The following is a 55,156-nucleotide window of genomic DNA, read 5'->3' on the forward strand; positions in this document are numbered from 1 at the left end:
CGCGACCCGCAGCCCCTCGTCCAGTACGAGATCCACCGCCGCCCGCGCCATCGCCGGCCGGTCCGAGGAGACCGTCGTCAGCGGCGGGTCCGTGAGACCGGCCTCCTTGACGTCGTCGAAGCCGGCCACCGCCAGCTCGCCCGGCACATCGATCCGCAGCTCGCGGGCCGCCCGGAGCAGACCGATCGCCTGGTCGTCGGTCGAGCAGAAGATCGCCGGGGGCCGGTCCGGGCCCGCCAGCAGCTCCAGCGCGATCAGATAGGCGTCGTACCGGTTGTACGGGGCCTGGAAGAGCCGCCCCTCCACCGACCGGCCCGACTCCAGCATCGCCCGCCGCCAGCCCTCGACATGGTCGGCCACCGGGTCGCCGACCACCGGGGTCGCCTCGATGCCGCCGAGGCACGCCACGTACGCGTGACCGTGCTCCAGCAGATGGCGGGTGGCGAGCTGGGCGCCGCCGATGTCGTCGGTGATGACGGCGACGTCGTCGATGTTCTCCGGCCGCTCGTGCAGCAGCACCACCCGGGCGTCCCACGCGTCGATCTCGGCCGCCGCGCGCTCGCTGGGGCCCTGGCTGACCAGGATCAGCCCGGAGACCCGCATGCCCAGGAAGGCCCGCAGGTAGTGGACTTCGCGCTCGTCGCGGTAGTCCGAGTTGCCGACGAGGACCATTTTGCCGCGCTCGGCGGCGGCCTGTTCGACGGCGTGGGCCATCTCCGCGAAGAAGGGCTGCCGGGCGTCCGGCACGACCATCCCTATGAGGTCGGTCCGCCGTGAGGCCATCGCCTGGGCGACCCGGTCGGGCCGGTAGCCCAGCTCCTTGATCGCGGCGACCACCCGCTCGCGCGTGGCCGGGGCGACCGGCCGGGGTCCGTTGTTGATGACGTAGCTGACGACCGCGGTCGACGTACCCGCCAGTCGTGCCACATCGTCCCGCGTCACCTTGGCCACGCGCGAAGTCTACGCGTGGTGACCTACCGCTGGGCAGGTCGTACGGCTGCTTCTTCGACGGCTTCCGGCCCGATGGCGTCCCGCACCGTGTCCGGTACGGCGTCGAGTCCGGCGGCCGGTCCGTCCGCTCCGGAATGCGAACCGCTGTCGCCGGAAGCGGCCCCGGCCGCAGCGGCGGCGGTCTTCGCCTTGGCGGCCCGGGCGTCCTCGGCGGCGCGCTCCGGCTTCTCCGGCGTGACGAAGCGGTAGCCCACGTTCCGTACGGTGCCGATCAGCGACTCGTGCTCGACGCCGAGCTTGGCGCGCAGCCGCCGTACGTGGACGTCGACCGTTCGCGTACCGCCGAAGTAGTCGTAGCCCCAGACCTCCTGGAGCAGCTGGGCGCGGGTGAAGACCCGGCCGGGGTGCTGCGCGAGGTACTTGAGCAGCTCGAACTCCTTGAAGGTCAGGTCCAGGACCCGGCCCTTCAGCTTCGCGCTGTACGTCGCCTCGTCGACCGAGAGGTCGCCGTTGCGGATCTCCATCGGGGAGTCGTCGGTCGAGATCTGCTGGCGGCCCATCGCGAGCCGCAGCCGCGCCTCGACCTCGGCCGGCCCTGCCGTGTCGAGGAGTACGTCGTCGATGCCCCAGTCGGCGGTGACGGCCGCGAGGCCGCCCTCGGTGACGACGAGGATCAGCGGGCAGCCCGGTCCGGTGGAGCGGAGCAGCTGGCAGAGCGAGCGCACCTGGGGGAGGTCGCGCCGGCCGTCGATCAGGATGACATCGGCACCAGGGGTGTCGACGAGGGCGGGCCCCTCGGCGGGGGCCACCCGCACGTTGTGGAGCAGAAGTCCGAGCGCGGGCAGCACCTCCGTGGAGGGCTGGAGTGCGTTGGTCAGAAGCAGCAGAGAACTCATCGCCGCCCACCTGCCTCGATTGCCTGGGTCGGACTGTTGTCGTACACGGTTCGCTTGCCCATTACGTCGGTTCCTCCTCGGTCCCTGCGAGGACGTATGCGGCACTGCTGGGTAACGCGGTAACGCGGTAACGCCGGTAACGCGGGTATTGCCGGTAACGCGGGTGCTGCTGGGTCCTTCGGTCCTTCTGTCCGTGAGTTCCGTCTGTGTCATCTGTCTGTAACAACAGCCGGGAAACACAAAAGGACCCGGGGGCGACATTGCCCGGATCCTCTTCCGAGGAGAATAACCCACTTGTGTCCCCGCGCAGAGGGGCAATGTCGCAGATCACGAGATTGCCGGCGCGCGCGGAGCGCCCGGCGCACGCTTCCGGAGGCGTGTTCGGGCCCTCATCCGGGCGGTGTACAGGCTATGTACGGCAGGTTTCGCGGGGTTTCGCCGGCACGGTGCACAGGGGGCGCACAGATGCGCGGATCTTCTCCGCCATCATGGAGGGAGAGCCACCGGGGGCACGGGGCGCGGGGACGGACGAACGCGGTGTACGCGGCGAACGCAGTGAGGAGGGGCCGGACATGGCGTCGGGCACGATGCGCTACTGGGCCGCGGCCAAGGCCGCGGCGGGGCTCGCGGAGGAGCCGTACGCGGCGGAGTCGCTCGCCGAGGCCCTGGAGGCCGCTCGGGTGAAGCACCCCGGTGAACTGGCCCGGCTGCTGCGGGGATGTTCCTTCCTTGTCGACGGTGACCCCGTCGGTGCCCGCGAGCATGAGACCGTACGCCTTGCCGAGGGCGGCACGGTCGAGGTGCTCCCGCCGTTCGCAGGAGGGTGAACCGCAGCACATGAGCAACGATCAGCAGTATCCGTACGGAGGCCAGGGGGCCGGGTCGCAGGGGCCTCAGGGCTCCCAGGGCTGGACCGAGCCTCAGCAGTCGGCGCCGGGGCCGGGGCAGGGCCAGCGGGAGGCTGTCGCCGCGCAGACATGGGAGGGGCAGACCTGGGACACGCAGTACCAGCCGCAGATCCAGCGGATACAGCCCCAGGCGGCCCAGGCGCAGGCGCAGGCGACCCCTCAGGCGGCGTCCCAGGCCCCTCAGGCGCCTCAGGGGCTCCACCGGACCGGCCAGGCGCCCCAGGCCGCCCAGACGGCCTATCTGCCGCCACAGGGCGCGTTCGGCCCGCCGGAGCCCGCGCCCGGCACCCCGCCGCCGGGCCTCGCGCCCACGACCGCACCCGCGCCCGCGTCCGCACCCGTCGGCGCCGCCGCGTCGCCCGCCGACACCAGCGGCTACGGAGCCCCCACCACCCTGGGCAACGCCCGGATGACCGACGCCCAGCGCGCCCGCGCCGAGGGCCGCTCGCCGATCATCCCGCCCGGTATCCAGCCGGCCGGGCTGACCGCGCTGCTCGGCCTGCTGCTCGCCGGGGGCGCGGCCATCGGTCCGTACGCCCTGCTCGTTCCTCTCGTGCTGCTCCAGGCGGTCACGGCGGCCGGCTGGTTCCGGCTGAACGGCATGTGGCCGGCGCGGCAGGGCATCGCGCTCGCCTTCCTCGGCGGGCTCGTCTCCGATGTGGTGCTGCTGGCGGCGGGCCGGGAGAACGCCGCCGCCGCGATCCTCGGCACGCTCGGGGTGTGGGTGCTGCTCGTCGTCGTGCTCCAGCTGCGCAGCCACGCGAGCGCCGACGAGCGGATGGCGGGCCTGATGGCCGCCGTCGCCTCCGCCGCGCTGGCGATCCTGGCGACCGGCCATCTGGCGGCCGTACCGGACGCGGTGGTCCTCGGCACGCTCGCGGTCGGCGCAGCCACCGTGGTCCGCGCGCTGCCGCTGCCGTCCTTCGTCACCCTCGTCGTGGCGCCGCTGGCCGGCGCGGTCGCGGGGTACGTGGTGACCGCCGCCGGGGTGACGGAGCTGAGCGGCACCAACGGCGGGCTGCTCGGGCTGGGCGCCGGGGTCTGCGCGCTGATCGGGCTGCGGGTGGCGAGCTACGACTACCCGTCGAAGTTCGTGCACATGACCGCCGGGGTGGCCCTGCCGCTGACGGCCGCCGCGCCCGCCGTCTATCTGCTGGGCCGGGCGCTGGCCTGAACCGTGCTGACCTGATCATGATGGCCGACGGGAACCGTTTGCCCCTGCCGGGCGTCGATGACTCCGGCATGGGGCATCCTCGGTGACCGGAGCTGCCACTCACCACTCACTACGACCAGTACGGGGGAAGTCCGGGAAATGCGCGCACTGCGAACTCTGCTGATACTCGTCGTGATCTTCGGCGGGCTCTTCGTCGCGGCCGACCGGGCCGCCGTCTACTTCGCCGAGGGGCAGGTCGCGCAGAAGATCCGGTCGAGCCAGGGGCTCGCCACCGACCCCGAGGTCTCCATCAAGGGCTTCCCCTTCCTCACCCAGGTCCTCGACTCGAACCTCACCGAGGTCCAGGTCGGCCTCGGCGGCGTGAACGCCACCGTGGACGGCCAGACGGTAGAGGTGACCGAGGTCAACGCGATCCTCAAGCGGGTCAAGATCGACAGCAGCTTCACCTCGGCGACGGCCGGGGAGGCCGACGGCTCCGCGCAGATGTCGTACGCGGCCCTCCAGAAGTCGGCGCCGAAGGGCGTGACCATCGGGTACGCGGGCGCCGAGCGCGCCGCCAAGGGGCAGGTCAAGCTCTCCGGCTCGCTGGCCGATGTCGCGGAGGGCGCCGGCTTCCCCTTGCCCGCCGCGCTGAAGCCGCTGGTGAACGGCGAGAAGCTGACCGTCTACAGCACGGTCGAGCTGGTGAACGGCGACACGGTCCGCTGGAAGGCGGAGAATCTGCCGACGCTGCCGATCCCGGGCCTGGAGGCCCAGATGCGGGACGTGCTGGACCGCGACATGAAGATCGACGGAATGCCGTCGACCGTCAAGCTCGACAAGGTCAGCGCGGCCGAGGACGGGCTCCGCTTCACGGGTACGGGGACGGACGTCTCGCTCACCAGCTGAGACGGTGGTGTCCGTGGCGCAGCGGTGGGCAGGATGACGGGCAGTGCGGGAGGGGCGGCTGGGAGCCGGCCGGCCGTCCCGCACGCCCCACGCCTGCCCGTTTCCCCTTCGGCGCCTCTTCGCGGAGCTTTGGTGTCTCGACAGATGGACGATCGCGTCTCATGATGCGACACGGCGGTGACATGACCGCCGAGACCTACCTACGATCGGACATATGAAGCGTCAGGCGGACCTCACGAAGCGGCGGGCAGTGGACCTGTGCCGCGTCGCCGCCATGCTCTGTCGCACTCACTGAGCGGACCGTCCCGCGCGTACGAACGCGTACGCGTCGCCGTTCCGCTTCTCCCGGGCTTTCCCGGGCCCTTCGAGCTTCCTCAGGGCCCTCAGGAGCGCACTTTTCCCGCGCCCCGGACCCGGCCCCCGCTCAGCTCAGCCCGCTCAGCTCAGCACCCGCCCGCACCATCTCGCCGCAACTGCCCCGGAGGAGAAAAGCATGAGCCGTAGTGACGTCCTGGTAGACGCCGACTGGGTCGAGGCCCACCTCGACGACCCGAAGGTAGTCATCGTCGAGGTCGACGAGGACACCTCGGCCTACGACAAGAACCACATCAGGAACGCCGTACGGATCGACTGGAAGAAGGACCTCCAGGACCCCGTCCGCCGCGACTTCGTCGACCAGGAGGGCTTCGAGCAGCTCCTGTCGGCCAAGGGCATCGCCAACGACGACACGGTCGTGCTCTACGGCGGCAACAACAACTGGTTCGCGTCCTACGCGTACTGGTACTTCAAGCTGTACGGCCACGACTCCGTCAAGCTCCTCGACGGCGGTCGCAAGAAGTGGGAGCTGGACTCCCGTGACCTGGTCGAGGCCGTCCCGTCCCGCGAGGCCACCTCGTACACCGCGCAGCCCCAGGACACCTCGATCCGCGCCTTCCGCGACGACGCCGTCGCCGCGATCGGCACGCAGAACCTGGTCGACGTGCGCTCGCCCGACGAGTTCAGCGGCAAGCTGCTCGCCCCGGCGCACCTCCCACAGGAGCAGTCGCAGCGGCCGGGCCACATCCCGACCGCGCGCAACATCCCGTGGTCCAAGAACGCCAACGACGACGGCACCTTCAAGTCGGACGACGAGCTGAAGGAGCTGTACGAGACCGAGCAGATCGACCTGGCGAAGGACACCGTCGCGTACTGCCGCATCGGTGAGCGCTCGGCGCTCACCTGGTTCGTGCTGCACGAGCTGCTCGGTGTCGGCAACGTCAAGAACTACGACGGCTCGTGGACCGAGTACGGCTCCCTCGTCGGCGTGCCGATCGAGCTGGGTGCCAACAAGTAAACCCGCCCCGACCTGCGACAGAAGGACTGAACAGTATGTGTGGAGCACAGGCCGGCGGCCCGGACGCTTCGACGATCAAGCCCGGCGAGACCACCATCCAGGGTTCCGTGACGCGTGACGGCGAGCCCGTCACCGGTTACGTACGCCTGCTGGACTCGACCGGCGAGTTCACGGCGGAGGTGCCGACCTCGGCGACCGGCCAGTTCCGCTTCTACGCGGCCGAGGGCACGTGGACGGTGCGCGCCCTCGTCCCCGGCGGCACGGCGGACCGTACGGTCGTCGCGCAGACCGGTGGTCTCTCCGAGGTCGCGATCGCGGTCTGAGTTCCGCGCGCGGTTCGTACGTATTAACAACCGGCCGGAGGGCCGTGCCCCAGGGAGTTGGACGCTTCCACCGGGGGGCACGGCCCTCCGCGCCGTTCTCCCCGCCGTTTCGGCGCGGCCGGTCGTACCCTGAGGGTATGTACGCGCGACGCCGTCGCGGCTACTTCGTGATCATGGGCGGATGCCTGATCCTCTTCGTCTCCGCCTGGACCTTCGTGCGCATCTGGTCCCTGCCGGCCGCCGTCGCGCTGTGCGTGGTGGCCCTGCTCCTCCCGCCGATCGCCGCCATCGTCGGCAATACGCGCGGCAAGGACGACCGCTGGTGGGACGAGCCGCCGGAGGACCCCGAGACCCGCGAGGCGCGGAAGTCGGCGGCCTGGCTGGACGAGCTGGAGCGCAAGAAGCGCCGTTAGGGCGCGCGGGGGGTGGTAGCGGGCGGGCTCCTCCAGCCTTTGAGTGTCGCGCCGGAAGGGGGGCGACTGTGCGTCCAGGAGTGCTCCTTATGCACCTCAGGACACATGAGCCGTCGTGAGGGCCCCCGAACAGGCCGCCAAACTGCCATATACGGGACAAACAGGCGGCCGCCGAGACGAGCCGGGCCGCCCCCTTGGGGGGTGCGTGCCCCGCAGGGGCCTGCCGACCACCGGGCCGCCGGACCCTGGGCCGAGTTGTAGTGCGGCGGGCCCTCCGGGCAACCCCCTCCCACCCGGCCGCCCCTCCCAACAAGCCGCGCTTGCGGCTCCGGGGCAGGTGTCAAGGGTGGGCGCAGCCCATCGCGCAGCGACGCGACGTTAGGAGCGCCCTTTACTCCTGGCACGGAGACGCGACACTCACAGCTGGAGGGGCGGCCCCACTCCCCACAGCCTCAGCCACGGCTCCCCCAGCCCCAGCCCTCCACTCGTCGCGCCTACGCTACGGCCGGAACGCGTCGGCGTGTTCCGTAGCCCACCGGTGGAACGGCAGGGCGGGGGCGCCCGTGAGGCGGGGGACCGTGTCGCGTACCGCGCGCAGGGCGTCGTTGACGTCGCCGCCCATCAGGTCGAGTACGGCGTCCGCCTGCTCGGCGCCCAGGAACGCCGCCATCCCCGTGTGCGCCTCCGCCCGGCTGATCTCGGCGAGGGGTACGTCCCGGCCCAGCGCGGCGCCGATGGCCGCGGCCTGCTCGCGGGGCGTGATCCGCGCCGGGCCGGTCAGCGCGTACGTCTGCCCCTGATGCCCGGGCTCCGTCAGCGCCAGACGGGCGACGGACGCGATGTCCGAGGGGTGGACGGCGGGCAGCCCGATGTCCGCGTACGGCACCCGGACCGGCTGGTGCGCGCGGATCGCCGGTGCCCACCACAGGGTGTTCGAGGTGAACTGTGTCGGCCGCAGGATCGTCCAGGCCATACCGCTGTCCTTGAGCAGCCGCTCGGTGGTCGCGTTGTCCACGGCGGCGGGCAGATGCGGGTGCGTCTCTACGGTGACCGACGAGACGAGGACGACATGCTCCACGCCCGCCTCCCGGGCGGCGGCCAGGATCGCGGCGTCATCGCCCAGCCGCGACACCAGGAACAGGGCGCGGACCCCGTCCAGCGCCGGCTTCAGCGAGTCCGTACGGGCGAGGTCGGCCGCGACGGCCTCGACCCCGGCGGGGAAGGCGGTGGCGGCCCGCCCGGCGTCGCGGGTCAGGCCGCGCAGGGGGCGGGCGCCGTGCCGGTGGAGCTGGCTCAGGAGGGGGGTACCGATGTTTCCGGTCGCGCCGGTGACAAGGATCATGACAAGGACGGTAGAACCCCAACCGCCCTTGAGATCAAGGGATGGCGTCCATACGTCCGTTACTTATCGCTGTCCGTCGCGGTCCGCCGCTGCCCCTTGCGTACCCCTCCGCTGCCCCCCCGCCATCAGTAGACGAGCGCCTGGACGCCGTCCGCCATGATCTCGCTGACGAAGACCTGCGCCCCGGCGATCCGTACGCCCTCCAGCACGTCCTTCTCCTCGATCCCGCGCCGCGCCGCGCACTGCGTGCACAGCGTGATCCGCCCGCCCGCCAGGATCGAATCGACGAGATCGGGCAGCGGCGCGGCATGCGGCAGCTCGAACTCCGCCGCCCGCCCCGGCAGCGCGAACCACGCCGACTCGCCCGTCAGCCAGAACGACACCTCCACCCCGCTGGCCACGGCGACGGCCGCGACGGTGAATGCCTGGGAGCAGCGCTCGGGGGAGTCGGCGCCGGCGGTGACTTTGATGACGAGCTTCTTCGCGGAGGGCATGGCCGCATCGTAATCCGAGGCTCACGGGCTCCGAGGCTCACGGCCTAGGACCGGTCACGAAGCCACCCTGGGCGCGTCAGTGTCGTGGTGGGGGTGTCGATGCCCGATTCCGTCTGCTCCACTCCCGCCGTCGTCGCCAGCTCTTCCGCGCGCGGCCGGCGCAGCGTCACGGTGCCGAACGCTCCAGCGCCGTGATAGACGACCCGCACGGGCGTATGCGTGTCCTTACGCGGCGCTGCCCATTCCAGCCTCGGGTCCGGTACGGCGGCCTGCTGGAACGCCGGCGCGTAGTCGGGATACGGCGGTATGACCGGGCCACCGTGGGCCAACGGCCGCTGCGCCGAGGCCTGTTCGGCGTCGGCGCGGGCGTCGGCACCGGCAGTGGCGTCGGCATCGGCGTCTGCACTGCTGCCGCCGCCGCTGGTCACCACGACCGTCACCCCGACGACGATCAGCACCAGCCCGGGCACGGTCGCCACTTCGAGCTTCTGCCCCATCAGCCACCACGCGCCGAACGCGGCCACGGGAGTCTCCAGCAGGAGCAGCACGCTCATCGTCGTCGCCGATATCCGGCCGAGCGCGAAGTTCATCGCGCCGAGCCCGAGTATCTGCGGGAGCAGGAGCAGCCCGAGCAGGGCCAGTTGGGTGTCCCGGTCGAAGCCGGTGAGCGGGATGTCGGCCAGCCAGCAGACGGCCAGCAGCTCCAGCCCGCAGACCAGCGAGGTGAACGTCGAGTAGAGCGGCGCGCTCACATCCGCGCGCGACCGTTCGCTCAGTGCGGTGTACGCGGCCTGGGCGATGGCGCCGAGGAGGGCGAGCAGATCACCCAGCAGCGCCGTACCGCCCGCCCGGATGTCCAGGCCGGCGGCAAGGGCGGTGCCCGCGACGGAGAGCGAGAGGCCGGTCCATGCCCTGCGGGAGGTACGTACCCCCTGACCAGCGGCGATGAGGGCCTGCCAGACGGGCTGGGTGGCGACCAGCGCCGTGGACATGGCGACCGTGGTCAGCCGGGTGCTCGTCATGAAGGCCGCGAAGTGGAGGGCGAGCGCCGTGGCCGCGAGGGTGCCGAAGACCAGCGGCACCCACTGCTCCCGGCGCAGGAGACGGCGCTCGCCGCGTACGACGCGCTTCACCTCGCGGCGGCGCAGCAGGAGGAGCAGCGGCCCGAGGAGGGCGAAGCCCAGGGCGTTGCGCCAGAAGGCCATGGCTAACGGTGAGGCGGTGGCGAAGGCGGTGAGCGGGGCGGTGGCCGAGATGGAGAGGACCGTGATGGTCATCGCCGTGACGGACAGGGGATCGACCTTGGATTTCATACGTGTTTTCTGTGCCGTGGGGATGGGTGGCGTGGGGGAGGCGTGGGGGGAGACGTGCGAGGGATGCCATCGGTTTCGATGTGGCCTGTGTTGTTCGTGGGGCCACCAGGACGCGTGTGCCGAATCGTGATCCGCCGACGTACAACCGCGTGGCGATGCCGCTGGTCAGGTGGGTGCGCGGGAAACGGAACCCGCGCTTCGGAGAGTCAGCATCCTTGGGGGGAAGCACACTTGGACACCACACACACGGAGCCACAGACGGAGCCGGAGGCGGAGCTACAGACGGAGCCGGAGCATCAACCCGCCGCACACCCCGCCCCGCGCACCCGAAGACGCGGCCGTACGGCCCTGCTCATCGCCACCGCCGCCGTCCTCGGCATCGTCGCGGGCACGGCCACGGGGTACGCGGTCCAGGCCGACCGCGACCCGACCCCACTGCCGGTGCTTGCCCAGCCGGGCGGAGTGCCGTACCCGGCGAAGCCCCTCGCGGCGAGTGGCGGTGCCGGTGCCAAGGCGGCCGTCGATCCGCCGGGGACGGTCCGGGATCTGCGGAAGCTGCTGATCGGCCGGCCGGCGGGGAGCCGCGCCCACGAGCCGGAGTCGATGGAGGACGGCTGGATGTCCGTGGCGGGGTACGCCCAGTACTTCAATTCCCCGGTGGACACCTTCACCTGGCTGGTCGGCGACGACGTGCGCCGGATCGCCGCGACGTCCTGGCTGGAGGGCGAACACCGGCAGGTGGACGTGATGTTGGTCGAGTTCCAGCCGGGCGCGTACACCACCGTTCTGAAAGAAATCGACACGGTGCGGTCCCGTGGCTATACGGACGTGACGAGCGGTGGCGCGGCGGCGGGCAGCGTCAGAGGCGGCTACTACCTCTTTGAACCCCGGCAGGAGGCCGGCTTCCTGCCGGTCTACCAGGCCCTGGGGTACGCGGGCCGGGGCGATGTGAAAGTGGAGATCCATCTCTACGACTCGCGGCCCATCGCTGAGCGCGACATCAGGAAGCTGACCGAGCGGCAGTTGGAGCGCCTGTGATGAACGAGTCCGAGGCCGAGGACGTCTCGAAAGTGGTGCCCTGCGCCCCGTCGCGCTCGCGACGGCTCCTCGGGACGGTGCTGCCGGCCGTTCTCGTGGGCGGAGCCATCGGTGGAGGTCTCGCCTTCATCAAGATCACGGCGGATGGCGCCGACCGGGACGTCACCGCCGCCATCAGGGAGGAGGACGACCCCAAGCCGGGCAAGGACCCCGCCGCGCCTGTCGGCAAGGGACGCGCCGTCACCGAACTGACCAAGAAGCTGCTGCCCGTGCCGTCCGGCTACCGGCTCGGCCCCGATGTCAAGGGGATGAGCAACGACGGTGAGTTGACCGCCGAGCAGCTGAAGCGACGGCTCGTTGCCCAGCTGACGGGGGGCACCGCAGTGCAGCGCGACCGTTTCGGGGACCGGCTCGGAGGAATGGGCGTCAAGGGGATGGCCGTCCGTACGTACAGTGCCGACAGCCGCCGTCTTGTCGTCGAGGTGGCCGTCAGCCAGCTGACCAAGCCGGGGGCCACCCGCCTCTGGCACGAGTCGTTCGTGGAGGCGGCACGGTTGACGGAGCGGGAGGGACCGTCCTTCGGGAAGGGGATCAAGGCTGCCTGTTTCCGGCCCGCCCGGGCATCGGAGGACATCGCGCCGGGTCTCCGTTCGATGATGTGCTCCGGGTACGTGGACGACATCGTCGTGAACCTCACCGCGCAGGGCAGGACCGATGACCTCGACGCCGGGGAGGTCGCCAAGCTGATGCGGCGGCAACTGAACCACCTCGCGTCGCCCGGGAGATACGTATGAGCGAGCAGTCCGTCACCACCGCCGAATCCTCGCCGGAGGCGACCCCGGAGGCGACCCCGGAGGCCACCTCCGCACCGCCCCGGCGCGTCCTGCGGGCCGTCGCCCGCTGGACGGTCGCCGCCGCCGTGTTCGCCGGGCTCGGCGGGGGAGTCGCGTACGGCATCACCTCGATGGAGCGCGGCGACGTCCCCGGGCTCTCCACCCGGGGCGACGGCCGCTGGGACTACCCGCGCCTGACGCTGCCCGCGCTGCCCGCCGGAGCACCGCGCCCGTACACCGAGGGCAACAGGGCGCAGATCCACTACGCCGACGAGCGCGACCTGCTGCTCCCCGCGCCCGCGGGGGCGATCCCCGACAAGGAACTCACCGGGGGCCGGGTCGGTGTGAAGCGGCTGCTGGCCGAGTTCGACGCGGAACGCCGTACGGAACTGGGCGAAGTGCTGCGGGACCACGGCGTACGGCAGGTCGTGTCGCGCGGCTGGACCATGCCGGACGGCACCGCCGCGCGCATCCACCTGGTGCGCTTCCCGTCGGTCGGGCACGCGTACTCCTTCGTGAACGAGAAGGTCGTGGAGCAGCTCTACGGCTCCCCCATGACGGCGGGGCCCGACACCGAGCAGGACCCCGGGTGGACCGACGGCGGGGCGGAGGCCGTACTGAACACCACGGCGTACGTCTTCCTGGAGCCCGAGCCCTACGGGGCGACCCAGCTGCGGCAGGCGTATGTGCTGGCCGGGGACATGGTCGCGGTGATCACACACGAGAAGAAGGGCGGCACCCCGGCCGTGCCCTTCCACCAGACGGTGATCCTCCAGAACCAGCTGCTCGGCTGAGAGCGCCGGGCCACGGGCGTACGGGCGTACCGGCGTACGAGCGCGCGGGCCCACGGGCTACGAGGCACCTCCCCGCTTCCCGCCCGGAGTACCTCGCCGAGAGAGCCGGGCCCCCACCCATTAGGCTGGGGCCCGGCTCTTGCCGTCCGTACCGGCGGCTCTGGTCCCGCCCGTACCGCTCGTACCGTTCACCCGAGGAGCACCCCGTGCTTGAGGCTTTCTTCACTACTCTGCTGATCCTCGTCTGCGTCGGCGTGCTCGCCTTCACCGGGCTGGCCGTGAAGAAGCTGTACCAGGGCCAGCGCTGACCCTCGTCGCCGTAGACCGTCCCTGACCGTCCCGCTCGCCACTACAGATCGCCTGAGCTGCTCCCATGATCGAGATCCCGTCCGACCTGCACCCGGACCTTGTCCCTCTCGCCTTCCTCCTCGGCGACTGGCAGGGGGTCGGCGTCTTCGACTTCCCCGGTGACGAGAAGGCCAACTTCGGCCAGGAAGTCAGCTTCAGCCACGACGGCCGGGACTTCCTCGAATACGTCTCGCACACCTGGGCGCTCGACGGCGAGGGCAACAAGGTCCGGCCGATCGAGTCCGAGTCCGGCTACTGGCGCGTGGACAAGGACCGCAAGGTCGAGATCGTGATGGTCCGGGACCAGGGCGTGGTGGAGATCTGGTACGGGGACCTGGGCGCGACGAAGCCGCAGATCGACCTCGTGACCGACGCGGTGGCGCGTACGGCGGCCTCCGGTCCGTACAGCGGGGGCAAGCGGCTGTACGGGTACGTCAACAGCGACCTGATGTGGGTGGGCGAGAAGGCGACCCCCGAGGTCCCGCTGCGCCCGTACATGTCGGCGCATCTGAAGAAGGTCGTCACGCCGGACCAGGTCGCCGCGTGGGCGAAGGACCTCGGGGATCTTCCGGACGACGGGATCGCGTTCTTCAAGTAGGAACGGACGCGCGCTTCAAGAGGGACGGAAGCGCGCCCCGGTCCGTCGGCACGGTTCACCGTGCCACGCCGCCTGCCTACACTGGGTCCGTGGTGAGCACTGACTGGAAAAGCGATCTGCGGCAGCGCGGCTACCGGCTGACCCCGCAGCGCCAGCTTGTCCTCGAAGCCGTCGACACCCTCGAACACGCGACGCCGGACGACATCCTCTGCGAGGTACGGAAGACCGCCTCCGGAGTGAACATCTCCACCGTCTACCGCACGCTGGAGCTGCTGGAGGAGCTGGGCCTCGTCTCGCACGCCCACCTCGGGCACGGCGCGCCGACGTACCACCTGGCGGACCGGCACCACCACATACACCTGGTCTGCCGGGACTGTACGGAAGTGATCGAGGCGGACACCGCGGTCGCGGCGGAGTTCACGGCCAAGCTGCGCGAGGACTTCGGGTTCACGACGGACATGAAGCACTTCGCGATCTTCGGCCGCTGCCGGGACTGCGCGGCGAAGGCGGCGAGGGCCGCCAAGGCGGCGAGGGCGGCGGACGGGGCCGACGGCTCGGGTTCCGGGTCGTAAGCGACGCTGTCGCCGCCGCTCGGCGCTGCCCTTCGCCGCCGCCGGTCATCGTCGCCGCGCCGGTCGTACGCTGAACAGCATGCAGCCTCATTCAGCGACCGGTTCCACGACCGGCCCCACGCCCGTCCCCAGCCCCCTCCTCTCCCTCCCCGGCGCCGTCGCCGCCGACGGGCAGGACGAGGGGGTCGCCGCGCATTACGGTGATCTCTTCCGCGAGCAGCGCGCCCTCGCCGCCGGCACCGGCCTTGTCGACCTCTCCCACCGGGGCGTCCTCACCGTCACCGGCGACGACCGGCTGAGCTGGCTGCATCTGCTGCTCACCCAGCACGTCAGCGAGCTGCCGGCCGGCCAGGCCACGGAGGCGCTGGTCCTCTCCGCGAACGGCCATATCGAGCACGCGCTGTATCTCGTGGACGACGGCACGACCGTCTGGGCGCATGTCGAGCCGGGGACGCGGGAGGCGCTCGTCGCGTATCTGGAGTCGATGAAGTTCTTCTACCGGGTCGAGGTCGCGGACCGTACGGACGACTTCGCCGTCGTCCATCTCCCGGCGGGCTCCATCGCGGACATCCCGGAGGGCGTGGCCGTACGGGAGGTGCCGTACGGCAGGGACGTCTTCCTGCCCCGGGCCGACCTGGAGGCGTACGCCGCCGCGCACGGTCCCGCGATCGGTCTTCTCGCGTACGAGGCGCTGCGGATCGAGGGCCACCGGCCGCGCCTCGGCTTCGAGACCGACCACCGGACCATCCCGCACGAGCTGGGCTGGATCGGCGGCGCGGTCCACCTCCAGAAGGGCTGCTACCGGGGCCAGGAGACCGTGGCCCGCGTCCAGAACCTGGGAAAGCCGCCGCGCCGGCTGGTCTTCCTGCACCTGGACGGCAGCGATGTCCACCTCCCCGGCCACGGCACCCCGCTCCGGCTCGCGGCGGACGGCGCGGAGGGGCGGCAGCTCGGCTTCATCACGTCCTCGGGGCGCCACCACGAGCTGGGGCCGATCGCGCTGGCCCTGATCAAGCGCAATGTGCCGCTGGACGCGCAGCTGCTGGCGGGGGACACGGCGGCGGCACAGGAAGTGGTCGTGGAGCCGTAGGCCGCGCCCCTTGGGTGGCGCACGGCCCGTAGCCCGTAGTGCGTGACCCCTTGGCCCACGCCGCTCACCGCGTCACATGTCGATGATCACCGTGAACGGGCCGTGATTCGTGAGCGAGACCCGCATCTCCGCTCCGAACCGGCCCGTCTCCACCGTCGCCCCCAGCTTCCGCAGTTGCGCCACCACCTCATCCACCAGCGGTTCGGCCACCTCGCCCGGCGCCGCGGCGTTCCAGGTGGGGCGGCGGCCCTTGCGCGCGTCCCCGTAGAGAGTGAACTGCGAAATCACCAGGAGCGGGGCGTTCACCTCCGAACAGGACTTCTCGCCCGCCAGCATCCGTATCGACCAGAGCTTGCGGGCGAGCCGCTCCGCCTGCTCCGGGGTGTCCTCGTGGGCGACTCCCACCAGCACACACAGGCCCTCGCCGGTGATCAGGCCGACGGTCTCCGGCCCCGACTCCGTCTCGACGACGACGCTCGCGCCGTCCACTCTCTGCACCACTGCTCGCATACGAACCAACCTATCGGGGGCCGAACGGGTGCAGAGCGCCCCCATGGGCGGCGGCGGGAATGGCACGATGCACGGGAGCGAGGGGAAGTACGCGTGATGAGCACATCTGGCGCCGGACAGCTGCCTGGGCAGTCGTCCGGCCAGCCGTCCGGGCAATCGGCCGGGCCGCCGTCCGGGCAGTCGTACGGGCCGCTGTCCGGGCTGCCGTCCGGTCCGTCGTCCGGCCGGCTGCCCGACCGCCCGCCCGGTCCCGTACCGACGACCCGTACGACGGCCGGCACCGGGGGCCATGACCCGGGCGGGGGCGGGGGCGGGGGCGAGAGCGGCGTGCTGCCCGCGCCCAAGCCGTACGACTTCACTGTTCTGCGCCTGCCCGAGCTGCGCGCGCTGTGCCGGGAGTCGCAGCGCGACGAGGCCGATCTGAGCTATCTGCGCCGGCTGTTCCAGGGCCGGATCGACATCCTGCGGGCCGAGTTGGCGCGCCGTACCGCGCCCGAGACGCCGGTGGTCGACCGGCTGTCCGAGATCCTCGCGGACACCCCCTCGCGGCACCGCTCGTCCGCCCGCCATGTCACGCTCTCCACGCCGCGCGGCGAGGAGTTCCGTACGCTGGCCGCCGAGACGCTCGCGGAGGTGGAGCTGTCGGACCTGGAGGCGCGTACGGACGACGAGTTGCGGGCAGCCATGAGCCGACTGGTCGGAAACGAAAGGCAGTTGTCACGCAGACGCCATCAACTGCAACGTACGGCCGATGATTGCAGCGCGGAGATCGCGCGCAGGTACCGTGAAGGTGAAGCGCGGGTGGACGACCTGCTCACATAGGGCCGCGCTGGGTGCCCCGCACCCCGCACCCCTGCAACCTGCCCCGCACCCCGCACCCGCATCGGAAGGCCGACGATGACCTCCAGCACATACGCGATACCGCCCGCCGCCGCCGTCGAGCCGCCGGTGCTCGCGGAGGTCGTACGGTCCGGCTTCGTGGAGGGCCGGCACCGCGGGTCGCTGGTGCTGCTCTCGGCGGACGGCCGGGTGGAGCTGGAGCTGGGTGACCCCGAGGCGCCGGTCTTCCCGCGCTCCAGCAACAAGCCGATGCAGGCGGCGGCCGTGCTGCGGGCGGGGCTCGAACTGGCGGAAGAGCGGCTGGCGTTGGCGGCGGCGAGCCACTCGGGCGAGCCGTTCCACCTCGACCTCGTCCGGACGATGCTCGCCGAGCACGGCCTGACCGCCGACGATCTCCAGACCCCGCCGGACCTGCCGCTGGACCCCGCCGAGGCGGAGACGTATCTCGCGGCGGGCGGGGTACGGGAGCGGATCACCATGAACTGCTCCGGCAAGCACACGGCGATGCTGGCGGCCTGCGACCGGAACGGCTGGCCCCGGGAGAGCTATCTGGACCCGGGGCACCCGTTGCAGAAGCTCGTCCTGAGTGTGGTCGAGGCGACGGCGGGGGAGCGGGTCCCGGTGGTCGGTACGGACGGCTGCGGCGCCCCGCTGATGGCGCTGAGCCTCACCGGTCTCGCCCGCTCCTTCCGTCACTTCGTACTCGCCGCGCCGGGGACGCCCGAGCGCCGGGTGGCGGACGCGATGCGCGCGCACCCCGAGTACGTCGCGGGGACGCGGCGCTCGGACACCTGGCTGATGCGGGAGGTGCCCGGCACGCTCTCGAAGATGGGCGCGGAGGCCGTACAGGCGGTGGCGCTGGCGGACGGCCGCGCGCTGGCCTTCAAGATCGAGGACGGCGGGGCGCGGGCGCTGGGTCCGGTGCTGGCGCGGGCGCTCCAGCTGCTGGGCGTGGAGGCCGAGGTGCTGTCCCGGATCGGCCGGGCGCCGCTGCTGGGCGGCGGCGAGGTGGTCGGGGCGGTACGGGCGGCGTTCTGAGCGGAGGGCCGACGCCGGGCCTGGTCCGGACCTGTTCGGGCCTTTGCCTCTTCGGGCCCGCGTCTGTCCGGGCCTGCGCCTGTTCGGGCCTGCGCCTGTTCGGGCCTGCGCCCATGGGATACGGCGCTGGTCGGGAGGCGTTCGCTTACGCGGATGCGGCGCTGGTCGGGAGGCGCCGCTTATTCGGATGCGGCGGTCCGTATCCGCCGCATACGGTGCCGACCATGAGCCTTGAGGTCCGCACCATCACCGCGTCCGAGTACCCCGACTGGACGCGGGCCGTCGACACCGGCTTCCTGCGCTCGTCGGCCGTCCCGGACGAGGTACTGGCCGGCCGGCTCGCCAACATCGACCTGGACCGTACGCGGGGCGTCTTCGACGGCGGGCGCTGCGTCGGGACCTTCCGGTCCTTCGCGCAGGAGCTGACGGTGGTCGGCGGCGCCCGGCTGGCCGCCGACGCCGTGACGAACGTGTCGGTGTCGCCGACCCACCGCAGGCGCGGGCTGCTCGGCCGGATGATGGACGCCGATCTGACGGCGGCGAAGGAGCGCGGCGACGCCCTCGCCACGCTGATCGCCGCCGAGTACCGGATCTACGGCCGGTACGGCTTCGGCCCCGCCGCCTGGATGACCGAGTGGGAGATCGATGTGCCGCGTACGGGCCTGGACCCGCGCTGGCGCGGCCCGGAGGACGGCGGCCGGATCGATATGGTCGACGCCGCCGACGTACGGGAGTTCGGGCCCGCGCTGTACGAGCGCTTCCGCGCCCGGCAGCCCGGCGCCGTGACCCGGGACGACCGCTTCTGGCGGACATCGACCGGACAGCTCCCGGAACGCGGCCCCTTCGTCCCGCCGTTCTGGGCCGTGTACCGCTCCCCGGCCGGCGAGATAGAGGGGCTGGTGACCTACACCGCCGACGAGCGATGGGGCGACGGCAAGCAGCCGCTGAACACCGTGTCGGTACGCGGGATGATCGCGCTGCACCCGGCGGCGGAGCACGCGCTGTGGCGGTTCCTGTGCTCGATCGACTGGGTGACGACCGTACGGACGGGCCACCGCGCCCCGGACGATCTGCTGCCCCAGTTCTTCCCCGACCCGCGCGCGGCCAGGATCGTCACGCAGGCGGACTTCCTGTGGGTGCGCCTGCTCGATGTCGTCCGGGCGCTGGAGGCGCGTACGTACCCGGTGACGGCCGGGCTGGTGCTCGACGTACAGGACAAGACCGGGCTGGCGGCCGGCCGCTTCCGGCTGGACACCTCGCCGACGGGCGCGAGCTGCGCACCGACCACGGAGTCCGCCGATCTCACCCTGGACGTAAGGGAGTTGGGCGCGCTCTACCTGGGCGACGAGTCGGCACTGCGGCTGGCGGCGCTGGGCACCGTACGGGAGGAACGCCCGCGCGCGGCGGCGGTCGCGGAGTCCCTGTTCCGCACACCCCGACGCCCGTGGTGCCCGGACGTGTTCTGACGCGTTCTGGCGCGTTCTGGCGCGAACTGACGCGCTCTAGCGGGATCTGACGCGCTCTGGCGGGATCTGAGGCGCTCCGGCGGGAACTGACGCGTCCCTGACGGCTCGGAGGTGTCCCACGGCGGAGCCGCTCAGTCCGTACGCAGCCGGAACACCACCTCCGACGCCACCAGCGCCACACCGATCATCCCGGCGCACCACGCGAGCGCGATCCAGGGCGCCGAGCCGACCGGATGCCCCAGCAGCAGCCCGCGGAGGGTCTCGATCACGTAGGTCACCGGCTGGTGCCGGGCGAAGGCGTGCAGCCAGCCAGGCATGGTCTCGATCGGTACGAACGCGCTGCTCGGGTAGGGCAGGAACATCATCAGGAAGGTGAATCCGCCGGCCGCCTCCGGCGTTTTCGCGAGCAGTCCGGCCACCGCCGAGAGCCAGGAGACGGCCGCGACGAAGCAGGTCAGGATGCCCACCGCGGCGAGTGCCGCGCCGGGGTTGGTGTGGGGGCGGAAGCCGATCAGCAAGGCGACGCCGAGGACGAGCGTGGTCGAGATGAGGTTGCGGGCCACACTCGCGACGACATGCCCGGAGAGGATGGGAACGCCGCCGATGTCGAGGGAGCGGAAGCGGTCGATGATGCCGCCCTTCATGTCCTCGCTGACGCTCACGGCGGTGGAGGCGGAGCCGAATCCGGCGCAGAGGAGCAGCACGCCGGGGACGACATAGGTCACGTACTGCGTCCCGGTGTCGATGGCACCGCCGAAGAAGTAAACGAAGATCAGCATCAGCATGATCGGCAGCATCAGGGCGGTGATGAGGGCGTCGACGTTGCGCCGGCTGAGCCGGAGGCTGCGGCCGGTCATGGTGGCGGCGTGGGTGAGGGCTTCAGGCACGGGAGGGATCCTTCGCCTCGGGGGCCGGCGCGGGCACGGGGGGTGAGGCGGTGGCCGCACTACCGGCGGGTGCGTCGGTCGTTGTGGCCGTGGCCGTGGCCGTGGCCGTGGCCGTGTTCGTGTCGGTGGCCGTGGCCGTGGCCGTGCCGGTCAGTGCGAGGAAGACGTCGTCGAGGGTGGCGGTGTGGACGGTGAAGCGCGTCACGGCCGTACCGTCCGGATCGATTCCGTCCAGCAGCGCGCGGACATGGGCGGCGCTGCCGTCGGTCGGCAGGCCGAGGGTGAGGCTCTCCGGGGAGCGGTGCGTGGCCGCCGGCCCGGTGGCCGAGGCGAGGCGCAGATAGGTCGCGGAGTCCGCGAGCACAAGGTCCAGGCGGTGGCCCGAGACCCGGCTCTTCAGCTCTGCCGGCGTGCCGCGCGCGACCACTTGGCCGTGGTCGAGGAGCGCGATGGAGTCCGCCAACTGGTCCGCCTCCTCCAGATACTGGGTGGTGAGGAAGACGGTGGTGCCCCGCGCGGCGAGGTCCCGTACGACCTGCTGAAGCTCCTGGCGGCTGCGTGGGTCGAGGCCGGTCGTCGGCTCGTCCAGGAAGACCACCTCCGGCTCGCCGACCAGTCCGGCGGCGAGGTCGAGACGGCGCCGCATACCGCCGGAGTACGTGCGCGCGAGGCGGTGGCCCGCGTCGGTGAGGCCGAAGCGGTCGAGGAGTTCGGCCGCGCGGGCGCGGGCGCACGCGCCGGAGAACCCGCTGAGGCGGGCCATCATGCGGAGGTTCTCCGCGCCGGTCTGCTTCTCGTCGACGGCCGCGAACTGGCCGGTCAGGCTGATGGCGCCGCGCACCCGGCGCCGGTCGGCGACGACGTCGTAACCGGCGACGCGGGCCGTACCGCTGTCCGGGATGGTGAGGGTGGCGAGGATCCGTACGGCGGTGGTCTTGCCCGCGCCGTTCGGGCCGAGGAGGGCGAAGACGGAGCCGCGCTCGACATGGAGATCGACCCCGCGCAGGACTTCCGTGCGCGCGCGCCGCTTCAGCGGTCCGGCGGTGCTTCCGTGGGCGTAGGACTTGCGGAGGCCGGTGGCCTCGATGGCGGGTGGCGGGGACATGGCAGTACTCGTTCCTTACGTCGGCATTTCGTTGTCGGCGCGCACGTCGCCGCCCGCATTACTGCGTATGGCATACACGCTACTGTGTAAGGGTTACGCACTACTAGAGTTCGAGTCAAGGGGGCGTGAGGGCGCATGGGGGCGCGCAGACGAGTGAGCGGAAGGGGTCGCGGCGGTGGCGGACAACGGCGACGGTGATACGGGCGGGCTGCCCACCAGCATCGAGGCGGCCTGGGGGGAGCGCGTGCGCCCGTCCAGGGGCCCCCGGCCCGGCCTCAGCGTGTCCGGAATCGTCGGCGCGGCGGTGGGCGTCGCGGCGGGCGAGGGGCTCGGCGCGGTCTCCATGGGGCGGGTCGCCAAGGAGCTGGGCGTATCGACCATGTCCCTGTACCGCTATGTCGCTTCCAAGGAAGAGCTGTACGTCCTGATGCAGGAGGTGGCCTTCGGTGAGCTGCCCGGCCCGCCCGAGCCCGGTACCGGCTGGCGCGAGGGGCTGACGGAGTGGGCGCACGAGATGCGCGGGATGTTCCGCCGCAATCTGTGGGTCCTGCGTGTACCGATCTCGGGGCCGCCGGCCACCCCCAACTCGGTCGCGTGGTGGGACCTGGGCATGGCCGCGCTGGACGGCACCGGCCTCGATGACGGTACGAGAACCTCCGTCGTCCTGCTGGTCAGCAACTTCGTGCGCAGCGACGCGACCGTCATGGCGGATCTGGAGGCCGGCGCGGCGGCGCGCGGCGCCTCGCCCGAGGACGTCACGTCCGGCTACGGCCGCGCCCTGCGCCGACTGGTCGATCCGGTCCGCTATCCGTCGGTCGCCCGGCTCCTGGAGTCGGGGATCATGTCCGAACCGGACAACCCCGACTACGAGTTCCTCTTCGGTCTGGACTGTCTGCTGGACGGCGTGGACGCGCTGATCCGGCGGAGGGCGTCGGGGGCGCCGGGGCGGTGACACGGCCTGAAGGCGGGGGCGCCGGCCGCTGCGTAGGCTTCGTCAGCATGAGCGACGACGACGGCCGCCCCGGTGGCGGCGGTGACTCTGCGGGCAGCGACTCCGTGGGCGGCGCCCCTTCGGGCGGTGACCCTTCGGGCAGTGACTCCGACTCCGGCTTGCGGGAACGCAAGAAGCGGCAGCGGTATCAGGACATCTCCGACGCGGCGATCGCGCTCTTCCTCGACAAGGGGTTCGACGCCGTCTCCGTCGCGGAGGTCGCGGCGGCGGCCGAGATCTCCAAGCCGACGCTCTTCCGGTACTTCCCGACCAAGGAGGATCTCGCCCTCCACCGCTTCGCCGACCACGAGGACGAGGCGGCCCGGGTGGTACGCGGCCGGCCCGACGGCGTACGCCCGCTCGACGCGCTCTGCCGCCACTTCGTCGACGGGCTGGACCGGCGCGACCCGGTGACCGGACTCACCGACGACGAGACCCTGTACGCGTACCTCCGGCTGCTGTACGGGACCCCGAGCCTGGTCGCCCGGCTGCACGAGTACACGCGGCGCTCGGAGGAGGCGCTCGCGACGGCGCTCGGCGGGGGGATCGAGGGCGCGCTCGGGGCCGGGCAGGTACTCGCCGTACAGCGCATCCTTGCGGAGGCGAACTGGCGGCGGATCAGGGAGGGGGCGAGCGCCGAGGAGGTGTATCCGGGGGCGGTCGCGCAGGCCGAGCTGGCGTTCGGGCGGCTGCGGACGGGGATGGCCGCGTGGTGAGAGTTTTCGTTACTGGGTAACGTTTGATGGCGGGTTGCATTATTCTGCTCAGAGTGATGCCATCCGAATCTGCCCCAGTTCCAGATCCGCTCGATGACGATCTTGCTCGTGAACTCGACCGCGAGCGCGCCTATCACCGGACCTGCCGCGCCGCCTTGGCCGGCATGGTGTCCGACGCCCACGAGCAGGTCGCCACCGGCGAGAACGCCTTCGCCTCCGGCGCGGACGCCGAGGTGCTCGGCCGCCATCTGCGCAGCCGGGCGAAGGAGTTGCGGCTCGACGCCGACGGCCCGCTGTTCTTCGGCCGGCTCGACTTCGTACGGGACGGGGAGAGCGGCGGCGGGGACGGCGGTGAGCACGCCGGGCAGAGCTACCACATCGGCCGCCGCCGGATCAGCGAACACCCCGCCGTCCCGCCCCTCGTCATCGACTGGCGGGCGCCCGTCTCGCGTGCGTTCTACCGGGCGAGCGCCCGCGATCCGCAGGGCGTCGCGGTGCGCCGCCGGTTCGGCTGGGCGCCGGGGAGCGAGGGGGAGCCGGAGGATCTGACCGGCCTGGAGGACGAGCACCTCACGGCCGGGCGGGCGGACGCGGCACCGGTGGCTGGTGCGTCCCCGGCCGCAGAAGCCTCCCCGGCGCGCGGCGACGTCGGCGCGAGCGCGATCCTCACCCGCGAGATCGAGCGCCCCCGCGTGGGCCCGATGCGCGACATCGCCGCGACCATCCAGCCCGAGCAGGACGAACTCGTACGCTCCGGGCCCGGCCGCTCCCTCTGCGTCCAGGGCGCCCCCGGCACCGGCAAGACCGCCGTCGGGCTGCACCGGGCCGCGTACCTCCTCTACACGTACCCGCAGCGCGTCCAGCGCGCCGGCCTGCTGATCCTCGGCCCCAACCGCGCCTTCCTCGGCTATATCGCAGAGGTTCTGCCCGCCCTCGGCGAGACCGGCATCCGTCAGTCGACGCTCGCCGACGAGATCGCCCGCCACCCCGTGGGCACGGAGGACTCCGAGGCCGCCGCCGTCGTCAAGCACGACGTCCGGATGGCCGAGGTCTGCCGCCGGGCGCTGTACGGGCGGATCGCGGCGCCCACCGAGCCGCCCACCGAGCCGCCCACCGAGCCGCCCACCGGGTCGCCCGCCGGGCCGCCGGTCGAGCCGCTGACCGTGCCCGACGGGTCGTGCCGCTGGCGGGTCGGCGCCGACGAACTGGCCGGGATCGTGGCGGCCGTACGGGCCGAGGCGCCTCCGTACGCCATCGGCCGCGAGCGCGTGCGCAGCCGGGCCGTACAGGCGGTGCGGCTCCAGGCGGAACGGCGCGGCGGGCCGAAGCCGGCGGCGTGGGTGCGGCGGATCGAACGGTCCCGGGCGGTCAGCGCGTACGTCGACGCGGTCTGGCCGGTGGCGCGCCCGGAGGAGGTGCTGGCGGGGCTGCTGGCGGAGCCGGGGGCGGTGGCGGCCGGGATCCTGACGGAGGAGGAGTGCCGGTCGATCCGGCGCGACGCGGCGCCCACCGGCCCACGCGGGCGACCGGTTCCCTGGTCAGCGGCCGATCTCGTGCTCCTCGACGAACTCGCCGGACTCATCGAACGCCCCGGCGGCTACGGTCACCTCGTCATTGACGAGGCGCAGGATCTCTCCCCGATGGAGTGCCGGGCGATCGCGCGCCGCGCGGACTTCGGCTCGCTGACGGTGCTGGGCGATCTCGCCCAGGGCACCACCCCGTGGGCCGCCCGCTCCTGGCCCGAACTCCTGGGCCATCTCGGCAAACCGGACGCCGCCGTGATCCCGCTGACCCTCGGCTACCGGGTCCCGGGCGCGGTCGTACGGATCGCCAACCGGCTGCTCGCCGCGCTCGACGTGGACGTACCGCCGGCCCGTTCGCTGCGCGGCGAGGGCGAGTTGACGGTACGGTACGCCGACAGCGCGACCGGCGGCGCGCCCGGGGCCGTCACCGCCGCAGTGACTGCCGCCGTACGGGAGGCGCTGGCGCGCGAGGGCTCGATCGGCGTCATCGCCGACACGGCGGCGCTGCCCGGCCTCCGTACGGCCCTGGCCGCCGCCGGGATGGCGCCGCCGGGCGGCCGGGTGACCGTACTGTCCGCGACGGCGGCGAAGGGCCTGGAGTACGACCACGTCGTCCTCGTGGAACCGGCGGCCATCGTGGCGGCGGAGGCGCACGGGCGAGGGCTGCGCAGGCTGTACGTGGCGCTCACGCGCGCGGTGTCGCGGCTGGACATCGTCCACAGCCGCCCGCTGCCGCCGGAACTGACGGAACTGCCGGAGCCCATGGAGCCGACGGAGCCGGAGAACCTGGCGGACTGAGCGCGGCCGGCCCGACTGTCAGACCCCCGTGCCATAGTCCGAAGCGTGAACGACGACGCTTTCTGGGACCTGATCGAGGACACGCGGCGGCGGAGCGACGACCCCGACCGCCGACTCGACCTGCTGCGCGACCACCTGCGCTCGCGCACGCCGGCGGAGATCATAGGTTTCTGGATGTGTCTGGACCGGGCGCGCGCCCAGGTCGACACCTGGGAGATGTGGTCGGCCGCCGAGCGAATATGCGATGGCTGGTGCTCCGACGACAGCTTCTGGTACTTCCAGTTCTGGGTGGTCGGCCTCGGCCGCGCCGCGCTGACGAAGGTCGCGGCGGATCCGGACGCGCTCGCGGAGATCCCAGAAGTGCGCCGGCTGGCCGTCCTGCCGTTGAGCGAGTGGGACGACGGCGATGTGCCCGAGTGGGAGTGCCTGGACTATGTAGCGGCGGAGGCGTTCGACGCCGTGACGGGCGAAACGGACGGACTGGAGGCGGCGTTGGCGGCGGCCGGGGTCGAAATGTCATGCAACCCGGAGCCGACGGGCGAGCCGGTCGAGATACGGGACGCGGCCGAGGCCGCCCGCCGGCTGCCGCGCCTGAGCGCGTTGTTCCCGCTGGAGCGAGCGGCGGCGTGAGCGACGCGATGCCCGCGACGGCCGGCTCCCTCAGCCCATGACGGCCTTCGCGATCCGCTGGGCGGCCTCGGCGGGTGCGAGGTGCGTGGTGTCGACGACCTCGGCCTCGGCATGCAGCCACGTACGGGCGGCCTCGGCGTAGGGATCGAGGTGCCGAAGACGGAAAGGGGAGTTGGGGCCGACAACGGTGTCCTCCGCGATGCGCTCGCGGAGGGTGTCGTGGTCGGCGTGGAGGACGAAGTGCCGTACGGGAATGCCGTGGCGGGCGAGGCCCGCGCTGATCTCGCGCCAGTACTCCTCGACCAGGACGGTCATGGGCATCACCAGGGTGCCGCCGGCGTAGTCGAGTACATGGCGGGCGGTCTCGACCACAAGCGGGCGCCATGGCGGCCAGTGCTGGAAGTTGCCCGTCCAGGGCAGCCCCGGCTTGATGTCCATGAGTGCCTCGCCGACTTTCTCGGCGTCGAACACCCGCGAGTCCGGGATCAGTTGCTGCACGAGTGCGCCGGTCGTCGTCTTGCCCGCGCCGTGCGTGCCATTGAGCCATACGATCATGGAGCGCCACGCTACCGCCGCGCGGGCCGCCCCGGTCGGTCCCGTCCACACCGCACTACGCTGACGACGCCCCCCCCACCGGCTTCCTGACGTCACGTCGACGGTCGGATGAGCTTGGTGGCCACGGCATCAAGAACCCAGTCCAGGCCGGTCGCGAAGGATGTCTCGGCGTCCACGTCCGTGCCCTCGTACACCGCCTTGGCCAGCGCCGGGAAGCGGCCGGTGGCCAGCATTCTCGTCATGTGCGGGCCGTGGGCGCGCTGCCAGTCGTGGTTGGACAGACCCGTGGCGCGCTCGGCCCGCAGGTTCGCGATCTCGCGCCTGATCGCGCCAATGAAATAGGCGCTGACGGTCTCCACAGCGCGCATGACCGTGTCCGTATCGGCGAAGCCGTCGAAGGCGGCCAACGTGGCTTCGGTCACGGCAAGGCGGTTCGGGCCCAGAGCTGGACGGCCGCCGAGCAGGTCGGCCAGCCATTCGTGCCGGAGCGCGGTCTGTCTGGTGCGGTGGGCGAGGACGCGCAGCGCCTCCCGCCAGTCACCGGGCTGCTCCTCGGGGCGGATCTCGGCGTGCACCGCGTCCACCATGAGGTCGAACAGCTCTTCTTTGGTGGAGATGTATCTGTACAGCCGCATCGGACCGGCGTCCAGGCGGGCCGCGACCTTGCGTACCGACACCGCCTCCAGCCCGCCCTCGTCGGCCAGCGCGACAGCGGCGGCGACAATCCGCTCCCGGTCGAGCGGCACGGGTTGAGTCGGCGGCTCCGGCCGGTCCCACACAGTCATGGTTGCATCGTACCGTTGCGATGCACTGCATTGACAAAATACGGTGTATCGATGAGACATCGCATCGCAGTGGTCGGGAGTGGCCCGGCCGGCCTTACCTTTGCCCGCGTCCTGCACCGACATCGTCACCGTCACCGTCACCTGGTGACCGTCCTCGAACGCGATCCCGCCCGGGACGCCCGTCCGCCGGGCGGCACCTTGGATCTGCACGAAGGGCTGGGCCGGCTCGCGCTGGACAAGGCGGGGCTACTGACGGAGTTCCAGGTGCTTTCCCGTCCCGAGGGGCAGGCCATGCGGATCCTGGACACGGACGGGACGGTCCTCCGTGACTGGCGACCACGTCCGGATGACCGGGCCAACCCCGAGATCGACCGCGGACAACTCCGTGACCTGCTGCCCGGACCTCTGGACGTCCGGTGGGGGCGGGGCGTGACGCACGTGGTGCCGGGGGCCCGGGACGGTGTGGTGGTCCACTTCGAGGACGGGCGACAGGAGACGTTCGACCTCGTGGTCGGCGCGGACGGCGCCTGGTCCCGGGTCCGCCCGGCGCTCTCGTCGGTGACGCCGCACTACACCGGCGTGACCATGGTCGAGACCTCCCTCGACGACGTCGACACCCGCCATTCCGGCCTCGCCCGGTTGATCGGTGACGGTTCCGTAGCTGTGTACGGCGTGAACCGAGGTCTTGTCGCCCAGCGCAACAGCGGCGGTCACGTCAAGGTGTACGCGCAGTTCCGGGCGCCGCTGGACTGGCACACGAACCTGGACCTGGCCGACGTGGAGGCCGTACGAGCGAGTCTGCTGACCCTGTTCGACGGCTGGGCCGCTCCCGTCCTGGACCTTCTCCACCACGGCACCGCTTTCGTCCACCGCCCCCTCTACGCCCTGCCCGTCTCCCACACCTGGCCCCACGTCCCCGGCGTAACGCTCCTGGGCGACGCCGCCCACCTGATGCCCCCACTGGGCGCGGGCGCGAACCTCGCGATGCTGGAAGGCGCCGAACTCGCCGAGTCCATCGCGGCCGACCCCGAAGATCTGGACGAGGCCGTCCGCGCCTTCGAGGAGCGGATGTGGCCACGGGCCGGCAGATGGGCGAAGCTCACAACGGCCGGACTGAACCGCCTAGTAGGCCCGAACCCCACCGAAGCCCTCGCGCTCTTCGACCAGGTCCAGCCATCCTGACCGCCAAACGCCGTGAGTGTCGCTCGCTTCAGGAAAGCTGAGCACGGCGCGCGGCCGTACCGACTGCTGGAGTGTGGAACGCGGCGGAGGGCCCCCGCGTTTCGGGGGTATGAGAGGCACTGTGCTTGTGGTGGCAGTCGGCTTCACCGCCGGCATTTTCCTGATTCTGGCGGATCGCGCTTTGCTCTGGGCGGAGCGCCGTGGATGGATCTACTACCGCAGGACGAAGGGGCGTACCGCCGTGCTGGCGGAGGAGTTCTCTCCGGCAGCACAAGCGGTGAAGCGTGCGATGGAGCAGGAGAGGATCCGCAAGAACGTCCGCCCCGTCGAGGGCCCGCCACTCGGCGTGGACCTGGACAAGGGCGTCGCGCGAATCCGTCACCCGCAGCCCGGTCGGCAGCAATCCGCCGACCCGAGTGAGGCCGAAGTGCCCCGTTGAGAACGGCGAGCCAGTTTTAATCACTCGGTGCGCTACTCAGGGCGAACTAATGTTCCGCCCTATGGCAACCGCTTCCGATCTTCCCCCGCGTCTCGGCAGTCTGACCTTCCACGGACCGCTCTCCGAAGCCCGCGCTGGGCGCATTGTCGCGCGGCTCGCCGCCGTCTCGCCCTCCACCGTCCTCGACATCGGCTGCGGCTGGGGCGAACTGCTGCTCCGCGTTCTGGAGTCCGTCCCGGGGGCGACAGGTGTGGGCCTCGATATCAACGCTGAGGATCTGGCCAGGGGCCGGGACCTGGCGAAGGGGCGCGGACTGGCCGGACGGGTCGAATTCGCTGAGGAGTCGGCCCTCGGCACGGCACGCGGGCCTGTGGACGTGGTGCTCTGCCTGGGGGCTGGTCAGGCATTGTGCGACCCCGAGCAGCCGTACGATCCCCGCGTCGTACTGCACGAGCTGCGCCGCTTGGTCCGCCCAGGCGGATGTGTCGTCCTGGGCGAGGGCTTCTGGGATCGCGCCCCGACGGACGAGGAACTCGCGGCTATGTGGCCCGGGGCGCATGCGGGCGACCACCTGCGGCTCGGCCCGCTCGTCGATCTCGCTGTCGAGGCGGGCTTCCGGCCGGCGTGGATCGAGTCGGCGAGCCGTGAGGAGTGGGAGGAGTTTGAGTCCGGCTACCGCCACGACACAGAACTCTGGCTCGCCATGAACCCGCACCACCCACTCGCCGCCGAGACCCGCGAACGAGTCGACCGCCAGCGGTCGTCCTGGGCCGACGGCTACCGCGACATCCTTGGCATCACGTACTTGACCCTCGTCCCGGTGACCAGAACCTGAGCGCCGGGGCGGGTGGCGTGGAACACTTTTGCAAGCGGGTGCTTGCAAAAGTTAGCAAGGGGTCGCAGGATGGCGGCATGGCATCACTCAACGTCGGCAATCTCGGTGAGTATCTGCGCGAGCAGCGGCGTCATGCGCAGCTTTCGCTGCGGCAGCTCGCTGAGGCCGCCGGCGTGTCGAATCCGTATCTGAGCCAGATCGAGCGCGGGCTGCGGAAGCCCAGTGCGGACATTCTTCAGCAGCTGGCGAAGGCGTTGCGGATCTCCGCCGAGACCCTGTATGTGCAGGCCGGGATGCTCGACGAGCGGGAGAGGGAGGAGCTGGAGACGCGTGCGGTCATTCTGGCGGATCCCTCGATCAACGAGCGGCAGAAGCAGGTGCTGCTACAGATCTACGACTCGTTCCGCAAGGAGAACGCCATGGACGCCGGCCTGGATGCGGACGCGGGCACGGACGTGCCCAAGGGCCCCGGCGCGCCGGGCGTTGAATCTTCTGACACACCACCACCCTCACAGTGATCCGGGAGGACACAGTCATGGCCATCACCGATGAGCTGCGCAAGACCCTCACCGACCCCAAGCCCCTCTACTTCGCCGCCGGTACGGCCGAGCTGGCCGTGGAGCAGGCGAAGAAGGTGCCCGGACTGATCGACCAGTTGCGGGCCGAGGCGCCGGGGCGGTTCGAGGCGGTACGGAACTCCGACCCGAAGGCCGTTCAGGACCGGGTCAGCGTGCAGGCGAAGGAAGCCCAGGCGACCGTGCAGGCCAAGGTCACCGAGGTGATCGGGGTTCTCGACACCGACCTGAAGAAGCTCGGCGAGACCGCGCAGGACCTGGCGCTGCGGGGCGTGGGCGTGGCCGCCGAGTACGCCGTCAGGGCGCGCGAGACGTATGAGCGGGTCGCGGAGCGTGGCGAGCAGACCGTACGGTCCTGGCGGGACGGCGCGGACGAGGAGATCACCGAGATCCCCGTCGCCGTCGAGCCCGTGACGGAGCCCGTGTCCGTGACGGAACCCGTGTCCGTGGTGGAGCCCGTGGTCGAGCCCGCTGCCGAGTCCGGTCCTGCCGCTAAGCCCGCCGCCGCCAAGAAGACCGGCCCGCGCAAGGCCGCCACGAAGAAGGCCGCCCCGGCCGAGCCCGCCGAGTAGCGGTCGGCCCCTACATCTTTTCCGGGCCGGGCACCTCCACGGTGTCCGGCCCGTTGTCCAGGTACCTTGGCTGTTCGGTCCCGATTGTCTGTCTAGGAGGCGCTCAGCATGTTGATGTCGGGGTTCGGCTCCATCCTCGCTCTGCTCAGCCTGGCCATGGTCGTTCTCGCCATCGTCGCGCTCTTCTTCGCCGCGACGGCCCGGGAGGACGCGTACCGGGCGGCCGACAAGCAGACGAAGATGTTCTGGCTGATCATTCTCGGTCTCACGGTCGTCGTGGACCTGCTCATCCCGGGAATGATGTTCCTGCGGATCGCCGGGCTCGTCGCCACCATCGTCTTCATGGTCGACGTACGGCCCGCCCTCAAGGCGGTCTCCGGCGGCGGCGGTGGCGGACGCCGCAGTGGCGGTTCCAGCAGCGACGGTCCGTACGGGCCCTACAACGGAGGGCGCTGACCACCTCCCTTTACGGCGGCGGCCTGCCCGTCCCCACGTAAGCCTTACGGCGCGTCGCGCCCCAGGAGCAGTACCGCCACGTCGTCCGTCAGCTCCCCGCCGTTCAGCTCCCGCGCCCGCGCCACCGCCGCCTCCAGCAGGTCATCGCCGCTCAGCCCGTCGGCCAGGTGGCCGTTGACCATCTCGACCATGCCCTCCTGGCCCAGCCGCTGGGTGGTGCCCGGCCCGACCCTGCCCTCTATCAGGCCGTCGGTGTACATCATCAGGCTCCACGAACCGCCCAGCTCCACCTGCCTGCGCGGCCAGCGCGCCCCCGGCAGCAGTCCCAGCGCCGGGCCGCCGTCCTCGTACGGGAGCAGCTCGCCCGCCCGGCCCTCCCGGGTGATCAGCGGCGACGGATGGCCCGCCAGACAGAGGCCGGCCCGCCGGCCGTCGGGCGCGATGTCGACCGTGCAGAGCGTCGCGAAGATCTCCTCGCTCTCCCGCTCGTGCTCCAGCACCTGCTGGAGCGTCGCGAGGAGCCGGTCGCCGCAGAGCCCCGCCAGCGTCAGCGCCCGCCAGGCGATCCGCAGCTCCACACCGAGCGCCGCCTCGTCCGGGCCGTGGCCGCAGACGTCGCCGATCATCGCGTGGACCGTACCGTCCGGCGTACGGACCGTGTCGTAGAAGTCCCCGCCCAGCAGCGCCCGGGACCGCCCCGGCCGGTAGTGCGAGGAGAAGCGCAGGTCGGAGCCCTGTAGTAGGGGAGTGGGCAGCAGGCCGCGCTCCAGCCGGGCGTTCTCCTGCGCGCGCAGCCGCGACTCGGTCAGCTGGCGCTGCGCGATGTCCGCGCGCTTGCGCTCGACGGCGTACCGGATGGCGCGGCTCAGCAGCCGTCCGTCCAGTTCGTCGCGGAAGAGGTAGTCCTGCGCCCCGGCCCGTACGGCCGCCGCCGCGCGCTCGACATCGCCCTCGGCCGCCAGCGCGAGTACGGCGTGCCGGGGTGCCAGCCGCAGTACGTGCTTCAGCGGCGCCAGTTCGTCGGCCGCGTCCATGCCGCTGACGGCCGGGAGCGCGAGGTCCACCAGGATGCAGTGGATGTCGTCGGTGAGCAGCCGCTCGGCCTCGGTGAGGTTGCGGGCGGTACGGATACGGAGGCGGGTGCCGGTCGTCGTACCGGAGCCGTCCTGCTGGGCCAGGTCGTCCGGTGCGGTGGTGAGGTCGCCCGCCGGGTCGTCCGCGATGACGAGGAGTGTGAGGTCGCCGCCGACGGAGCCTGTGCCGTGCGAGGCGCCCCGGGAGGTGCCGTGGGAGTCGACGCCCTCGGAGTCGCCCGCGGGCTCGCCCTCGGGATCCTCGGCGGAGGCGTCCCCGGGGCCGCCCACGGCGGAGTCCGCCGCCGGGCCGCGCTCGGCCTCCGGCGCCGGCCCTGTGCGCTGCCGCGGTACGGGTACGGATGCGGGCATCGGTCTGGGTTTCCTTCCCACCCCCCGAGGGCATGGCGCGGGCGACGGTCGACGCCCCACCAGATCGGGACCATAGCGCTAGCCGCGCCCCCAGCGGAATGGGACGGGGAGCGGACGCCACCGTCATATGCCGTATCCCGTAACGCATCCGGCGCTATTCGGCCACCGGGGCCCATGACAAACATCACGTGCGGGGTCGCCCAAGTGGCGCCTCGGTGAGCCGGAAGGGCCACTGTCAGCCGGAGGCTCCTTTGTACGCGCGGCCAACGAACGACCCGCGTTCTACGCGTCCGGGCGCACCACGCCAAGTATGCGCATCGACCCCGCGCCCGCCAGCGTGATGTCCCGTCCGGGCCGGGGCGCGTGCACCATCCGCCCGTCGCCCACGTACATGGCCACATGGCTGGCGTCCGCGAAGTAGATGATCAGGTCGCCGGGCCGCATGTCCGCCACGGCGACCTTCGGCAGCTGCCGCCACTGCTCCTGCGAGGTCCGGGGGATGGGCCGGCCCGCCGCCAGCCACGCCTGCGAGGTCAGCCCCGAGCAGTCGTACGAGGACGGGCCCGCCCCGCCCCACACATACGGCTTGCCGATCTGCGCGGTGGCGAACTCGACGGCCTTCGCGCCCTGCGCGGTCGCGCCCAGGCCGATACCCCGGGCCCGGAAGGTGGATTCCGACCCGAGCCACGCCGTCTGCGCCCGCGCCGCTTCCGCGCGGTCCAGCGCCGCGAGCCGCTCACGGTCCTTCTTGGCGAGGCTCTTTTCGAGCTTCTTGGCGGCGGAGATCTGCTTCTTGATCTCCTTCTCCGCCTTTTCCTTCCTGTCCCGGGTCTTCTTGAGCCGGTCCCAGTGCGTGTGGGAGTCGGCCGCGTACGTCTTCAAGTCCTCCTGTTCCCGGGTCAGTTCGACGAGGAGGTCGCTGGTGGCCTTCTGGCCCTGCTTGATCCGGCCGACACCGTCCAGGAAGAGCTGCGGGTCGCCGGCGAGGAGCAGCCGGGCCTCCGGCGGCAGACCGGCGCCTCGGTACTGGGCGCGGGCGGCGGCGCCCGCCTGGGCCTTGAGGGCCTCGATACGCTGCTGGCCCCGGACGATGTCCCCAGCGAGATCGGCCACTTCGGACGCCTGCTGCTTGACCTGCTCGTCGGCGAGGTTGTACGCGTCGGTGGCGGACGCCGCCTTGCGGTAGAGCCGGGCGATCTCCAGCCGTACCTTCTCCAGGGACCGCGCGCTGTCGGCGGAGTCCGCACCGGAACCCGAGCCCGCGCCCGCGTTCGCGATGTCCGACGCCGTTGTCCCCGGCGGGAGTTCGACCGGCGGCGGGGCCACGGCGGAAGGGGAGGCCGACGGCGAGGCGGCCGGTGGGGGTACGGGCGCGGCATACGCCCGGTTCAGCAGGTCCGGCGAGGCGAGTACAGCCAGCGCGCACACCAAGGTGGTCGCTGCGGCAGCACAGCGGCGTCGGTTCACGAACTCCCCCTCCGAAGCCAGGTGAATCGCCCGGCAGGCCGTCCGACCGGTCGTCAGCAGCTCGTTCTCCCGTGGCGATAGTGCCATGTTCACGGTCAAAGAGACAGAGGAGGAAGGAAGCTCACGGGTTCCCCCACATCGCCTGTGATGTCCATGTGGCACGCGCCACACACGATGCATGAGGGACCTGTGTGGTGCGCCGTACATGCGGTGTACGCGTCATGAACGCGGCGCCAACGCCGTCCACTCCACCGTCACTTCGCCCTGCCGCCACCGACGCGGGTCGTCGGCCAGCGGCCAGTCGGCCGACAACTCCCGTACGGCCGCGATCCAGCGCTGCCGCGCGCCCAGCGAGGCGTACGGGGACGCCGCGGCCCACGCGCGGTCGAAGTCGCGCAGGAACGCGTGGACCGGTTCGCCCGGCACATTGCGGTGGATCAGGGCCTTGGGCAGCCGTTCCGCCAGGTCGGAGGGGCGGTCGAGGGAGCCGAGCCGGGTCGCGAAGGTGACCGTACGCGGCCCCTCCGGGCCGAGCGCCACCCACACATGGCGCCGGCCGATCTCGTCGCACGTACCCTCCACCAGCAGCCCGCCCGGCGCGAGGCGCGCGCGGAGGCGGGCCCAGACCTCGGCGACCTCGGCCTCGTCGTACTGGCGCAGGACGTTGGCGGCGCGGATGAGGACGGGCCGGCGGGGCACGGCGCCGTCTGCCGCTCCCACCGCCCTTCGGGATCCCTCGCCCTCGTTCTCGTCCAGCGGGATCTCGAAGCCGCCGTGCCGGAAACGAAGTCCGTCCGTCTCGTACGGGAGCGCTGCGGCGACCCGCGCCGGGTCGATCTCGATGCCGACGACCTCCGTACGCGGCTCCGCCGCCCGCAGCCGCCGCAGCAGTTCGACGGCGGTCCAGGGGGCGGCCCCGTACCCGAGGTCGACCACCACGGGGTCGGCCGCCCGGCGCAGGGCCGGGCCGTGGGTGGCGGCGATCCAGCGGTCCATGCGGCGCAGCCGGTTCTGGTGGGTGGTGCCACGCGTCACGGTGCCGACCGGTCCGGCGGCCCGGCCGGCGGCGGCCCGGCCGGTCGGGCGGGACGAGCGGGGGGAGCGGGACGGGGACACCATGGAGACGAGCCTAACGACGCGGGCGGGGAGGCCCGCCCCTGTCCGCCGGTCCGTCGCCTGCCCGTCCGTACCCGTCGCCTGCTCGTCCCTACCCCGTCCGTACCCGTGACGGCGGAACCACCAAGAGTAACGTTTTGGTAAAGCGGAAATGAAAGGAGCCCGCTCCGCTGTTCACGCCCTTCGGACGTTACACAGCCCCCGCGAGACCCGAGCCCCCCCACACCCCGAGCGCCAGGACGGTTGGACATGAGCCAGTACGTGTCCCGTATCGCCGGTACGTTCGTCGGCCCGCCCCGGCTCCGGCTGCCGGGCCAGCACCGCAGACCCCGCCGGATCGCCGTGCTCAGCGTCCACACCTCCCCGCTGCACCAGCCGGGGACGGGCGACGCGGGCGGTATGAACGTCTACATCGTCGAGCTGGCGAAACGTCTCGCCGCCCTTGACATCGAGGTCGAGATCTTCACCCGCGCCACCACCGGCGGGCTCGCCCCCACCGTGCAGCTGGCCCCCGGCGTCCTCGTCCGGCACGTCGACGCGGGACCGTACGAGGGCCTCGACAAGGAGGAGCTGCCCGCGCAGCTCTGCGCCTTCACCCACGGTGTGATGCAGGCGTGGGCCGGCCAGCGCCCCGGCTACTACGACCTGGTCCACTCCCACTACTGGCTCTCCGGGCATGTCGGCTGGCTCGCCTCCGAGCGCTGGGGCGTCCCCCTCGTCCACGCGATGCACACGATGGCCAAGGTCAAGAACGCCGCGCTCGCCGACGGCGACCGCCCCGAGCCCGCAGCGCGGGTCATCGGCGAGACCCAGATCGTGCGCGCCGCCGACCGGCTGATCGCGAACACGGCCGAGGAGGCCGCCGACCTCGTCCGCTTCTACGAGGCCGAACCGGCGAAGGTCGCCGTCGTCCACCCCGGCGTCAACCTGGAGTGTTTCTGTCCCGCCGACGGCCGCGCCGCCGCCCGCGCCCGGCTGGGCCTGCCCCCGGACGCCTTCATTCCGCTCTTCGCCGGCCGGATCCAGCCGCTCAAGGCGCCCGACATCCTGCTGCGCGCCGTGGCCGTACTGCTCGACCAGGACCCGTCGCTCCGTACCAAACTCGTGGTGCCCGTCGTCGGCGGCCCGAGCGGCAGCGGGCTGGCCAAGCCGGAGGTGCTCCAGAAGCTGGCGGCGCGGCTCGGCATCGCGGATGTCGTACGGTTCCGGCCGCCCGTCGGGCAGGAGCAGCTGGCGGACTGGTTCCGGGCGGCGTCCGTGCTGGTCATGCCCTCGTACAGCGAGTCCTTCGGCCTGGTCGCGATCGAGGCCCAGGCGGCGGGCACCCCGGTGGTCGCGGCGTCCGTGGGCGGGCTGCCGGTGGCGGTACGGGACGGGGTGACCGGTTTTCTCGTACCGGGCCACGAGCCGGCGGCGTACGCGCGGGCGCTGCGTAACTTCCTCGACCACCCCGAGCTGGTCGACCGCATGGGCGAGGCGGCCTCGCACCACGCGCGCGGCTTCGGCTGGGATACGGCGGCGAGCGCGACGGCGGACGTCTACACGGAGGCGATGCACGACCACCGGCGCCGGGGCCGTACGGCGCGCTGACGTCGTACGCTCCGGGTATGGCCGATGCGAAGACACAGACAGGGCACATGGAACGGACCGCCCGAGCCGCCGTGGAAGAAGCGCTGAAGTCGGCCGAACTGGCATGGGAGAGCCCCGCCCCCGGCACCTACGTCGTCACCCTCCCCGGCATCCGCAAGCTCTCCACCACCTGCTCCCTGCGCGTCGGCCGCCACGCGCTCTCCCTCAACGCCTTCGTGATCCGCCACCCCGACGAGAACGCCGACGGCGTGCACCGCTGGCTGCTGGAGCGCAACCTCAAGCTGTACGGCGTGAGTTACGCGGTCGACCCGCTCGGCGACATCTACCTCACCGGCAAGCTCCCGCTGACGGCGGTCACCGGCGACGAGATCGACCGGCTGCTGGGCTCGGTGCTCGAAGCGGCGGACGGCGCCTTCAACACGCTGCTGGAACTGGGGTTCGCGAGCGCGATCCGCAAGGAGTACGCGTGGCGCGTCTCGCGCGGCGAGTCCACCCGGAACCTGGACGCGTTCGCGCATCTGACCAGGCCGGCGGGGTAGCGGCGGCTTACCGCCGGTGCCGCCGCACGATGGGGGCACGAATGACACCACCTTGTATCCCGTTTCCTCCGTTTCCTCCGCGACAGCTTCGATCCGGCGACGTGGACGCGGCCCGTCCACTGGGTGGCCGCCATGGCCCAGGGCCCGTTCGCCACCGCGCCCAACTGTGGCTCCCGGTGGAGCCGGAGCGCTGCTGAGTGCCGAGGAACGCGGGCAGGCGTGTGCGGTCCCGCACGAGTGGTTACGGCGTCGCCTCGGCGGCCGCCGCCCCGGCCTCACGCGCCGGCGCTTCCGCTCCCCGTACCGCCGTCGCGGCCTCCCGCGCCGCCGCCTCCGGCACCGGAGCGTCCGCCGCCTCCGGCACCGGATTGTCCACCGGCTCCGCCTCCGCCCGTACGGGATCCTCCGCCGGCAGCCCCCGCATCAGCAGCCAGTACCCCGCGCCCGCCACCGTCCCCAGGACCGCGCACGCGCCCCACAGCCACCGTGCGCCCCAGTGGTCGATGACGAAGCCCGACAGCAGCGGGGCGACCAGGGCCGCCACCGACCAGGACATCGTGTACATGCCCTGGTAACGGCCCCTGCCGTGGACCGGGGAGAGCCGGACGACCAGGCTGGTCTGGGTCGGGGCGTTGACGATCTCGGCCAGGGTCCAGACGCAGACGGTGAGGATGTAGACGCCGATCGAACCGGCGAAAGCGGTCAGGCCGAAGCCGTATCCCGCGAGGACCGACGAGACGATCAGCAGCCGGCGCGGGTCGCGGTGCTGGATGAGGCGGGTCACCGGGATCTGCATCACCACGATCAGTACGCCGTTCACCGCGATGGCCGTACCGAAGTCGGCGCTGTCGAAGCCGTCCGCCCCCATCGCCACCGGCAGCCCCACGTACCCCTGCTGGAAGATCAGCGAGACGACGAAGGACAGCCCGACGACGCTCATGAACCGCCCGTCGCGCACCACCGTCCCCAGCCCGACCGCCGGCGCGGACGATATCGATACGGACCCCACCGACGGCGCCCGCTCAGGACGGGACTCCGGCAGCTTCAGGAAGACCAGGACCGCGCAGGCCATCGTCATCACGGCCTCGCCGAGGAAGCCCGCGAGATAGCTGTACTGCGCGAGAAAGCCCGCGCCCGCCGACGAGATCGCGAAGCCCAGGTTGATCGCCCAGTAGTTCAGCGCGAAGGCCCGCACCCGGTCCTCCGGCTGGACGATGTCCGCCATCATCGCCTGTACGGCCGGGCGCGACGCGTTGGAGGCCATCCCCACCAGGAACGCCACCGCCGCGATCGACAGCGGCTCCCGCATGAAGCCCAGCAGCGCGACCGACACCGCCGTGGACGACTGCGCGATCAGCAGCGTCGGCCGCCGCCCGAGCCGGTCGGTCAGCACCCCCGCGCCGAGCGACGAGACCACCCCGCCGAGCCCGTGCAGCGAGGCCACCAGCCCGGCGTACGAGGCGGAGTAGCCCCGGTCCAGCGTGAGGTAGAGCGCCATGAACGTGGCGACGAACCCGCCCAGCCGGTTGACCAGCGTGCTCGCCCAGAGCCACCAGAACGCCCGGGGCAGCCCGGACACGCTCTCCCGCACCGCGCGCCGCGCGCTCAGGACGGTCTTGGCGACGGGCATGCGGTTTCCCCCTGGAGCGATCGAACGACTGCTCGAAACTTACGAAGGCGCGCCCGCCCGCCGCCACTCAATTGACGCCGCCCGTCAACCGCGCCCGTCGCCCGCGCCCGCCAGCAGCCGGACAAGCCGACAACCGGACAAAGGGACCGGGCCCGCAGGCAGCCCAAGGCGTTCCATTAGGCTCGGACCCATGGCCGACGCACCGTACAAGCTGATCCTCCTCCGCCACGGCGAGAGCGAATGGAACGCGAAGAACCTGTTCACCGGCTGGGTGGACGTCAATCTCACCGACAAGGGAGAGAAGGAGGCGGTGCGCGGCGGTGAGCTGCTCAAGGACGCCGGCCTGCTCCCCGATGTCCTGCACACCTCCCTCCAGAAGCGCGCCATCCGCACCGCGCAGCTCGCGCTGGAGTCCGCCGACCGGCACTGGATCCCCGTCCAGCGCTCCTGGCGCCTGAACGAGCGCCACTACGGCGCCCTCCAGGGCAAGGACAAGGCGCAGACGCTCGCCGAGTTCGGCGAGGAGCAGTTCATGCTCTGGCGCCGCTCGTACGACACCCCGCCGCCCGCGCTGGAGGACGGCACCGAGTTCTCGCAGAGCGACGACCCGCGCTACGCCGCGATCCCGAGCGACATCCGCCCCCGGACGGAGTGCCTCAAGGACGTCGTCGACCGGATGCTGCCGTACTGGTACGACTCGATCGTCCCGGACCTGCTCGCCGGCCGTACGGTCCTGATCGCCGCCCACGGCAACAGCCTGCGCGCGCTGGTCAAGCACCTCGACGGCATCTCCGACGCGGACATCGCGGGCCTGAACATCCCGACCGGCATCCCCCTCGTGTACGAGCTGGACGCAGACTTCCACCCGGTCACCCCGGGCGGCACCTACCTGGACGCCGACGCGGCGGCCGCCGCCATCGAGGCCGTCAAGAACCAGGGCAAGAAGTAGCGGCAAGAAGTAGCGGCAAGAAGCAGGACGAGAAGCCGCGAGAGAAGCAGTCAGCAGCGGCGAAGGCCGCCGTCCGCCGGAACGTTCCTGTTCCGGGGGCGGCGGCCTTGTGCGTTGGCGTTTGCGTCTGCGTACGGTGCTTCAGGTGTAGTTCCGGCGGTGGTACGGCTGCTAGCCGCAGCCGCCGCCGCACTGGCAGGAGCCGCCCGACTGGCAGCCGCAGCCGCAGCCCGAGCCGCAGCCGCAGGCGCCGAGGACGGGCAGGTGCACGATCGAGCGGGGCGCTGAGCCGGGGGTGTCCTGCGGGGGCTGGGTTATGGGGGAATCGGCCATGGAATGAGCCTCCTCAAAAGGCGCGCACGGATGTCGCCATATCCCATTGCACGCCCATGGGGCCGGGCGCATCAAGGGCGCATCCGGGCAGGCGCCGCCGTATGCACCCGGCGTACGCGCCCCGGCGCGCTCGCCCCCGACGCGCTCGCCCGCCGCTACGGACGTGGGGCACGCGCCGGAGCGGCCCGTGCCCCACAGCCGGGCGGTCCGCCCGTTACGCGCCCTCGACCGGCGTCTCCGCCTGCTGGATCTCGTCCGCGTGCTCGCCCGTCACCAGGTAGACGACACGCTTGGCGACCGACACCGCGTGGTCCGCGAACCGCTCGTAGTAGCGGCCCAGCAGCGTCACATCCACCGCCGTCTCGATGCCGTGCTTCCAGCGGTCGTCCATCAGGTGCTGGAACAGCGTGCGGTGCAGCAGGTCCATCTCGTCGTCGTCCTGCTCCAGCTGGAGCGCCAGCTCGACGTCCTTGGTGATGATGACCTCGGCGGCCTTCGCCATCAGGCGCTGCGCCAGCTGCCCCATCTCCAGCAGCGTCGTGTGCAGGTCGTGCGGCACGGGCGACTGCGGGAAGCGGAGCCTGGCCTGCTTGGCGACGTGCTGGGCCAGGTCGCCCGCGCGCTCCAGGTCGGCGCTCATCCGCAGCGACGTGACCACGATCCGCAGATCCGTCGCCACGGGCTGCTGCCGTGCCAGCAGGGCGATCGCCCTGGCCTCCAGGTCGTGCTGGAGGTCGTCGACCTTCTGGTCACCGGCGATCACGCTCTCGGCGAGCCTCAGATCCGCGTCGAGCATGGCCGTGGTGGCGCGGCCGATGGCGGAACCGACCAGCCGGGCCATCTCGACCAGGTCCTCGCCTATCGAGTCCAGTTCCTCGTGGTACGCGTCCCGCATGGGGTTTGTCCCTCTCTTGTACGTTCCTGCCGTAAGGAAGGCCGGCGGTGAGACCGGTGGGTAAGGCCGGTGGTGGTGCCGGTACGGAGACCAGCGGTGAGACCGCTGGGGCCCCACGATGTCACGGTGGGCCCGGGACAAGTCCGGACCCTCCACCCCAAGTGAACCGGCTCTTGCTCCTCGGTGAACTCTGGGCGACGAGTGGCCGAGGAGGACCCTTGATGGCTGGGAGAGTGTCAGTGGGCGCGCATAACCTGGACGCATGGACGTGAACGCGGCAGTCGCCGCATTGGCAGCGATCGCCGGGGTGTGCACCGGCGTGATCGCCATGCTGGCGTTTCGCTGGAGCGAACGCGACCAGGCCAGGCCCACCCGCACCTCGCTGAACACGGACGCCGTGCTGCCCCCGGGCGTCGACACGGTCCTGTCCGTGCTCCGCTCCTCCGCGGTCGTCCTCGACGAGAGCGACTCCGTGGTCAAGGCCAGCTCCGCCGCGTACGCGCTGGGGCTGGTCCGGGGCGGGAAGCTGGCCGTGGAGCCGATGCTCCACATGGCCCGCGACACCCGCAGGGACGGCGAGATACGGCAGGTGGAGCTGGACCTGCCCCGGCGCGGTACGGGCCGGGGCGAGGCCCTCGCCGTGTCCGCCCGGGTCGCGCCGCTCGGCTCCCGCCTCGTGCTGCTCCTGGTGGAGGACCTCACGGAGGCCCGCCGTATCGAAGCGGTACGGCGGGATTTCGTGGCGAATGTCAGCCATGAGCTGAAGACCCCCACCGGGGCGCTCTCCCTGCTCTCCGAGGCCGTCATGGACGCCTCGGACGACCCCGAGGCGGTCACCCGCTTCGCCGGCCGGATGCAGATCGAGGCGACGCGGCTCACCAACCTCGTGCAGGAGCTGATCGACCTCTCCCGGGTGCAGAACGACGACCCGCTGGAGGACTCCGAATCCGTGCGCGTGGACGAGCTGATCGCCGAGGCCATGGACCGCTGCCGGCAGCCCGCGTCCACCAAACAGATCAACATGGCCTCCGGAGGCACGCCCGGCCTGCGCGTTTGGGGGAACCGCAGCCAGCTCGCCGGAGCCCTCGGCAATCTCGTGGAGAACGCCGTCAACTACTCACCGGCCCGGACCCGCGTCGGCATCGCCGTACACCGCGTGTCCGCGTCCGGGGGAAACCTGATCGAGATAGCCGTGACCGACCAGGGCATAGGCATCTCCGAGAAGGACCGTGAACGGGTCTTCGAGCGGTTCTACCGCGTAGACCCGGCCCGCTCCCGGGCCACCGGTGGTACGGGGCTCGGCCTCGCCATCGTCAAGCATGTGGCCGCCTCGCACGGCGGGGAGGTCACCGTATGGAGTTCGGAGGGACAGGGCTCGACGTTCACCCTGCGGCTGCCCGAAGCGGGCGGCGGCAAGCAGAAGCGTGCGCGGGACGCCCCGGACACCTCCGTCTCCACCGCACCGGCTGCCGCAGCCGGCCGCCCGGCCGAGGAAGACCACGGCCCCTACCCCGCAGACCCCAGCCTTCGGCTGGCTCCCCCGACCGTGATTCCTGCCCCGGAGGTCCTTCCGTGACCCGAGTGCTCGTCGTCGAGGATGAGGAATCCTTCAGCGACGCCCTGTCCTACATGCTCCGCAAGGAAGGCTTCGAGGTCGCCATCGCGACCACCGGGCCCGCGGGGCTCGACGAGTTCGAACGCAACGGCGCCGACCTCGTCCTCCTCGACCTGATGCTGCCCGGCCTGCCGGGCACCGAGGTCTGCCGCCAGCTGCGCGGCAAGTCCAATGTCCCGGTGATCATGGTGACCGCCAAGGACAGTGAGATCGACAAGGTCGTCGGCCTGGAGATAGGGGCCGACGACTATGTGACCAAGCCCTTCTCCTCGCGGGAGCTGGTGGCCCGCATCCGCGCGGTGCTGCGCCGCCGCGGCGAGCCGGAGGAGGTCACCCCGGCGGCCCTGGAGGCCGGCCCGGTCCGGATGGACGTGGACCGCCACGTCGTCACCGTCTCCGGCGGCAAGGTCGATCTGCCCCTCAAGGAGTTCGACCTGCTGGAAATGCTCCTGCGCAACGCGGGCCGCGTACTGACCCGTATGCAGCTGATCGACCGCGTCTGGGGCGCGGACTACGTGGGCGACACCAAGACCCTCGACGTCCACGTCAAGCGCCTCCGCGCCAAGATCGAGCCGGACCCGGGTGCGCCGAGGTATCTGGTGACGGTGCGCGGCCTGGGCTACAAGTTCGAGCCGTAAATCGCGTAGACCCAGGAGCTGAACCACTACGTCAGAACGCGCGCAGGGCGGGAACCGGTGATCGGGTTCCCGCCCCAAAGGCGTTGCTGACGTCCGGCAATGGCGCTGGTCAGTGCGTCAGGCTCGCGGTGGACGTCGCCGTGTCGCCGGCCGGTACGGACTCCTCGTCCGCGTTCGCGTCCGCGCCTGACGAGCCCGCGTTCGCGTCCGTGCTCGTCTCCGACGTGTCGCCGCTTCCGGCCTCGGGCGACTTCGTCGCCGAAGGGCTCGTGGTCGCCGTCGGGGTCGGCAGGGCGCTCGGGCCGACGCCCTCGAAGTAGCTGCGCGCCGGGTAGACCAGGGCGCCCAGGGAGACCTCGCCCGTCTCGCTGAACGAGAACACGACCTTCTGGACGTCGCCGTCCTTCCCCGCCTCGCGGCCCTTCGCGATCACGGCGGAGGCATTGCCCGCGCCGCCGAGCTGGACCGAGCCGAGCGCGGGCACGGTGATCGGGCCCGAACCCTTGGCGGGGGTGAGCTTCACCGTGACGCCGGCGTCCGGCAGCGTGATGGAGTCGAGGGTCTGGTCCTTCTGACCGCTGTTGAAGAGCATGCCGGTGACGACCGCCGGACCGTCGGCCCCGGCCGTCGGCTGGGTGACGACCGTCGCGTTCTGGATCTTGATGTCGCCGACCGAGGTGGCGGCGCTGTCCGGCTTGACGCCGAGCGTCTGAGCGTTGTTGCCGGCACCGCACGCGGTGAGCGGGGCGAGCGACAACACGAGGGCGGTAGCGGCGAGGGCGCCGCGTCGAAGGCTGCGGCTCACGGCGGCGGCAACTCCTAGGACGTACGGACGGAGGGGCTCAGGACACGCTGCGAACCTCGGATACGGATAAAGGTGCCGTCAGCGGCCCTCAGGTTACCGAGCCGCCCTCGCCGTCCCGCACCCGACCCGCCTCTGAGCGACTCCCCGCCGGTGATCCAGTACGACGCTCCGCGCCGTCGCCGGTCGCCGTCTCAGCCGTCGCCGGTCACCGTTTCGCGCCGTTCGCCGCCGTTCGGGGCCGTTCGTATAAAGCGAGTGATCAATTTCCGGTGGCGGCCTTGGATTCCTTACGAATAGCGTGGTGCGTGTCGCGGTGATCAAATTCAGAATCTCTCGCACTTCTGCTGTACTTCCGTCACCCTTCCGTTCGTACGGACGGTCAGCCGTCGAACATGTGTGGGGAACTTCGACCTTCAGAACCCGGCAAATCGGGACGTTCATCCTCTCTGGAGGGTCTCGCGCGCTTCGTAACGGGCGCGTTTCCCGGCCCCCGCGCAGCCGCTCCGACCTGCGAATACCCCCTTCCGGAAGCCGTCCGCAGCACGATCCCGGCGCTGTTGTCAAGCCCCGAGATACGCCCTGACCTGCGAAAACGCCATTCAGAAGCGGTCATTCTCGTGTTATCCTGGATAGCCACGGAAGGGGTACCTGTCACATGACGTTCAAGGTTGGCGACACCGTGGTCTATCCCCATCACGGGGCCGCGCTGATCGAGGCCATCGAAACTCGCCAGATCAAAGGCGTGGACAAGACCTACTTGGTGCTCAAGGTCGCCCAGGGCGACTTGACGGTGCGTGTACCGGCGGACAATGCGGAGTTCGTCGGCGTGCGCGATGTGGTTGGTCAGGACGGGCTGGACCGGGTCTTCGAGGTGCTCAGGGCGCCGTACGCGGAGGAGCCCACGAACTGGTCCCGCCGCTACAAGGCAAATCTCGAGAAGCTCGCCTCCGGCGACGTCATCAAGGTCGCTGAAGTGGTGCGTGACCTGTGGCGCCGAGAGCGTGAGCGTGGACTCTCCGCAGGTGAGAAGCGCATGCTCGCCAAGGCGCGGCAGATTCTCGTCAGCGAGCTGGCCCTCGCGGAGAACACGAACGAAGACAAGGCCGAGGCTCTGCTCGACGAGGTCCTCGCGTCCTGAACCGTGCGTTCCGAATGCTCTGAACGCGGTGCATTCGAGCGCGGTGGTGCAAGCGCAAGCTGCGACGCAGTACAGCAGTCAATGCCGTGGTGCCCGCTGACCAGCCAGCAGGAAAAGGCTGTGTCGCCGGGCGCTGCGGCATGTCCGTGTATCCGCATCCCGCCCGACAATCCATGGCCATTCCCCGTACACGCGCGGACTTCTGCCCGTACACGTTCCGTGCCGCGACGCATGTGGTGTTACGGAAGGGACGGAAGGGTCCTGTCAAGCGTGTGTCTGTCAAGCGTCGCGACCGGCACGCTTGAGGCCATACCCATGTCGGCCGAGGGAACAAACCTGCCGGAGTACAAGCGAATGTCAGAGGAAGCCAGGCCCCACCGCACCGCCGCGGTGATCCCCGCGGCGGGCCGGGGCGTACGGCTCGGTCCCGGTGCCCCCAAGGCGCTCCGCGCGCTGGGCGGCACCCCGATGCTGATCCACGCCGTCCGCGCGATGGCGGCCTCACGCGCCGTCTCGCTGGTCGTCGTGGTCGCCCCGCCCGACGGCGCGCCCGGGGTGAAGAACCTGCTGGACGAACACGCCCTGCCCGAGCGGACCGACTATCTCGTCGTCCCCGGCGGCGAGACCCGCCAGGAGTCCGTACGGCGCGGGGTCGAGGCCCTGCCCGGCGATATCACCGCCGTCCTGGTGCACGACGCGGCCCGGCCGCTCGTGCCCGTCGAGACCGTGGACGCGGTCGTCGAGGCCGTCCACGCCGGCGCCCCCGCCGTCGTACCGGGGCTGCCGCTCGCGGACACCGTCAAAGAGGTCGAGCCGCGCGGGAAGGGCGAGCCCGAACCGGTCGTCGCCACGCCCGAGCGCTCGCTGCTGCGCGCCGTACAGACCCCGCAGGGGTTCGACCGCGAGATCCTCCAGCGCGCCCACGGGACCGTGGCGGCGGTCGGGGAGGGGGCGACGGACTGCGCCGGAATGGTCGAGCGGCTCGGCGCGCCGGTGGTGATCGTGCCCGGCCACGAGGAGGCGTTCAAGGTGACCAGGCCGCTGGATCTGGTGCTGGCCGAGGCGGTACTCGCCCGGAGGAGGGCCAACGATGGCTTCTGACGTACCCCTGACGCCGTCGGCGGCCGTGCAGGCCGCGCCGGCCGTCGTGCTGCCGCAGGTCGGTATCGGCACCGACATCCACGCCTTCGAGGAGGGCCGCGCGCTGTGGTGCGCGGGGCTGCTCTGGGAGGGCGAGGGGCCCGGACTCGCCGGGCACTCGGACGCGGACGTGGTCGCGCACGCGGCCTGCAACGCGCTCTTCTCCGCCGCCGGGCTCGGCGATCTCGGCGCCCACTTCGGCACCGGCCGGCCCCAGTGGTCCGGCGCGTCCGGGATCACCCTGCTGACCGAGGCGGCGCGGATCGTCCGGGACGCGGGCTTCACGATCGGCAATGTCGCCGTCCAGGTCGTCGGCGTACGGCCCAAGATCGGCAAGCGCAGGGAAGAGGCGCAGCGGGTGCTGACCGAGGCGGTCGGCGCGCCCGTCGCGGTCTCCGCCGCCACCTCGGACGGGCTCGGGTTCACCGGGCGCGGCGAGGGGCTGGCGGCCATCGCGACCGCGCTGGTGGTCCGTACGGGCTGAGGCCGGGGCCGGGGGGCGCGAAATGCGGCGCGGGGGGCGTGGGTTGAGGGAGCATCGTTCCGTAAGCCGCTCGCTCGCCACACCGCGGGTCCCGTCCCCCGTCCCGGTCCCGTATTCGTCACTCGTCACTCGTACGTTCAGGAGGCACCACCCCATGGCAGTCGCTCTCTCCGACGACCTGAAGACGCTTCTCGACCAGCCCGTCTTCGTCAACATCGCCACCATCCAGCCCGACGGCAGCCCGCAGGTATCACCCGTATGGGTGAAGCGGGACGGGAATGATGTGCTGGTCTCGACGACGGTCGGCCGCCGCAAGGAGCAGAACCTGGCCCGCGACCCGCGGGTGACGGTCCTGGTCCAGCCCGCCGACTCCCCATACACGTACGCCGAGATCCGCGGCGTCGCGACGCTGGCCACCGAGGGCGGCCAGGAGCTGATCAACGAGCTGTCGCACAAGTACACGGGCAAGGACTACGCGGACTTCAACCCGGCGTCGGCCCAGGACGGCGAGCGCGTCGTCGTCCGTATCTCCGCCCGCAAGGTCGTCGGCAACATCTGAGCGGCGACCCTGCCGAAGGCCGATACGGCCGATACCGCCCGAAACGGCCGTATCGGCCTTATCGGCGGCGCCCGCGGGCCAGAATTGTCACGCTTCGGTCTCCCCGTGCCCCAAAGGGTCGCGGGGCACTGCCCCGGGCGCACTACGCTTGTCGCGTGACTATTCGGCTGTACGACACCGGCGCCCGGCAGATCCGTGACTTCACCCCGCTCACGCCGGGCTGTGTCTCGATCTACCTGTGTGGCGCCACCGTGCAGGCCGCCCCGCACATCGGCCATATCCGGTCGGGACTGAACTTCGACATCATGCGCCGCTGGTTCGCGTACCGCGGCTACGACGTGACGTTCATCCGCAACGTCACGGACATCGACGACAAGATCATCGCCAAGTCCGCCGAGCAGGGCCGCCCGTGGTGGTCCATCGGGTACGAGAACGAGCGCGCCTTCAACTCCGGCTACGACGCCCTCGGCTGCCTGCCGCCCACCTACGAGCCGCGCGCCACCGGGCACGTCCCCGAGATGATCGAGATGATGCGCGGTCTCATCGAGCGCGGTCACGCGTACGAGGCCGACGGCAACGTCTACTTCGACGTCCGCTCGTTCCCCGGCTATCTGGAGCTGTCCAACCAGGACCTGGACGATCTGCGCCAGCCCTCCGGCGACGGCGAGACCGGCAAGCGCGACCAGCGCGACTTCGCCATGTGGAAGGCCGCCAAACCCGGCGAGCCGTCCTGGGAGACGCCCTGGGGGCGCGGCCGGCCCGGCTGGCACCTGGAGTGCTCGGCGATGGCCCACAAGTATCTGGGCACCGCCTTCGACATCCACGGCGGCGGGCTCGACCTGATCTTCCCGCACCACGAGAACGAGATCGCGCAGGCCAAGGCGTACGGCGACGAGTTCGCGAAGTACTGGGTGCACAACGCGTGGGTCACCATGAGCGGTGAGAAGATGGCCAAGTCGCTCGGCAACTCGGTGCTGGTCTCCGAGATGCTCAAGCAGTGGCGTCCCGTCGTGCTCCGCTACTACCTGGGCACCCCGCACTACCGCTCGATGATCGAGTACAGCGAGGAGTCCCTGCGCGAGGCCGAGTCCGCGTTCGCGCGGATCGAGGGTTTCGTACAGCGCGTCGTGGAGAAGGCCGGCGGCGTGGTCGAACCGGCGGGCGAGGTGCCGCCCGCGTTCGCGGAGGCGATGGACGACGACCTAGGCGTTCCGCAGGCGCTCGCGATCGTCCACACCACCGTCCGCCAGGGCAACTCCGCGCTCGCCGCCGACGACAAGGAAGCGGCCGTCGCCCGGCTCGCGGAGGTACGGGCCATGCTCGGCGTCCTCGGGCTCGACCCGCTGGACCCGCACTGGACCGGTGGCGCCGACCGCGGCGAGGATCTGCACGGCGTGGTGGACACGCTCGTACGGCTCGTCCTCGAACAGCGCGAGTCGGCGCGGGCCCGCCGGGACTGGGGCACGGCGGACGCGATCCGCGACCAGCTCAGCCAGTCGGGTCTGGTCGTCGAGGACGGTCCGGCGGGGCCCCGCTGGACGCTCGGACCGCGCTGAGCTGGGACAAGCCGGTCTTGTGTGCCGCCCGGTGGGACCGGGCGGCACACTTGCGTACGCTGACACATAAAACTTGACGTTCTCGCACAGCACGTACGCGAACGAGTGATGTCTTTCTGAAGCAACGAAACAGGTAGGTCATGGCCGGGAACAGCCAGCGCAGGAACCGCCGCACGTCCAACAAGAAGGGCGCGCAGGTCGGCAGCGGTGGCAAGCGTCGCCGCGGGCTGGAGGGCAAGGGCCCGACGCCGCCCGCGTCCGCGCGCAAGGGCCATGTCCAGAACCGCGCCGCCAACGCCAAGGCCAAGCAGACCGCGCGCCGCCAGGTCGCCCGGCGCGGCGGCAAGGGCACGAGCGAGATGGTCGTCGGCCGCAACCCCGTCTTCGAGGCGCTGCGCGACGGCGTGCCCGCCTCGACGCTCTACGTACAGCAGTACATCGACAACGACGAGCGTGTGCGCGAGGCGCTCCAGCTCGCGGCCGACCGCGGCGGCATCCATCTGATGGAGGCGCCCAAGCCGGAGCTGGACCGGATGACGAACGGCCTGAACCACCAGGGTCTCGTCCTCCAGGTCCCGGCGTACGAGTACGCGCACCCGGACGACCTGGCCGCCGCCGCCTTCGACGACGGCGAGGACCCGCTGATCGTCGCGCTCGACGGCGTCACGGACCCGCGGAACCTCGGCGCGGTCGTCCGCTCCGTCGCGGCCTTCGGCGGCCACGGTGTCGTCGTACCGGAGCGGCGCGCCGCCGGAATGACGGCGGGCGCGTGGAAGTCGTCGGCCGGCGCGGCGGCCCGTACCCCGGTCGCCCGCTGCACGAACCTCACCCGCACGCTGGAGGCGTACCGCAAGGCCGGTCTGACGATCGTCGGGCTCGCGGCGGACGGCGAGGCGGAGGTCGGGGACCTCACACAGCTCGGCGGCCCGGTCGTCATCGTGGTCGGCAGCGAGGGCAAGGGCCTGTCGAGGCTGGTCGGCGAGACCTGCGACTTCCGGGTACGGATCCCCATGCCGGGCGGCACCGAGTCGCTGAACGCGGGCGTCGCGGCGGGTGTGGTGCTGTACGAGGCGTCGCGGCACCGGGTGCGGTAGGCACAGGCGCGCAGGCGGGGGCCTCGGGGGCGCTCCTCGGCGGGTGTTCCGCGGGGCCTCTCCGGGTCCCCCGAACGGCCCTGCCGGATGATCTTGACGGGTCTCGGACATCGACCCGCGTCAAGGCAGTGTCCTAAAGACAAGTCACTCGGTTAGATGAGTGTGGACACCAGAACGCCCCGGTCCGGGTTCGACGATCAGCCCCCGCTGAGCATGCTCAAGGTGGACTGCGATCCCGCGCAGGTCATCGTGAACCACGCCAGCTTCCGGGTGAAGCTCGCGTCGCCCCAGCGCCCAGGCTTTGCACGCAGCGCGGCCGACACCGCGCGGATTCCCGCCCTGAGCGGCGCCAGAACGGCGCGCCGCCGGGCCCCGGTGGTCTGGAGCGGCAGGTCCGAGCCGGGCGACCCAGGAGCGAGCGGCCTCCTCCAGGCGGTACGGAACGCACCGCTGGTGCCGGTCGGCGCGGGAGCCGCGGGCGGTACGGTCGGCGCCGGCAGCGCGGCCGGCGGCGGCGTGGGTGCCGGCGCCACCCAGGTCATTCCCCAGCTCCGCCCGCCCGGCCTCCTCGACGACGAGCACACCCAGCCGACGCCCCTCGTCGGCCCGCAGGGCACGGGCCCCGACGGCCGCCGGCCGGCCGGGAGCGGCGGCGCCGCCGTACCTCCGCTGCTGCCGCCGATGCGCAAGGCCGTCGGCGCGTACGACGATCTGCCCGGCCAGGGCGCGTACGACGACGGCTACGATGCCCGGTTCGACGGCGATCTCGACGATGTGGAGATCGGCGACGACGCCGCCGGGCGGGCCCGCCTCCAGCGCCACGGCAACGACACGGTGCGGCACGCGTACTACCCCGGCCGCCGGATGAACCTGGGCGTGGTGCTGCTCCCGCTCCGGGTCTTCCTCGGCTTCATCTCCATCTACGCGGGCATGGGCAAGCTCTGCGACCCCGTCTACTTCGACGGCGGCGAGCGCGGCTCCATGGTCAAGTGGCTGACCTCGCTCCAGCCGTGGGCGCTCGCGGAGCCGCTGCGGGACTTCGCGCTCTCCCACCCGGTCGGCGCGGGCCTCAGCGTCGCCTTCCTCCAGATCGTTGTGGGGGTGCTGACGGTCTTCGGGCTCTGGCAGCGCGTCGCGGCCTCCTTCGGGGCGCTGCTGTCGGCGGCGCTGCTCCTCACCGTCAGCTGGCGGACCGTTCCGGCGTACGACGCGCCGGACATCATCTACCTCGCCGCGTGGTCGCCGCTGATCATCGCGGGCGCCCCGGTCTACTCCGTGGACGGCCGGCTCGCGGGCGAGGCGTGGCGCACACTCGGCCCGCGCTCCGACATCTGGGACCTGCGGCGGCGGGTGCTGCGGCGGGGCGCGATCGTCGCGTCCGTCATCATCGGGCTGACGCTGCTGGTCGGCTCGGTCCTGGGCGGCGCCGTACGGTCGGCCGACATGGTGACCGTACCGGGCCCGAACGTGGATCCGGTCAACCAGCTGCCGGGCATGCCGCTGCCCCTGCGGCCCGGCAGCAGCGGCAGCGCCTCCGGCTCGCCCGTCAGCGGCGGCCCCACCGGCGGTACGCGGTCCGAGCCGTCGGCGACGCGCTCGGGCAGCCCCTCGGCGCAGCAGTCCGCGCCCGGCGGCGCGACCGCATCCGAGTCGGGCGGCGCGACCGTGGGCGCCAGCACGGGCGCGGGGAGCAGCACCACGGGCCAGACGCAGCAACAGCAGCCGCCCAGCAGCCAGACGCAGGGCACGGTCCAGCAGGCCCCGCAGCAGCCCGAACAGCAGCCCGCGCCCCCGGCCGGCGGCCAGGGCGGCCCGACCTCGACGGGCGGTGGCGGCGGAGGCGGCGGCAGCACGGGCGGCGGTACGGGCGACGGCGGCGGCGCCCCCGACGAGGGAGGGTCCACGACGGGCGGCTCGTCGTCGGGCGGCGGCGGCAGCGGTGGCGGCGGAAACCGGAACCCGATCGGCGGGCTGCTCGGCTGACGTAAACCTGGCGGCCGAAGGCTGCTCGTATCAACGGCTGAGGGGCGGCACACCCGGAAGGGGTGGGCCGCCCCTCAACGCTTGTCCGTGCAGGGGTTTACGCGTCGTGTGGATTGCGGATCAGTGACGCCCGGCGGACAGCTCCCGAGCGGCCTCCGTGAGGTCCTTCGCGGTGTCGATGGCCCGCCAGTACGCCCCGTTGGGCAGCGGGAAGCCGGCCAGCCGGCGCTCACGGGCCAGCCGGGGGAAGGTGGTGCGCTCGTGGTCCCCGCGGTCGGGCAGCAGCCGTACGAAGTCGGGGGAGAAGACGTACACGCCCGCGTTGATCAGATACGGCGAGGGGGGCGACTCGATGAAGTCGAGGACATGGCCGAACTCGTCCGTCTCGACGGCCCCCCAGGGGATCCGCGGCCGGGCGAGGGCGAGCGTGGCGGTGGCGTCGCGCTCGAAGTGGAACGCGGCCATCTCACGGAGCGAGAAACGTGTCCAGATGTCGCCATTGGTGGCGTACCAGGGCTGTCCGGGATCGGGCAGCGCGGTCGCCGCGTGCTTGAGACCGCCGCCGCGCCCCAGGGGCTCGGACTCCACCACGGTGGTGACACGCAGCGGAAGATCGGCCGACTCCAGCCACTGCTGGAGGACTTCGGCGAGATGCCCGCACGAGATGACGGCGTCGGTTACGCCCTCCGCGGCGAGCCAGGCGAGCTGATGGCCGATGATCGGGGTCCCCGTACCGGGAATCTCGACCATCGGCTTGGGACGGTCATCGGTGTACGGGCGCAGCCGCGACCCCTGGCCACCCGCGAGGACCACGGCCTGCGTCGGAAACGTATGCATGCCGTGAACGATAGGCGGGGCGGCGCGGCGGGCCGCAGGGGGCCGCGACCCGCCTGCCGCCTCCCGCCTTTACCGCCCGGCGGCCTGCTGGGAGACGCCGTACGCGAACGCGGTGTCGCAGACGGGCCGCGAGAACGACTGCGCGCGCGAGGGGCCGTAGATGTCCACGGCGGCGCGGCCGAGGGCCCGGGCGATCGACATGCAGTGCTGCGCGAGCGAGGGGCGCTCCTCGACCTCGCGCTGGAGGTGGGTGAGGGCGATGCCCGGGTCCTTCTCCTGAAGCTCCACGAGGAGCCTCTCCCGCAGAACGTCCTGCGGGGCACGGGACTTCGCCTGCGCCGAGGCGGTGTCCGAGGAAGCGGTCAGGACCTGCGACTCCGTGGTGCTGGTCGCCCACGGAACACGGGCGACCGCGAGGGTCCCGGAGAGCACCAGGACGACGGGCAGGACGAAGGCGAGGGATCGGCCGATACGGCGGGCAGTGTGGGTCACGGAGGCGAGCGTAGCGTCCAGTGATGAATTGGCGACATTTAGTCACCCGGCCGGGGGACGGTTCGATGTTTGCTTTCGAATCGGGTGTTGACGGGGAGGGGCCGAAATGGCGTGTGTGCCGGGGCATTTGCCGATGAACGCGGACGGCCCCGCACCGGAGTGCGGGGCCGTGCGGACGAATTCGCGCCGGGATGCGGCACGGGCGCGTCAGGGGTACGGAGTTCAGCCGTACGGAAGGCGCCTGGCGCTTTGTGCTTGGCGCTCGGCGTGCTCTCAGTCGCTGAGGCGCTCGCCGGTGGAGGTGGAGAAGACGTGCGTCTCGCCGGCGCGGGGCACGACGTGCAGCGTGGCGCCCTTGTCGGGAACGGCGCGGCCGTTGACGCGGACCACGATCTCCTTCGACTCGCCGCCGACCTCGGCGGTGCCGTAGACGTAACCGTCGGCACCCAGCTCCTCGACGACGTTGACCGTCACGGCGAGCCCGGCCGGCGCGTCCTTGGAGAGCGCGCCCTCGGCGCCTTCGACGAGGTCGAAGTGCTCGGGGCGGACACCGACCGTCACGGTCTTGTCGCCCTTCTCCGACGCGGCGGAGAGCGCCTCGCGGGGAACGGCCACAACGCTGTTGCCGAACTTCACACCGCCGTCGGTGATCGGCACCTCGACCAGGTTCATGGCGGGGGAGCCGATGAAGCCGGCGACGAAGAGGTTCTTCGGACGGTCGTACATGTTGCGCGGCGAGTCCACCTGCTGGAGCAGCCCGTCCTTGAGGACCGCGACGCGGTCACCCATGGTCATGGCCTCGACCTGGTCGTGGGTCACGTACACCGTGGTGATGCCGAGGCGGCGCTGGAGCGAGGCGATCTGCGTACGGGTGGAGACGCGGAGCTTTGCATCGAGGTTCGACAGCGGCTCGTCCATGAGGAACACCTGCGGCTCACGCACGATGGCGCGCCCCATCGCGACACGCTGCCGCTGACCACCGGAGAGGGCCTTCGGCTTGCGGTCCAGGTACTCGGTGAGGTCGAGGATCTTCCCGGCCTCCTCGACCTTCTTGCGGATGTCGGCCTTGTTCACGCCGGCGATCTTGAGCGCGAAGCCCATGTTGTCCGCGACGGTCATGTGCGGGTACAGCGCGTAGTTCTGGAACACCATCGCGATGTCCCGGTCCTTCGGCGGCAGGTGCGTGACATCACGGTCACCGATCCGGATGGCGCCCCCGTTGACGTCCTCAAGACCCGCGAGCATGCGCAGGGAGGTCGACTTTCCACAACCGGAGGGACCGACGAGGACGAGGAACTCGCCGTCCGCGACATCCAGCTCAAGCTGATCAACGGCGGGCTTCGTGGAACCCGGGTAGACGCGGGTTGCCTTGTCGAACGAGACGGTAGCCATGGCGATGTGTCCCCTCACCGGCAGGAACGTGCCGGACGATCCGAGTAAAGGAATGGTTCTTCCACCGTCGGCGGAAGATGGGTCTAGTCCACCTGGGTGAAACTGGAGGTGACGTTACCCCCCGTTCACAGATCTGTCAGCACCCCAGCCCAACAAAATTCCTGGCCACCCGCCCCCCACCGCCGGTTACACTGCTCGCGCACGCCTCCTTAGCTCAGTTGGCCAGAGCAACGCACTTGTAATGCGTA

58 protein-coding genes and 1 tRNA gene (2 of these 59 cut by a window edge) are annotated in these 55,156 nt (G+C 71.4%); 39 read left to right on the forward strand and 20 right to left on the reverse strand.

Features of this window, described 5'->3' with window-relative positions:
* Positions 1–951 carry the 5' portion of a LacI family DNA-binding transcriptional regulator gene (locus tag DVK44_RS18560; RefSeq protein ID WP_114660657.1) on the reverse strand. It extends 72 nt beyond the left edge of the window, so 951 of the gene's 1,023 nt are visible here — the first part of the coding sequence; its start codon is at positions 949–951; the stop codon falls past the left edge of the window.
* Positions 952–974: 23 nt separating this feature from the next.
* Positions 975–1,847: a response regulator transcription factor gene (locus DVK44_RS18565; protein ID WP_228447242.1), complete on the reverse strand. Its 873-nt coding sequence runs from the start codon at positions 1,845–1,847 to the stop codon at positions 975–977.
* A gap of 572 nt (positions 1,848–2,419) precedes the next feature.
* Between DVK44_RS18565 and DVK44_RS18570 the strand changes: the two genes are divergently transcribed.
* From DVK44_RS18570 to DVK44_RS18595, 7 genes are all read left to right on the forward strand, one after another.
* On the forward strand, positions 2,420–2,674 hold the full coding sequence (locus DVK44_RS18570; RefSeq protein WP_114660658.1) for a MoaD/ThiS family protein: 255 nt from the start codon (positions 2,420–2,422) through the stop codon (positions 2,672–2,674).
* A 10-nt stretch (positions 2,675–2,684) separates the two neighbouring features.
* Positions 2,685–3,929, forward strand: a complete 1,245-nt coding sequence (locus tag DVK44_RS18575) for a hypothetical protein (RefSeq protein ID WP_228447243.1) — start codon at positions 2,685–2,687, stop codon at positions 3,927–3,929.
* Between the two features lie 138 nt (positions 3,930–4,067).
* Positions 4,068–4,817 carry an LmeA family phospholipid-binding protein gene (locus DVK44_RS18580; protein WP_181957483.1) on the forward strand — a complete coding sequence of 250 codons (750 nt, stop codon included), beginning with the start codon at positions 4,068–4,070 and terminating at the stop codon, positions 4,815–4,817.
* 214 nt (positions 4,818–5,031) lie between these two features.
* On the forward strand, positions 5,032–5,112 hold the full coding sequence (locus tag DVK44_RS37930; protein ID WP_366396070.1) for a putative leader peptide: 81 nt from the start codon (positions 5,032–5,034) through the stop codon (positions 5,110–5,112).
* A gap of 198 nt (positions 5,113–5,310) precedes the next feature.
* Complete coding sequence (locus tag DVK44_RS18585; protein WP_114660660.1) at positions 5,311–6,150, forward strand: sulfurtransferase; 840 nt, start codon at positions 5,311–5,313, stop codon at positions 6,148–6,150.
* A gap of 35 nt (positions 6,151–6,185) precedes the next feature.
* Complete coding sequence (locus DVK44_RS18590) at positions 6,186–6,473, forward strand: DUF1416 domain-containing protein (protein WP_028439550.1); 288 nt, start codon at positions 6,186–6,188, stop codon at positions 6,471–6,473.
* 137 nt (positions 6,474–6,610) lie between these two features.
* Positions 6,611–6,886 (forward strand): DUF3099 domain-containing protein, encoded by a 276-nt coding sequence (locus DVK44_RS18595; RefSeq protein ID WP_114660661.1) that lies wholly within the window; start codon positions 6,611–6,613, stop codon positions 6,884–6,886.
* A 499-nt stretch (positions 6,887–7,385) separates the two neighbouring features.
* On the opposite strand, the gene DVK44_RS18600 is transcribed toward DVK44_RS18595, so the two are convergent.
* The 3 genes from DVK44_RS18600 to DVK44_RS18610 form a co-directional block, all read right to left on the reverse strand.
* A complete protein-coding gene (locus DVK44_RS18600) occupies positions 7,386–8,228 on the reverse strand; it encodes an NAD(P)H-binding protein (RefSeq protein ID WP_114660662.1) in 843 nt (280 codons plus the stop codon).
* A gap of 125 nt (positions 8,229–8,353) precedes the next feature.
* On the reverse strand, positions 8,354–8,722 hold the full coding sequence (locus DVK44_RS18605; RefSeq protein ID WP_114660663.1) for a DsrE family protein: 369 nt from the start codon (positions 8,720–8,722) through the stop codon (positions 8,354–8,356).
* A 44-nt stretch (positions 8,723–8,766) separates the two neighbouring features.
* Positions 8,767–10,035 (reverse strand): DMT family transporter, encoded by a 1,269-nt coding sequence (locus DVK44_RS18610; RefSeq protein WP_114660664.1) that lies wholly within the window; start codon positions 10,033–10,035, stop codon positions 8,767–8,769.
* A gap of 231 nt (positions 10,036–10,266) precedes the next feature.
* Here DVK44_RS18610 and DVK44_RS18615 point away from each other — a divergent pair, with 231 nt between their 5' ends.
* The 6 genes from DVK44_RS18615 to ygfZ all read left to right on the forward strand — a co-directional run bounded on the left by DVK44_RS18615 (position 10,267) and on the right by ygfZ (position 15,308).
* Positions 10,267–11,073, forward strand: coding sequence for a hypothetical protein (locus DVK44_RS18615; RefSeq protein WP_114660665.1), 807 nt, complete (start codon positions 10,267–10,269; stop codon positions 11,071–11,073).
* Positions 11,073–11,867: a hypothetical protein gene (locus DVK44_RS18620; RefSeq protein WP_114660666.1), complete on the forward strand. Its 795-nt coding sequence runs from the start codon at positions 11,073–11,075 to the stop codon at positions 11,865–11,867. The genes DVK44_RS18615 and DVK44_RS18620 overlap by 1 nt, the downstream gene beginning before the upstream one ends.
* Positions 11,864–12,700: a hypothetical protein gene (locus tag DVK44_RS18625; RefSeq protein WP_114660667.1), complete on the forward strand. Its 837-nt coding sequence runs from the start codon at positions 11,864–11,866 to the stop codon at positions 12,698–12,700. The genes DVK44_RS18620 and DVK44_RS18625 overlap by 4 nt, the downstream gene beginning before the upstream one ends.
* A 373-nt stretch (positions 12,701–13,073) precedes the next feature.
* Positions 13,074–13,646: an FABP family protein gene (locus tag DVK44_RS18630; protein WP_114660668.1), complete on the forward strand. Its 573-nt coding sequence runs from the start codon at positions 13,074–13,076 to the stop codon at positions 13,644–13,646.
* Between the two features lie 89 nt (positions 13,647–13,735).
* A complete protein-coding gene (locus tag DVK44_RS18635) occupies positions 13,736–14,218 on the forward strand; it encodes a Fur family transcriptional regulator (protein ID WP_114660669.1) in 483 nt (160 codons plus the stop codon).
* 79 nt (positions 14,219–14,297) lie between these two features.
* Positions 14,298–15,308 (forward strand): CAF17-like 4Fe-4S cluster assembly/insertion protein YgfZ, encoded by a 1,011-nt coding sequence (gene ygfZ, locus DVK44_RS18640; RefSeq protein ID WP_114660670.1) that lies wholly within the window; start codon positions 14,298–14,300, stop codon positions 15,306–15,308.
* Positions 15,309–15,380: 72 nt separating this feature from the next.
* Here the strand turns inward: ygfZ and dtd are convergent, their stop codons facing one another.
* Positions 15,381–15,818, reverse strand: coding sequence for a D-aminoacyl-tRNA deacylase (gene dtd / locus DVK44_RS18645; protein WP_114660671.1), 438 nt, complete (start codon positions 15,816–15,818; stop codon positions 15,381–15,383).
* 96 nt (positions 15,819–15,914) lie between these two features.
* Between dtd and DVK44_RS18650 the strand changes: the two genes are divergently transcribed.
* The 3 genes from DVK44_RS18650 to DVK44_RS18660 all read left to right on the forward strand — a co-directional run bounded on the left by DVK44_RS18650 (position 15,915) and on the right by DVK44_RS18660 (position 19,162).
* The gene (locus DVK44_RS18650) at positions 15,915–16,640 is read left to right on the forward strand and encodes an RsiG family protein (protein ID WP_114660672.1); all 726 of its coding nucleotides are present in this window, start codon (positions 15,915–15,917) and stop codon (positions 16,638–16,640) included.
* Between the two features lie 75 nt (positions 16,641–16,715).
* Entirely contained in the window at positions 16,716–17,696 is a 981-nt protein-coding gene (locus tag DVK44_RS18655; RefSeq protein WP_114660673.1) for an asparaginase, read from the forward strand.
* A 224-nt stretch (positions 17,697–17,920) separates the two neighbouring features.
* The gene (locus tag DVK44_RS18660) at positions 17,921–19,162 is read left to right on the forward strand and encodes a GNAT family N-acetyltransferase (protein WP_114660674.1); all 1,242 of its coding nucleotides are present in this window, start codon (positions 17,921–17,923) and stop codon (positions 19,160–19,162) included.
* A gap of 131 nt (positions 19,163–19,293) precedes the next feature.
* On the opposite strand, the gene DVK44_RS18665 is transcribed toward DVK44_RS18660, so the two are convergent.
* Together DVK44_RS18665 and DVK44_RS18670 are read right to left on the reverse strand one after the other, a co-directional pair.
* Entirely contained in the window at positions 19,294–20,058 is a 765-nt protein-coding gene (locus tag DVK44_RS18665) for an ABC transporter permease (RefSeq protein WP_408055404.1), read from the reverse strand.
* Positions 20,042–21,154: an ATP-binding cassette domain-containing protein gene (locus tag DVK44_RS18670; RefSeq protein ID WP_114660675.1), complete on the reverse strand. Its 1,113-nt coding sequence runs from the start codon at positions 21,152–21,154 to the stop codon at positions 20,042–20,044. The genes DVK44_RS18665 and DVK44_RS18670 overlap by 17 nt, the downstream gene beginning before the upstream one ends.
* A gap of 175 nt (positions 21,155–21,329) precedes the next feature.
* On the opposite strand from DVK44_RS18670, the gene DVK44_RS18675 reads away from it, so the two are divergent.
* The 4 genes from DVK44_RS18675 to DVK44_RS18690 are packed head-to-tail and all read left to right on the forward strand — an operon-like array spanning position 21,330 to position 25,812.
* The gene (locus DVK44_RS18675; protein ID WP_114660676.1) at positions 21,330–22,106 is read left to right on the forward strand and encodes a TetR/AcrR family transcriptional regulator; all 777 of its coding nucleotides are present in this window, start codon (positions 21,330–21,332) and stop codon (positions 22,104–22,106) included.
* 47 nt (positions 22,107–22,153) lie between these two features.
* Positions 22,154–22,861, forward strand: a complete 708-nt coding sequence (locus DVK44_RS18680; RefSeq protein WP_114665260.1) for a TetR/AcrR family transcriptional regulator — start codon at positions 22,154–22,156, stop codon at positions 22,859–22,861.
* Positions 22,862–22,917: 56 nt separating this feature from the next.
* Entirely contained in the window at positions 22,918–25,182 is a 2,265-nt protein-coding gene (locus tag DVK44_RS18685; RefSeq protein ID WP_114660677.1) for a HelD family protein, read from the forward strand.
* 45 nt (positions 25,183–25,227) lie between these two features.
* Entirely contained in the window at positions 25,228–25,812 is a 585-nt protein-coding gene (locus DVK44_RS18690) for a DUF4240 domain-containing protein (protein ID WP_162793949.1), read from the forward strand.
* A 30-nt stretch (positions 25,813–25,842) separates the two neighbouring features.
* On the opposite strand, the gene DVK44_RS18695 is transcribed toward DVK44_RS18690, so the two are convergent.
* Both DVK44_RS18695 and DVK44_RS18700 read right to left on the reverse strand, forming a co-directional pair.
* Positions 25,843–26,367, reverse strand: coding sequence for an AAA family ATPase (locus DVK44_RS18695; RefSeq protein ID WP_114665261.1), 525 nt, complete (start codon positions 26,365–26,367; stop codon positions 25,843–25,845).
* Between the two features lie 92 nt (positions 26,368–26,459).
* Positions 26,460–27,152, reverse strand: a complete 693-nt coding sequence (locus DVK44_RS18700; RefSeq protein ID WP_114660679.1) for a TetR/AcrR family transcriptional regulator — start codon at positions 27,150–27,152, stop codon at positions 26,460–26,462.
* 51 nt (positions 27,153–27,203) lie between these two features.
* On the opposite strand from DVK44_RS18700, the gene DVK44_RS18705 reads away from it, so the two are divergent.
* The 6 genes from DVK44_RS18705 to DVK44_RS18730 all read left to right on the forward strand — a co-directional run bounded on the left by DVK44_RS18705 (position 27,204) and on the right by DVK44_RS18730 (position 31,211).
* On the forward strand, positions 27,204–28,334 hold the full coding sequence (locus tag DVK44_RS18705; protein WP_114660680.1) for an FAD-dependent oxidoreductase: 1,131 nt from the start codon (positions 27,204–27,206) through the stop codon (positions 28,332–28,334).
* Between the two features lie 130 nt (positions 28,335–28,464).
* A complete protein-coding gene (locus tag DVK44_RS18710) occupies positions 28,465–28,773 on the forward strand; it encodes a hypothetical protein (protein ID WP_228447244.1) in 309 nt (102 codons plus the stop codon).
* Between the two features lie 61 nt (positions 28,774–28,834).
* Positions 28,835–29,608: an SAM-dependent methyltransferase gene (locus DVK44_RS18715; protein ID WP_228447245.1), complete on the forward strand. Its 774-nt coding sequence runs from the start codon at positions 28,835–28,837 to the stop codon at positions 29,606–29,608.
* Between the two features lie 77 nt (positions 29,609–29,685).
* On the forward strand, positions 29,686–30,126 hold the full coding sequence (locus tag DVK44_RS18720; RefSeq protein WP_114660682.1) for a helix-turn-helix domain-containing protein: 441 nt from the start codon (positions 29,686–29,688) through the stop codon (positions 30,124–30,126).
* Between the two features lie 17 nt (positions 30,127–30,143).
* Entirely contained in the window at positions 30,144–30,755 is a 612-nt protein-coding gene (locus tag DVK44_RS18725; protein WP_114660683.1) for a hypothetical protein, read from the forward strand.
* Positions 30,756–30,863: 108 nt separating this feature from the next.
* A complete protein-coding gene (locus tag DVK44_RS18730) occupies positions 30,864–31,211 on the forward strand; it encodes a DUF2516 family protein (protein WP_114660684.1) in 348 nt (115 codons plus the stop codon).
* Positions 31,212–31,255: 44 nt separating this feature from the next.
* Here DVK44_RS18730 and DVK44_RS18735 read toward each other — a convergent pair whose 3' ends face one another.
* From DVK44_RS18735 to DVK44_RS18745, 3 genes are all read right to left on the reverse strand, one after another.
* On the reverse strand, positions 31,256–32,656 hold the full coding sequence (locus DVK44_RS18735) for a PP2C family protein-serine/threonine phosphatase (protein WP_114660685.1): 1,401 nt from the start codon (positions 32,654–32,656) through the stop codon (positions 31,256–31,258).
* Positions 32,657–32,938: 282 nt separating this feature from the next.
* Entirely contained in the window at positions 32,939–34,123 is a 1,185-nt protein-coding gene (locus DVK44_RS18740) for a C40 family peptidase (RefSeq protein ID WP_114660686.1), read from the reverse strand.
* A 219-nt stretch (positions 34,124–34,342) separates the two neighbouring features.
* Entirely contained in the window at positions 34,343–35,119 is a 777-nt protein-coding gene (locus DVK44_RS18745) for a class I SAM-dependent methyltransferase (RefSeq protein ID WP_228447641.1), read from the reverse strand.
* A 369-nt stretch (positions 35,120–35,488) separates the two neighbouring features.
* Here DVK44_RS18745 and mshA point away from each other — a divergent pair, with 369 nt between their 5' ends.
* Together mshA and DVK44_RS18755 are read left to right on the forward strand one after the other, a co-directional pair.
* Complete coding sequence (gene mshA, locus DVK44_RS18750; RefSeq protein ID WP_114660687.1) at positions 35,489–36,829, forward strand: D-inositol-3-phosphate glycosyltransferase; 1,341 nt, start codon at positions 35,489–35,491, stop codon at positions 36,827–36,829.
* A gap of 17 nt (positions 36,830–36,846) precedes the next feature.
* A complete protein-coding gene (locus DVK44_RS18755) occupies positions 36,847–37,368 on the forward strand; it encodes a type III secretion system chaperone family protein (protein WP_181957484.1) in 522 nt (173 codons plus the stop codon).
* A gap of 241 nt (positions 37,369–37,609) precedes the next feature.
* Here the strand turns inward: DVK44_RS18755 and DVK44_RS18760 are convergent, their stop codons facing one another.
* Entirely contained in the window at positions 37,610–38,998 is a 1,389-nt protein-coding gene (locus DVK44_RS18760) for an MDR family MFS transporter (protein WP_114660689.1), read from the reverse strand.
* 190 nt (positions 38,999–39,188) lie between these two features.
* Between DVK44_RS18760 and DVK44_RS18765 the strand changes: the two genes are divergently transcribed.
* Positions 39,189–39,947 (forward strand): phosphoglyceromutase, encoded by a 759-nt coding sequence (locus DVK44_RS18765; RefSeq protein WP_114660690.1) that lies wholly within the window; start codon positions 39,189–39,191, stop codon positions 39,945–39,947.
* A 171-nt stretch (positions 39,948–40,118) separates the two neighbouring features.
* Here the strand turns inward: DVK44_RS18765 and DVK44_RS36775 are convergent, their stop codons facing one another.
* Both DVK44_RS36775 and phoU read right to left on the reverse strand, forming a co-directional pair.
* Positions 40,119–40,280, reverse strand: a complete 162-nt coding sequence (locus tag DVK44_RS36775) for a hypothetical protein (RefSeq protein ID WP_181957485.1) — start codon at positions 40,278–40,280, stop codon at positions 40,119–40,121.
* A 214-nt stretch (positions 40,281–40,494) separates the two neighbouring features.
* On the reverse strand, positions 40,495–41,175 hold the full coding sequence (phoU, locus tag DVK44_RS18770; RefSeq protein WP_114660691.1) for a phosphate signaling complex protein PhoU: 681 nt from the start codon (positions 41,173–41,175) through the stop codon (positions 40,495–40,497).
* Positions 41,176–41,437: 262 nt separating this feature from the next.
* On the opposite strand from phoU, the gene DVK44_RS18775 reads away from it, so the two are divergent.
* Positions 41,438–42,751, forward strand: a complete 1,314-nt coding sequence (locus DVK44_RS18775) for a sensor histidine kinase (protein WP_228447246.1) — start codon at positions 41,438–41,440, stop codon at positions 42,749–42,751.
* On the forward strand, positions 42,748–43,428 hold the full coding sequence (locus DVK44_RS18780; protein WP_030353388.1) for a response regulator transcription factor: 681 nt from the start codon (positions 42,748–42,750) through the stop codon (positions 43,426–43,428). The genes DVK44_RS18775 and DVK44_RS18780 overlap by 4 nt, the downstream gene beginning before the upstream one ends.
* Positions 43,429–43,537: 109 nt before the next feature.
* On the opposite strand, the gene DVK44_RS18785 is transcribed toward DVK44_RS18780, so the two are convergent.
* Positions 43,538–44,233 (reverse strand): DUF461 domain-containing protein, encoded by a 696-nt coding sequence (locus DVK44_RS18785; protein WP_114660692.1) that lies wholly within the window; start codon positions 44,231–44,233, stop codon positions 43,538–43,540.
* A gap of 655 nt (positions 44,234–44,888) precedes the next feature.
* Here DVK44_RS18785 and DVK44_RS18795 point away from each other — a divergent pair.
* The 7 genes from DVK44_RS18795 to DVK44_RS18825 all read left to right on the forward strand — a co-directional run bounded on the left by DVK44_RS18795 (position 44,889) and on the right by DVK44_RS18825 (position 52,187).
* Positions 44,889–45,371, forward strand: coding sequence for a CarD family transcriptional regulator (locus tag DVK44_RS18795; RefSeq protein ID WP_003953493.1), 483 nt, complete (start codon positions 44,889–44,891; stop codon positions 45,369–45,371).
* Positions 45,372–45,725: 354 nt separating this feature from the next.
* Positions 45,726–46,472, forward strand: a complete 747-nt coding sequence (gene ispD, locus DVK44_RS18800) for a 2-C-methyl-D-erythritol 4-phosphate cytidylyltransferase (protein WP_114660693.1) — start codon at positions 45,726–45,728, stop codon at positions 46,470–46,472.
* Complete coding sequence (ispF, locus tag DVK44_RS18805; RefSeq protein ID WP_114660694.1) at positions 46,462–46,995, forward strand: 2-C-methyl-D-erythritol 2,4-cyclodiphosphate synthase; 534 nt, start codon at positions 46,462–46,464, stop codon at positions 46,993–46,995. The genes ispD and ispF overlap by 11 nt, the downstream gene beginning before the upstream one ends.
* 154 nt (positions 46,996–47,149) lie before the next feature.
* Positions 47,150–47,554, forward strand: a complete 405-nt coding sequence (locus DVK44_RS18810; protein WP_114660695.1) for a PPOX class F420-dependent oxidoreductase — start codon at positions 47,150–47,152, stop codon at positions 47,552–47,554.
* A gap of 155 nt (positions 47,555–47,709) precedes the next feature.
* Complete coding sequence (gene cysS / locus DVK44_RS18815; protein WP_114660696.1) at positions 47,710–49,110, forward strand: cysteine--tRNA ligase; 1,401 nt, start codon at positions 47,710–47,712, stop codon at positions 49,108–49,110.
* A gap of 140 nt (positions 49,111–49,250) precedes the next feature.
* Positions 49,251–50,204: a 23S rRNA (guanosine(2251)-2'-O)-methyltransferase RlmB gene (rlmB, locus tag DVK44_RS18820; protein WP_114660697.1), complete on the forward strand. Its 954-nt coding sequence runs from the start codon at positions 49,251–49,253 to the stop codon at positions 50,202–50,204.
* 156 nt (positions 50,205–50,360) lie between these two features.
* Positions 50,361–52,187 carry a DoxX family protein gene (locus DVK44_RS18825; RefSeq protein WP_181957486.1) on the forward strand — a complete coding sequence of 609 codons (1,827 nt, stop codon included), beginning with the start codon at positions 50,361–50,363 and terminating at the stop codon, positions 52,185–52,187.
* 120 nt (positions 52,188–52,307) lie between these two features.
* Here DVK44_RS18825 and DVK44_RS18830 read toward each other — a convergent pair whose 3' ends face one another.
* From DVK44_RS18830 to DVK44_RS18840, 3 genes are all read right to left on the reverse strand, one after another.
* Positions 52,308–53,024: a nucleotidyltransferase family protein gene (locus tag DVK44_RS18830; RefSeq protein WP_114660698.1), complete on the reverse strand. Its 717-nt coding sequence runs from the start codon at positions 53,022–53,024 to the stop codon at positions 52,308–52,310.
* A 69-nt stretch (positions 53,025–53,093) separates the two neighbouring features.
* Positions 53,094–53,516: a hypothetical protein gene (locus tag DVK44_RS18835; RefSeq protein WP_114660699.1), complete on the reverse strand. Its 423-nt coding sequence runs from the start codon at positions 53,514–53,516 to the stop codon at positions 53,094–53,096.
* Between the two features lie 273 nt (positions 53,517–53,789).
* Positions 53,790–54,908, reverse strand: coding sequence for an ABC transporter ATP-binding protein (locus DVK44_RS18840; RefSeq protein ID WP_114660700.1), 1,119 nt, complete (start codon positions 54,906–54,908; stop codon positions 53,790–53,792).
* A 203-nt stretch (positions 54,909–55,111) separates the two neighbouring features.
* On the opposite strand from DVK44_RS18840, the gene DVK44_RS18845 reads away from it, so the two are divergent.
* Positions 55,112–55,156, forward strand: a tRNA-Thr gene (locus DVK44_RS18845) (it continues 29 nt past the right edge of the window).

Source organism: Streptomyces paludis (assembly GCF_003344965.1).
In the GTDB taxonomy this organism is placed as follows: domain Bacteria; phylum Actinomycetota; class Actinomycetes; order Streptomycetales; family Streptomycetaceae; genus Streptomyces; species Streptomyces paludis.

Coding starts and splice junctions, on each gene's coding strand:
- DVK44_RS18565 (WP_228447242.1), bottom strand. CDS start 1,847: ATGAGTTCTCTGCTGCTTCTGACCAACGCACTCCAGCCCTCCACGGAG.
- DVK44_RS18570 (WP_114660658.1), top strand. CDS start 2,420: ATGGCGTCGGGCACGATGCGCTACTGGGCCGCGGCCAAGGCCGCGGCG.
- DVK44_RS18575 (WP_228447243.1), top strand. CDS start 2,685: ATGAGCAACGATCAGCAGTATCCGTACGGAGGCCAGGGGGCCGGGTCG.
- DVK44_RS18580 (WP_181957483.1), top strand. CDS start 4,068: ATGCGCGCACTGCGAACTCTGCTGATACTCGTCGTGATCTTCGGCGGG.
- DVK44_RS37930 (WP_366396070.1), top strand. CDS start 5,032: ATGAAGCGTCAGGCGGACCTCACGAAGCGGCGGGCAGTGGACCTGTGC.
- DVK44_RS18585 (WP_114660660.1), top strand. CDS start 5,311: ATGAGCCGTAGTGACGTCCTGGTAGACGCCGACTGGGTCGAGGCCCAC.
- DVK44_RS18590 (WP_028439550.1), top strand. CDS start 6,186: ATGTGTGGAGCACAGGCCGGCGGCCCGGACGCTTCGACGATCAAGCCC.
- DVK44_RS18595 (WP_114660661.1), top strand. CDS start 6,611: ATGTACGCGCGACGCCGTCGCGGCTACTTCGTGATCATGGGCGGATGC.
- DVK44_RS18600 (WP_114660662.1), bottom strand. CDS start 8,228: ATGATCCTTGTCACCGGCGCGACCGGAAACATCGGTACCCCCCTCCTG.
- DVK44_RS18605 (WP_114660663.1), bottom strand. CDS start 8,722: ATGCCCTCCGCGAAGAAGCTCGTCATCAAAGTCACCGCCGGCGCCGAC.
- DVK44_RS18610 (WP_114660664.1), bottom strand. CDS start 10,035: ATGAAATCCAAGGTCGATCCCCTGTCCGTCACGGCGATGACCATCACG.
- DVK44_RS18620 (WP_114660666.1), top strand. CDS start 11,073: ATGAACGAGTCCGAGGCCGAGGACGTCTCGAAAGTGGTGCCCTGCGCC.
- DVK44_RS18625 (WP_114660667.1), top strand. CDS start 11,864: ATGAGCGAGCAGTCCGTCACCACCGCCGAATCCTCGCCGGAGGCGACC.
- DVK44_RS18630 (WP_114660668.1), top strand. CDS start 13,074: ATGATCGAGATCCCGTCCGACCTGCACCCGGACCTTGTCCCTCTCGCC.
- ygfZ (WP_114660670.1), top strand. CDS start 14,298: ATGCAGCCTCATTCAGCGACCGGTTCCACGACCGGCCCCACGCCCGTC.
- dtd (WP_114660671.1), bottom strand. CDS start 15,818: ATGCGAGCAGTGGTGCAGAGAGTGGACGGCGCGAGCGTCGTCGTCGAG.
- DVK44_RS18650 (WP_114660672.1), top strand. CDS start 15,915: ATGAGCACATCTGGCGCCGGACAGCTGCCTGGGCAGTCGTCCGGCCAG.
- DVK44_RS18655 (WP_114660673.1), top strand. CDS start 16,716: ATGACCTCCAGCACATACGCGATACCGCCCGCCGCCGCCGTCGAGCCG.
- DVK44_RS18660 (WP_114660674.1), top strand. CDS start 17,921: ATGAGCCTTGAGGTCCGCACCATCACCGCGTCCGAGTACCCCGACTGG.
- DVK44_RS18670 (WP_114660675.1), bottom strand. CDS start 21,154: ATGTCCCCGCCACCCGCCATCGAGGCCACCGGCCTCCGCAAGTCCTAC.
- DVK44_RS18680 (WP_114665260.1), top strand. CDS start 22,154: ATGAGCGACGACGACGGCCGCCCCGGTGGCGGCGGTGACTCTGCGGGC.
- DVK44_RS18685 (WP_114660677.1), top strand. CDS start 22,918: ATGCCATCCGAATCTGCCCCAGTTCCAGATCCGCTCGATGACGATCTT.
- DVK44_RS18695 (WP_114665261.1), bottom strand. CDS start 26,367: ATGATCGTATGGCTCAATGGCACGCACGGCGCGGGCAAGACGACGACC.
- DVK44_RS18700 (WP_114660679.1), bottom strand. CDS start 27,152: ATGACTGTGTGGGACCGGCCGGAGCCGCCGACTCAACCCGTGCCGCTC.
- DVK44_RS18705 (WP_114660680.1), top strand. CDS start 27,204: ATGAGACATCGCATCGCAGTGGTCGGGAGTGGCCCGGCCGGCCTTACC.
- DVK44_RS18715 (WP_228447245.1), top strand. CDS start 28,835: ATGGCAACCGCTTCCGATCTTCCCCCGCGTCTCGGCAGTCTGACCTTC.
- DVK44_RS18720 (WP_114660682.1), top strand. CDS start 29,686: ATGGCATCACTCAACGTCGGCAATCTCGGTGAGTATCTGCGCGAGCAG.
- DVK44_RS18725 (WP_114660683.1), top strand. CDS start 30,144: ATGGCCATCACCGATGAGCTGCGCAAGACCCTCACCGACCCCAAGCCC.
- DVK44_RS18730 (WP_114660684.1), top strand. CDS start 30,864: ATGTTGATGTCGGGGTTCGGCTCCATCCTCGCTCTGCTCAGCCTGGCC.
- DVK44_RS18735 (WP_114660685.1), bottom strand. CDS start 32,656: ATGCCCGCATCCGTACCCGTACCGCGGCAGCGCACAGGGCCGGCGCCG.
- DVK44_RS18745 (WP_228447641.1), bottom strand. CDS start 35,119: ATGGACCGCTGGATCGCCGCCACCCACGGCCCGGCCCTGCGCCGGGCG.
- mshA (WP_114660687.1), top strand. CDS start 35,489: ATGAGCCAGTACGTGTCCCGTATCGCCGGTACGTTCGTCGGCCCGCCC.
- DVK44_RS18755 (WP_181957484.1), top strand. CDS start 36,847: ATGGCCGATGCGAAGACACAGACAGGGCACATGGAACGGACCGCCCGA.
- DVK44_RS18760 (WP_114660689.1), bottom strand. CDS start 38,998: ATGCCCGTCGCCAAGACCGTCCTGAGCGCGCGGCGCGCGGTGCGGGAG.
- DVK44_RS18765 (WP_114660690.1), top strand. CDS start 39,189: ATGGCCGACGCACCGTACAAGCTGATCCTCCTCCGCCACGGCGAGAGC.
- DVK44_RS36775 (WP_181957485.1), bottom strand. CDS start 40,280: ATGGCCGATTCCCCCATAACCCAGCCCCCGCAGGACACCCCCGGCTCA.
- phoU (WP_114660691.1), bottom strand. CDS start 41,175: ATGCGGGACGCGTACCACGAGGAACTGGACTCGATAGGCGAGGACCTG.
- DVK44_RS18775 (WP_228447246.1), top strand. CDS start 41,438: ATGGACGTGAACGCGGCAGTCGCCGCATTGGCAGCGATCGCCGGGGTG.
- DVK44_RS18795 (WP_003953493.1), top strand. CDS start 44,889: ATGACGTTCAAGGTTGGCGACACCGTGGTCTATCCCCATCACGGGGCC.
- ispD (WP_114660693.1), top strand. CDS start 45,726: ATGTCAGAGGAAGCCAGGCCCCACCGCACCGCCGCGGTGATCCCCGCG.
- ispF (WP_114660694.1), top strand. CDS start 46,462: ATGGCTTCTGACGTACCCCTGACGCCGTCGGCGGCCGTGCAGGCCGCG.
- DVK44_RS18810 (WP_114660695.1), top strand. CDS start 47,150: ATGGCAGTCGCTCTCTCCGACGACCTGAAGACGCTTCTCGACCAGCCC.
- rlmB (WP_114660697.1), top strand. CDS start 49,251: ATGGCCGGGAACAGCCAGCGCAGGAACCGCCGCACGTCCAACAAGAAG.
- DVK44_RS18825 (WP_181957486.1), top strand. CDS start 50,361: ATGAGTGTGGACACCAGAACGCCCCGGTCCGGGTTCGACGATCAGCCC.
- DVK44_RS18830 (WP_114660698.1), bottom strand. CDS start 53,024: ATGCATACGTTTCCGACGCAGGCCGTGGTCCTCGCGGGTGGCCAGGGG.
- DVK44_RS18840 (WP_114660700.1), bottom strand. CDS start 54,908: ATGGCTACCGTCTCGTTCGACAAGGCAACCCGCGTCTACCCGGGTTCC.